Annotated in this window: 52 protein-coding genes, 2 tRNA genes and 1 pseudogene (1 of these 55 only partly in view); 23 read left to right on the top strand and 32 right to left on the bottom strand. The window is 64.2% G+C overall.

The features are described 5' to 3' along the window. Positions 1-79: 79 nt before the first annotated feature. Positions 80-1,648: pseudogene (locus QHC78_RS19130) on the top strand (phosphocholine-specific phospholipase C); the annotation flags it as partial. Positions 1,649-1,720: 72 nt separating this feature from the next. On the opposite strand, the gene QHC78_RS19125 reads toward QHC78_RS19130, so the two are convergent. Then, on the bottom strand, positions 1,721-2,500 hold the full coding sequence (locus QHC78_RS19125) for an IclR family transcriptional regulator (protein WP_319747403.1): 780 nt from the start codon (positions 2,498-2,500) through the stop codon (positions 1,721-1,723). An 80-nt stretch (positions 2,501-2,580) separates the two neighbouring features. On the opposite strand from QHC78_RS19125, the gene QHC78_RS19120 reads away from it, so the two are divergent. The 7 genes from QHC78_RS19120 (at position 2,581) to QHC78_RS19090 (ending at position 9,990) form a co-directional block, all read left to right on the top strand. Next, complete coding sequence (locus tag QHC78_RS19120; RefSeq protein WP_319747402.1) at positions 2,581-3,948, top strand: aromatic ring-hydroxylating oxygenase subunit alpha; 1,368 nt, start codon at positions 2,581-2,583, stop codon at positions 3,946-3,948. Continuing rightward, the gene (locus QHC78_RS19115; RefSeq protein ID WP_319747400.1) at positions 3,945-4,448 is read left to right on the top strand and encodes an aromatic-ring-hydroxylating dioxygenase subunit beta; all 504 of its coding nucleotides are present in this window, start codon (positions 3,945-3,947) and stop codon (positions 4,446-4,448) included. Before QHC78_RS19120 ends, QHC78_RS19115 begins: the two co-directional genes overlap by 4 nt. Before the next feature lie 60 nt (positions 4,449-4,508). Next, a complete protein-coding gene (locus QHC78_RS19110) occupies positions 4,509-6,077 on the top strand; it encodes a UbiD family decarboxylase (protein ID WP_319747398.1) in 1,569 nt (522 codons plus the stop codon). Between the two features lie 66 nt (positions 6,078-6,143). Next, positions 6,144-7,196 carry a Bug family tripartite tricarboxylate transporter substrate binding protein gene (locus tag QHC78_RS19105; protein WP_319747397.1) on the top strand — a complete coding sequence of 351 codons (1,053 nt, stop codon included), beginning with the start codon at positions 6,144-6,146 and terminating at the stop codon, positions 7,194-7,196. Then, complete coding sequence (locus tag QHC78_RS19100; protein WP_319747395.1) at positions 7,193-8,188, top strand: Bug family tripartite tricarboxylate transporter substrate binding protein; 996 nt, start codon at positions 7,193-7,195, stop codon at positions 8,186-8,188. Before QHC78_RS19105 ends, QHC78_RS19100 begins: the two co-directional genes overlap by 4 nt. Then, a complete protein-coding gene (locus tag QHC78_RS19095; protein WP_413816492.1) occupies positions 8,185-9,006 on the top strand; it encodes a class II aldolase/adducin family protein in 822 nt (273 codons plus the stop codon). The genes QHC78_RS19100 and QHC78_RS19095 overlap by 4 nt, the downstream gene beginning before the upstream one ends. 3 nt (positions 9,007-9,009) lie before the next feature. Continuing rightward, complete coding sequence (locus QHC78_RS19090; protein ID WP_319747392.1) at positions 9,010-9,990, top strand: ketopantoate reductase family protein; 981 nt, start codon at positions 9,010-9,012, stop codon at positions 9,988-9,990. Positions 9,991-10,042: 52 nt separating this feature from the next. On the opposite strand, the gene QHC78_RS19085 is transcribed toward QHC78_RS19090, so the two are convergent. The 11 genes from QHC78_RS19085 to QHC78_RS19035 all read right to left on the bottom strand — a co-directional run bounded on the left by QHC78_RS19085 (position 10,043) and on the right by QHC78_RS19035 (position 19,604). Then, complete coding sequence (locus QHC78_RS19085) at positions 10,043-10,390, bottom strand: DUF2200 domain-containing protein (RefSeq protein WP_319747391.1); 348 nt, start codon at positions 10,388-10,390, stop codon at positions 10,043-10,045. 229 nt (positions 10,391-10,619) lie between these two features. Then, positions 10,620-11,555 carry a LysR family transcriptional regulator gene (locus QHC78_RS19080; protein ID WP_319747389.1) on the bottom strand — a complete coding sequence of 312 codons (936 nt, stop codon included), beginning with the start codon at positions 11,553-11,555 and terminating at the stop codon, positions 10,620-10,622. A gap of 50 nt (positions 11,556-11,605) precedes the next feature. Beyond that, on the bottom strand, positions 11,606-12,508 hold the full coding sequence (locus QHC78_RS19075; protein WP_319747388.1) for a polysaccharide deacetylase family protein: 903 nt from the start codon (positions 12,506-12,508) through the stop codon (positions 11,606-11,608). Further along, the gene (locus QHC78_RS19070) at positions 12,505-13,212 is read right to left on the bottom strand and encodes an isochorismatase family protein (RefSeq protein WP_319747386.1); all 708 of its coding nucleotides are present in this window, start codon (positions 13,210-13,212) and stop codon (positions 12,505-12,507) included. The genes QHC78_RS19075 and QHC78_RS19070 overlap by 4 nt, the downstream gene beginning before the upstream one ends. Positions 13,213-13,223: 11 nt before the next feature. After that, complete coding sequence (locus tag QHC78_RS19065; RefSeq protein WP_319747384.1) at positions 13,224-14,846, bottom strand: FAD-dependent monooxygenase; 1,623 nt, start codon at positions 14,844-14,846, stop codon at positions 13,224-13,226. A 107-nt stretch (positions 14,847-14,953) separates the two neighbouring features. After that, positions 14,954-15,946, bottom strand: a complete 993-nt coding sequence (locus QHC78_RS19060) for a Bug family tripartite tricarboxylate transporter substrate binding protein (RefSeq protein WP_319747382.1) — start codon at positions 15,944-15,946, stop codon at positions 14,954-14,956. A gap of 44 nt (positions 15,947-15,990) precedes the next feature. Then, a complete protein-coding gene (locus QHC78_RS19055; RefSeq protein WP_319747380.1) occupies positions 15,991-16,800 on the bottom strand; it encodes a maleate cis-trans isomerase family protein in 810 nt (269 codons plus the stop codon). Between the two features lie 308 nt (positions 16,801-17,108). Then, a tRNA-Leu gene (locus QHC78_RS19050) sits at positions 17,109-17,193 on the bottom strand. Positions 17,194-17,246: 53 nt separating this feature from the next. Next, positions 17,247-17,714, bottom strand: coding sequence for a preprotein translocase subunit SecG (gene secG / locus QHC78_RS19045; RefSeq protein WP_319747377.1), 468 nt, complete (start codon positions 17,712-17,714; stop codon positions 17,247-17,249). Beyond that, positions 17,715-18,494, bottom strand: coding sequence for a triose-phosphate isomerase (gene tpiA, locus QHC78_RS19040; RefSeq protein ID WP_319747375.1), 780 nt, complete (start codon positions 18,492-18,494; stop codon positions 17,715-17,717). A 132-nt stretch (positions 18,495-18,626) separates the two neighbouring features. After that, positions 18,627-19,604, bottom strand: coding sequence for an NAD(P)H-quinone oxidoreductase (locus QHC78_RS19035; protein ID WP_319747373.1), 978 nt, complete (start codon positions 19,602-19,604; stop codon positions 18,627-18,629). A gap of 250 nt (positions 19,605-19,854) precedes the next feature. Between QHC78_RS19035 and QHC78_RS19030 the strand changes: the two genes are divergently transcribed. The 4 genes from QHC78_RS19030 to QHC78_RS19015 all read left to right on the top strand — a co-directional run bounded on the left by QHC78_RS19030 (position 19,855) and on the right by QHC78_RS19015 (position 22,935). Then, positions 19,855-20,271: a RidA family protein gene (locus tag QHC78_RS19030; protein ID WP_319747371.1), complete on the top strand. Its 417-nt coding sequence runs from the start codon at positions 19,855-19,857 to the stop codon at positions 20,269-20,271. Between the two features lie 37 nt (positions 20,272-20,308). After that, positions 20,309-21,316 carry an amidohydrolase family protein gene (locus tag QHC78_RS19025; RefSeq protein WP_319747369.1) on the top strand — a complete coding sequence of 336 codons (1,008 nt, stop codon included), beginning with the start codon at positions 20,309-20,311 and terminating at the stop codon, positions 21,314-21,316. A gap of 30 nt (positions 21,317-21,346) precedes the next feature. After that, positions 21,347-22,336, top strand: coding sequence for a Bug family tripartite tricarboxylate transporter substrate binding protein (locus tag QHC78_RS19020; protein ID WP_319747367.1), 990 nt, complete (start codon positions 21,347-21,349; stop codon positions 22,334-22,336). 131 nt (positions 22,337-22,467) lie between these two features. Then, positions 22,468-22,935, top strand: coding sequence for a GNAT family N-acetyltransferase (locus QHC78_RS19015; RefSeq protein WP_319747365.1), 468 nt, complete (start codon positions 22,468-22,470; stop codon positions 22,933-22,935). 14 nt (positions 22,936-22,949) lie between these two features. Here the strand turns inward: QHC78_RS19015 and QHC78_RS19010 are convergent, their stop codons facing one another. Then, complete coding sequence (locus QHC78_RS19010) at positions 22,950-23,231, bottom strand: hypothetical protein (RefSeq protein WP_319747364.1); 282 nt, start codon at positions 23,229-23,231, stop codon at positions 22,950-22,952. A gap of 166 nt (positions 23,232-23,397) precedes the next feature. Here QHC78_RS19010 and QHC78_RS19005 point away from each other — a divergent pair, with 166 nt between their 5' ends. Beyond that, positions 23,398-24,600 (top strand): MFS transporter, encoded by a 1,203-nt coding sequence (locus tag QHC78_RS19005; RefSeq protein ID WP_319747362.1) that lies wholly within the window; start codon positions 23,398-23,400, stop codon positions 24,598-24,600. Here QHC78_RS19005 and QHC78_RS19000 read toward each other — a convergent pair. Both QHC78_RS19000 and QHC78_RS18995 read right to left on the bottom strand, forming a co-directional pair. Further along, positions 24,597-24,992 carry a response regulator gene (locus tag QHC78_RS19000; protein WP_319747360.1) on the bottom strand — a complete coding sequence of 132 codons (396 nt, stop codon included), beginning with the start codon at positions 24,990-24,992 and terminating at the stop codon, positions 24,597-24,599. The two genes, QHC78_RS19005 and QHC78_RS19000, sit on opposite strands and share 4 nt — an antisense overlap. Before the next feature lie 54 nt (positions 24,993-25,046). After that, positions 25,047-25,406: a hypothetical protein gene (locus QHC78_RS18995; RefSeq protein WP_319747358.1), complete on the bottom strand. Its 360-nt coding sequence runs from the start codon at positions 25,404-25,406 to the stop codon at positions 25,047-25,049. Positions 25,407-25,576: 170 nt separating this feature from the next. On the opposite strand from QHC78_RS18995, the gene QHC78_RS18990 reads away from it, so the two are divergent. From QHC78_RS18990 to QHC78_RS18980, 3 genes are all read left to right on the top strand, one after another. Continuing rightward, positions 25,577-25,789, top strand: a complete 213-nt coding sequence (locus QHC78_RS18990; RefSeq protein WP_319747356.1) for a hypothetical protein — start codon at positions 25,577-25,579, stop codon at positions 25,787-25,789. A 129-nt stretch (positions 25,790-25,918) separates the two neighbouring features. Next, positions 25,919-26,203: a hypothetical protein gene (locus tag QHC78_RS18985; RefSeq protein ID WP_319747354.1), complete on the top strand. Its 285-nt coding sequence runs from the start codon at positions 25,919-25,921 to the stop codon at positions 26,201-26,203. 109 nt (positions 26,204-26,312) lie between these two features. Next, entirely contained in the window at positions 26,313-26,570 is a 258-nt protein-coding gene (locus QHC78_RS18980) for a GlsB/YeaQ/YmgE family stress response membrane protein (protein ID WP_319747352.1), read from the top strand. A 70-nt stretch (positions 26,571-26,640) separates the two neighbouring features. Here QHC78_RS18980 and QHC78_RS18975 read toward each other — a convergent pair whose 3' ends face one another. Next, on the bottom strand, positions 26,641-27,288 hold the full coding sequence (locus tag QHC78_RS18975) for a DUF4142 domain-containing protein (RefSeq protein ID WP_319747350.1): 648 nt from the start codon (positions 27,286-27,288) through the stop codon (positions 26,641-26,643). A 227-nt stretch (positions 27,289-27,515) separates the two neighbouring features. On the opposite strand from QHC78_RS18975, the gene QHC78_RS18970 reads away from it, so the two are divergent. The 3 genes from QHC78_RS18970 to QHC78_RS18960 all read left to right on the top strand — a co-directional run bounded on the left by QHC78_RS18970 (position 27,516) and on the right by QHC78_RS18960 (position 30,790). Continuing rightward, the gene (locus QHC78_RS18970; protein WP_319747348.1) at positions 27,516-28,394 is read left to right on the top strand and encodes an MBL fold metallo-hydrolase; all 879 of its coding nucleotides are present in this window, start codon (positions 27,516-27,518) and stop codon (positions 28,392-28,394) included. 156 nt (positions 28,395-28,550) lie between these two features. Continuing rightward, complete coding sequence (locus QHC78_RS18965; RefSeq protein ID WP_319747347.1) at positions 28,551-29,738, top strand: FAD-dependent monooxygenase; 1,188 nt, start codon at positions 28,551-28,553, stop codon at positions 29,736-29,738. 86 nt (positions 29,739-29,824) lie between these two features. Further along, on the top strand, positions 29,825-30,790 hold the full coding sequence (locus tag QHC78_RS18960) for a Bug family tripartite tricarboxylate transporter substrate binding protein (RefSeq protein ID WP_319747345.1): 966 nt from the start codon (positions 29,825-29,827) through the stop codon (positions 30,788-30,790). Between the two features lie 234 nt (positions 30,791-31,024). Here the strand turns inward: QHC78_RS18960 and QHC78_RS18955 are convergent, their stop codons facing one another. Continuing rightward, complete coding sequence (locus QHC78_RS18955) at positions 31,025-31,477, bottom strand: hypothetical protein (protein WP_319747343.1); 453 nt, start codon at positions 31,475-31,477, stop codon at positions 31,025-31,027. A gap of 181 nt (positions 31,478-31,658) precedes the next feature. Between QHC78_RS18955 and QHC78_RS18950 the strand changes: the two genes are divergently transcribed. Further along, positions 31,659-32,807 carry a helix-turn-helix transcriptional regulator gene (locus QHC78_RS18950; protein ID WP_319747341.1) on the top strand — a complete coding sequence of 383 codons (1,149 nt, stop codon included), beginning with the start codon at positions 31,659-31,661 and terminating at the stop codon, positions 32,805-32,807. Here the strand turns inward: QHC78_RS18950 and QHC78_RS18945 are convergent. Next, positions 32,740-32,973 (bottom strand): hypervirulence associated TUDOR domain-containing protein, encoded by a 234-nt coding sequence (locus QHC78_RS18945; RefSeq protein ID WP_319747414.1) that lies wholly within the window; start codon positions 32,971-32,973, stop codon positions 32,740-32,742. The genes QHC78_RS18950 and QHC78_RS18945 overlap by 68 nt on opposite strands. Before the next feature lie 55 nt (positions 32,974-33,028). On the opposite strand from QHC78_RS18945, the gene QHC78_RS18940 reads away from it, so the two are divergent. Continuing rightward, positions 33,029-33,280 carry a hypothetical protein gene (locus tag QHC78_RS18940; RefSeq protein WP_319747339.1) on the top strand — a complete coding sequence of 84 codons (252 nt, stop codon included), beginning with the start codon at positions 33,029-33,031 and terminating at the stop codon, positions 33,278-33,280. 23 nt (positions 33,281-33,303) lie between these two features. Here the strand turns inward: QHC78_RS18940 and QHC78_RS18935 are convergent. From QHC78_RS18935 to QHC78_RS18905, 7 genes are all read right to left on the bottom strand, one after another. Then, positions 33,304-33,391 (bottom strand) — tRNA-Ser (locus tag QHC78_RS18935). An 81-nt stretch (positions 33,392-33,472) separates the two neighbouring features. Then, positions 33,473-33,823, bottom strand: coding sequence for a GFA family protein (locus tag QHC78_RS18930; RefSeq protein WP_319747338.1), 351 nt, complete (start codon positions 33,821-33,823; stop codon positions 33,473-33,475). A gap of 31 nt (positions 33,824-33,854) precedes the next feature. Beyond that, the gene (locus QHC78_RS18925; protein WP_319747337.1) at positions 33,855-35,789 is read right to left on the bottom strand and encodes an ABC transporter ATP-binding protein; all 1,935 of its coding nucleotides are present in this window, start codon (positions 35,787-35,789) and stop codon (positions 33,855-33,857) included. Continuing rightward, positions 35,789-37,252 carry an ABC transporter permease gene (locus QHC78_RS18920; RefSeq protein WP_319747336.1) on the bottom strand — a complete coding sequence of 488 codons (1,464 nt, stop codon included), beginning with the start codon at positions 37,250-37,252 and terminating at the stop codon, positions 35,789-35,791. The genes QHC78_RS18925 and QHC78_RS18920 overlap by 1 nt, the downstream gene beginning before the upstream one ends. 3 nt (positions 37,253-37,255) lie before the next feature. Further along, on the bottom strand, positions 37,256-38,233 hold the full coding sequence (locus QHC78_RS18915) for an ABC transporter permease (protein WP_319747334.1): 978 nt from the start codon (positions 38,231-38,233) through the stop codon (positions 37,256-37,258). Then, a complete protein-coding gene (locus QHC78_RS18910; RefSeq protein ID WP_413816491.1) occupies positions 38,230-40,527 on the bottom strand; it encodes an ABC transporter substrate-binding protein in 2,298 nt (765 codons plus the stop codon). Before QHC78_RS18910 ends, QHC78_RS18915 begins: the two co-directional genes overlap by 4 nt. Before the next feature lie 93 nt (positions 40,528-40,620). Beyond that, positions 40,621-41,349 carry an OmpW/AlkL family protein gene (locus QHC78_RS18905; protein WP_319747332.1) on the bottom strand — a complete coding sequence of 243 codons (729 nt, stop codon included), beginning with the start codon at positions 41,347-41,349 and terminating at the stop codon, positions 40,621-40,623. 252 nt (positions 41,350-41,601) lie between these two features. On the opposite strand from QHC78_RS18905, the gene QHC78_RS18900 reads away from it, so the two are divergent. Together QHC78_RS18900 and QHC78_RS18895 are read left to right on the top strand one after the other, a co-directional pair. Next, positions 41,602-42,516, top strand: a complete 915-nt coding sequence (locus QHC78_RS18900; protein WP_319747330.1) for a YihY/virulence factor BrkB family protein — start codon at positions 41,602-41,604, stop codon at positions 42,514-42,516. A 45-nt stretch (positions 42,517-42,561) separates the two neighbouring features. Beyond that, a complete protein-coding gene (locus QHC78_RS18895) occupies positions 42,562-42,870 on the top strand; it encodes a hypothetical protein (RefSeq protein ID WP_319747328.1) in 309 nt (102 codons plus the stop codon). 26 nt (positions 42,871-42,896) lie between these two features. Here the strand turns inward: QHC78_RS18895 and QHC78_RS18890 are convergent, their stop codons facing one another. From QHC78_RS18890 to QHC78_RS18860, 7 genes are all read right to left on the bottom strand, one after another. Continuing rightward, entirely contained in the window at positions 42,897-43,913 is a 1,017-nt protein-coding gene (locus QHC78_RS18890) for an aldo/keto reductase (RefSeq protein ID WP_319747326.1), read from the bottom strand. Between the two features lie 11 nt (positions 43,914-43,924). Further along, on the bottom strand, positions 43,925-44,125 hold the full coding sequence (locus tag QHC78_RS18885) for a hypothetical protein (RefSeq protein ID WP_319747324.1): 201 nt from the start codon (positions 44,123-44,125) through the stop codon (positions 43,925-43,927). 81 nt (positions 44,126-44,206) lie between these two features. Next, positions 44,207-44,599, bottom strand: coding sequence for a RidA family protein (locus QHC78_RS18880; protein WP_319747410.1), 393 nt, complete (start codon positions 44,597-44,599; stop codon positions 44,207-44,209). Between the two features lie 24 nt (positions 44,600-44,623). After that, positions 44,624-45,841, bottom strand: coding sequence for an acyl-CoA dehydrogenase family protein (locus QHC78_RS18875; RefSeq protein WP_319747408.1), 1,218 nt, complete (start codon positions 45,839-45,841; stop codon positions 44,624-44,626). Positions 45,842-45,862: 21 nt separating this feature from the next. Then, positions 45,863-46,717, bottom strand: coding sequence for an enoyl-CoA hydratase family protein (locus QHC78_RS18870; protein ID WP_319747322.1), 855 nt, complete (start codon positions 46,715-46,717; stop codon positions 45,863-45,865). Between the two features lie 26 nt (positions 46,718-46,743). Then, complete coding sequence (locus QHC78_RS18865) at positions 46,744-47,286, bottom strand: MarR family winged helix-turn-helix transcriptional regulator (protein ID WP_319747320.1); 543 nt, start codon at positions 47,284-47,286, stop codon at positions 46,744-46,746. A gap of 10 nt (positions 47,287-47,296) precedes the next feature. Next, positions 47,297-47,743, bottom strand: partial view of an SDR family NAD(P)-dependent oxidoreductase gene (locus QHC78_RS18860; protein WP_319747318.1) — the 3' portion only. The gene runs 327 nt beyond the window's last position; the window shows 447 of its 774 coding nt (coding positions 328-774); the start codon falls outside the window, past its right edge — the gene reads right to left on this strand; it ends in the stop codon at positions 47,297-47,299.

Genomic DNA, 47,743 nt, shown 5'->3' with positions numbered 1-47,743 from the left:
GGCGCTTGGCATGAAGACCCCGGCTGAGGCATTTGCATTAGCCGCTTAACCTGAGCAGGTTCTGCTGGGTCAATACACGGCCGGGATCAGCTGGATCTGTTATCAGAACATGCCCGACGAATGGGGCGACAACATGCTGGGCGCTTTCCGGCAGTTCCGCGCCGCCAACCTTGCCTCGGGTTACCCCGTCAGCAGCGGCGGGGCACCCAACTCGCCCTACGCCGACACCGGCCAGCCCCTGCCCTACCATGCCTACGACGCGGCTACCGACAACGCCCGCAACCCTCTGTACAAAGGCGTGGCCAACACCCTGCCCGGCACCCGGCCCGAGAACTACCTGGACGCCTTCCGCCGCGACATCCAGCAAGGCCGTCTGCCGCAGGTATCGTGGATCAGCGCGCCTTCGATCTATTGCGAGCATCCAGGTCCTTCCAGCCCCGTACAAGGCGCGTGGTTCATCCAGGAGGTGCTGGATGCGCTGACAGCCGTACCGGAGGTCTGGAGCAAGACGGTGCTGCTGGTCAACTTCGACGAGAACGACGGCTATTTCGACCATGTCCCGTCGCCATCGCCGCCGTCGCTCAATGCCGATCAGAGCTACGCCGGCAAGTTCACGCTGGCCGAATCGGACATGAAGGCCGAATACTTCACCCAGCCCGCCCCCGACGGCAGCACAACGCAACCGGCTCCCGACCGAGGCGTGTTCGGTCCCGGGCCACGCGTCCCCATGTACGTCATTTCGCCGTGGAGCCGCGGCGGCTGGGTCAACTCGCAAGTCTTCGACCACACTTCGGTGCTGCGCTTTCTGGAAGCACGCTTCGGTGTGCAGGAGCCTCACATCAGTCCGTTCCGCCGTGCCGTTTGCGGCGACCTGACGACCGCCTTCAACTTCGACACCCCGAATACCGAAACCCTGCCTACCCTCAACGGCCGCAGCACACGCACCACCGCCGACCAGCTGCGTGCCGACCAGGAAACCCTGCCGGCCGTCCCGCTGCCGACAGCCATGCAACTGCCGATACAGGCCAGCGGCACAAGGCCGTCGCGCGCCCTGCCCTACGAGCTGCACACCAGTGCCCGCTGCACGACCGACGGCAATGTGGAACTGATCTTCGCCAACACCGGTACGCAGGGGGCCGTGTTCCATGTCTACGACCGCTACAACCTGGGCCGTATTCCCCGGCGCTACGTCGTAGAAGCCGGCAAGACGCTAAGCGACACCTGGAACGCGCGGCAGGACAACCTGGGCCGCTACGACCTCTGGGTACTGGGCCCCAACGGCTACCACCGCCACTTCCAGGGCGATACCGCCCGTATCGGCGATTCCGGTGCCCAGCCGGAAATCCGGGTGTGCTACGACGTTGCCAACGGCAATGTCTACGTCGAGCTCTTGAATGGCGGCACCCAGCCCTGCACGTTCACGGTAAAAGCCCGGGCCTATCGCGCCGACGGCCCGTGGACCGCGACCGTGGCGGCCGGAGCCGCAGAGCACCTGCACTGGGACCTGGCCGATAGCGCCCAGTGGTACGACTTCGCCGTCAGCTGCGACGCCGACGCTTCATTCCTGCGCCGTTTCGCCGGCCGGGTGGAAACGGGTGAGCACCTGGTCAGCGACCCGGCCATGGGCATTGGCAACGAAGCCGGGTAAGCGCTGATCGCGGCGCGGGCCTTTTTGCGGGCGCCGTCCAAGGCCGTGCTCTTCCGAGGAGCACGGCCTTGTTTACGTGGGTCCGGCCCGGTACCCCAGCAAGACTTGCGTATCTTGCACCGCCTTCTTGAGCAGCGTCAGTGTCTTGGCCCGCTGCGCCGGCGCCATGCGCGCCGACAGATCCAGTACCGCCAGGGCGGCACAGATGTGCCCCGTATGGTCGAAGATGGGGGCAGCCAAGGCACAGCAGCCGGCGTAGAACTCGGCTTCGGTCATCGCATAACCGTTCTGGCGCACGGCGGCCAGGCGCTCTGTCAGGCTGCGATCGGGGGCGGATCCGGCACGTTCCTTGGCAGCGATAGGCTCCGTCACGCCGGAAGGCTGGTGAGCAAGAAATACCAGGCCGGTGGCTGACGACCGCAGCGGAACGACAAAACCGACGCGTACCGGCACCGGTACCGCGCACGCCCCCTCGACATTCTTCACGATGGTGGGACCGTAATTGCCCCAAATCGACAAATGCACATGGTGACCGGTAGCCGCCTGCAAGCCCCGCATCGGCCCTTCCGTTACGTCCACCACGTTTGAGTTTTTCAGCGCCGCCAGGCCCAGCTGCAAGGCATAAGGCCCCAGCAGGTAATGGCCGCTGCCATTGCGTGCGAGCACCCCAAGATCGACGAAAGTGGACAGGTACAGATGGGCATTGCTGCGCGCCATGCCTGCCCGTTCGGACACTTCCTTCAGTGACAGAGCGCGGCCGGCTTCTTCGATGGCCCGTACCAGACGAAATCCCACCTCCAGAGACTGGATTTTGCGGGCGCCTGACCTGCGCTCCTCAGGGTTAGTCAGCATATCGGCCCTCAGGCAAGGTGCCTACCATCATTTTTATTAATTAACAAAAGCGATTATACATTATATAACAAGGAGACCCCATGCTCGCCGAAGAGTTGGCTGGCTGTGTCGTCGACGCGGCAGAACAAGGCGTTTTCACCGTGCATCGCGATGTCTATCGGGATCCGGCCATATTCGAGCTGGAGATGCGCTACATCTTCGAACGTTCGTGGGTATTCCTGGGCATCGAAGACCAGATTGCCCAGCCCCACGACTACCTCACAACGTGGATTGGCCGCCAGCCCGTATTGGTGATGCGCGACGGGCAGGGTCGCCTCGGTGCATTCCTGAACACCTGCCGCCACCGGGGCGCGGTGCTGACACAACGGGAGCGCGGCAACGCCCGGGTCCATGTATGCGCGTACCACGCGTGGGCGTTCGACAGCAGCGGGCGGTGCGTCGCCATCAAAGACCACAAGGACGGCTGCTACAGCGACGCGTTCGAACGTGACGGCCACGATCTGGTGCCCGTAGGCCGCATCGCGTCCTATCGCGGCTTGATGTTCGGCAGCCTGAACGCCGACGTGCCCGATCTGGAGGACTATTTGGGAGAAACGCGTTTCTTCCTGGACCTGATCCTGGACCAGAGCCCGGATGGCATCGAGCTGCTGCCGGGTTGCTCGACCTACGTCTACAAGGGCAACTGGAAGCTTCAACTGGACAATGCCCTGGACGGGTATCACCTGACGTCCGTGCACCCCAGCTTCATGAAGATCGTGAAGCAGCGGCAGTCTGGCGAATCCCTCCACAACTTGGCGGCGATCGACTTCGCGGCCTATCGACAGCGCGGAGGCTTCACGTTCGAGTATGGACATGCGGCCGTGTGGACACGCAACCCCCTGCCCCAGATCCGGCCGCTCTATGGCTTGCTGGACGAACTGCGCCAGCGCGTGGGCGAGGCCCGGGCGGACCTGATGCTCGATACGCGCAACCTGGTGCTCTTTCCCAATGTTCAATTTGCGGAAAATGCATCGCTTCAGTTGCGAGTGTTGCGCCCGCTGTCGGTGGATCGCACGGAAATGCGGAGCTACTGCATCGCGCCCAAGGGAGAACCGCCGGCGGCACGCGAACTGCGCCTGAGGCAGTTCGAAGACTTCTTCAACAGCTCGGGGCTCGCCACGCCCGACGACACGACGTGCTACGAAGACTGCCAGACCGGTTACCAAGCTCGCGCGGTGAACTGGACACAAGGCTACGCCCGCGGCATGACCAGCGTGCAAAAAGGTGCCAACGAGCACGCGCAAAAGTTGGCCATACGCCCCGTCACCAGCCAGTATGGCGACGTCTCCATCCAGGACGAGACCGTGTTCCATTCAGCCTACCGGGAATGGCGACGGTTGATGGTCGAAGGAGCGGCAAAAGATCCTCATCCGACACAGGCCATCGCCATGTCCGCGCGAGGTGCATGATGAGTACCGATCACATCTGCGACGCGGCTGCCCTGCTATACCGCGAAGCCGAATTGCTGGACGAGCGCCGCTGGGACGAATGGTTGGCGCTCTTTGCGGTCGACTGCGAGTATTGGGTACCCGCGTGGCGCGACGAGGATGAGCACACGACCAACCCCAAGACAGAGCTGTCGCTGATCTATTACGCAAACCGGGGCGGGCTGGAAGACCGGGTATGGCGCGTTCGGTCCCGGCGCTCGGTCGCCTCGGCGGTACTGCCCCGCACGCAACACGTCATCAGCAATGTGCGCGTGAGCGAGGGCTCTACGCCCGAGCTACTGCACCTGAAATCGAACTGGACCACGCAGCAGTTCCTGCCCAAGGAAAAATTGGTCGAGACCTATTTCGGCCGCTACGAACATGATTGGCGCAAGCAGGACGGCGAATGGCGTATCGCGCGCAAGAAGATTGTGCTGCTGAACGACTATCTGAACGCCAAACTGGATTTCTACAGCCTTTAAGGCACGCGGTTTTCAAGGCTCGCGCAGAAGGGCCACCACAGCACAGTATCGGAGACAACGTTGGCACATATCCCCGACCCCAAGCCGACATCTGGTGCCGGCACCGGATTTCCAGATCTGGAGCGATACAGCCTGGGCAGCTTTCTCCAGTCCCTGCCCGCGGACCAATTGGAAATCCGCGATGGCGCGACAGAACTGACCGAGATCGCCGGCGTGCTGGAGGGCAATCCTCGGGCAGTCCTGTTTCAACGGCCAGCGCGCGAAAGCTTGCCGTTATGCGGCAACGTCTCGGCAAGCCGCTGGCGGCTTGCCCATGCCTTCGGCGCTCGGCCCCAGACCGTTGCCGAGACGATCCTGGAACGTATGCGCCGCCCCGGGGTGGTGGTAGAGGTCGGGAGCGACATTGCCCCCGTCCAGCAGGTCGTTCAGACCGGCGACCAGTGCGACCTGACTACCCTGCCCGTACATCTGCAGCACGGACTGGACGGGGCGCCCTACATTTCGGCGTCCTTGGATTTCAGCCGCGACCCCGCCACAGGCTGGACCAACGTCGGCATGCGCCGCCTCATGTTGCGCGGCCGGCGCACCGCCGGCATAGACTTGGTCGCCCCATCGGACTTGCGGGCCATCTACCTGAGCCATGTAGCCAAAGGCGAGCGCCTGCCGATCGCCTTTGCGATCGGGTCCCATCCCATCGACCACCTGGCCGGCACGCTACGCCTCCCCATGGACGAACTCCAGCTGATGGCGGCCTTGCGCGGCGCTCCCATGGGCGTAGTCAAGTGTGTCACCAATGACTTGCGCGTACCGGCCGACGCCCAATTCGTGATCGAGGGATATCTCGACGAACGGGGTCACGCCGAGCCGGAGGGGCCGTATGGAGAATTCCTGGGCTACTACGGCGTGCTCAAACGCAATCCGGTATTCCACGTGACCGCCATTACACGTCGCCGCAACGCCGTCTTCCAGACCGCCACCATAGGCGGACACGCCATGGCCATGACCGACACGGCCCAGCTGTGTTCGCTGCGTACCGAGCTCATGGTGTGGCGTGGCCTCGAAACGGCGGTCAGGGAGGTAACAGCGGTCTATGTGCCGCCGGCAACAGGCGGTGCTTTCAACGCGCGCGTGGCGATTCGCCAACGCGTAGCCGGCGAGGCGCGCAATGCCATTGCGGCGGTCTTCGCCTCGGCCGCCAATATCAAGCATGTCTTCGTCGTCGACCCTGACATCGACATTTTCAACGACGAACAAATGGACTGGGCCTTGGCGACCCGATTCCAGGCGGATCGCGACCTGGTCGTGCAGTCGGGCCTGCGCGCCATGCCGCTCGACCCCTCCCTGGCCGGCGCGCCGGTCACTGCCAAGGCAGGTTTCGACTTGACCCTGCCCTTGCTGGAGCCAGGCCGTAACCGACCGCTGGAATATCGCGTACCTTCGCCGCCGGTGTTCGACGCCCCGCGCTGCGCGTCGCTGGACGAGGCACTGGCCGGAGGGCCCAAGTACTTCGCGGAACTGATGGCGTCCGCGGGCAGCAAAGACGGCCGCGAGATCGTTCGCTGGCTGGAAGACACAGCCGCCAAGCGCCCCCTTGTCCGCGATGAGGAGGGACGCTACCGATTCGAATAACACCTGCGACAGCGCATCGACCAAAAAATGCGACGACATACCGGGCCCCGCCCCAGGAGGAGACAAATGAGACCTGTGATACCCCGCGCCGCACCGCTGGACGGCGGCGCCCAGCCTTCATCCTTCATGCCCAGTCTTGCCCGCAGTTGCGCCCTGGCCGTGGCCTGCCTTGTGCCGTGGTCCTCCCATGCAGCGCCTGCGGCCACAGAGAGCTTCCCTGAGCGCCCGGTGCGAGTAATCGTGCCCCATACTCCCGGCGGGCTGGTGGATACCTTTACCCGCTACCTGGCTCAAAACCTGGCGACCAAGTGGGGCCGGGCGGTAGTCGTGGAAAACCGGCCTGGCGCGAACCAGGCCATTGCCGCGGAGCTGGTGTCCAAGGCATCGCCCGATGGCTATACGCTGCTGGTCGGCACCCAAACCGGCCTGGTCCTGAATGCGATCGTCCGCGACGATTTGCCATTCGACCCGGTGCGGGACTTCGCTCCGATCACGGGCCTGTTCACCACGCCGTTCTACCTGGTGGTGCATCCCAAAGTACAGGCTCACAGCGTCGAGGAATTGATCGCACTGGCCAAGTCCCGGCCGGGCAAGCTGACCTACGCCTCCATCGGCGTCGGCAGCGCACACCAATTGGCGGGAGAGACGTTCAAAACCCTCACCGGCACGGACATTCTGCACGTGGCCTACAAGGGCAGCGCGCCCGCCATAACGGACTTGCTCGGCGGCCAAGTAGACATGATGTTCGAAGGCGGAGCGTCGTCGCTGCCGAACGTACGCAGCGGCAAACTGCGGGCCCTCGCCTCCACCGGCCCGCACCGCACGGCCGACATGCCGGACTTGCCCACCATCAGCGAAACCGTACCGGGCTTCGACCTGACGGTTTGGATCGGCCTGGTCGCACCGGCCGGCACGCCGCAGGCGGTGGTCGACAAGATCAACCGCGATGCCACCGAGATCCTCAAGCGGCCCGAAACGACCCGGCAGTTCTCCGCCGTCGGCATCGAGGTCATGCCTACCACTCCCACCGAACTCGCCCAGCGCATCCACTCTGAAATCCCACAGTGGACACAGGTCATGCGGGCTGCCGGCATCCGGCCGCAAGGGGGAGACAAATGAGAACCCGGAGGCACATCGCGGGCCTGGCGCTGGCCTGCCTGGCACTCCCTGCTCATGCAGCGACTGCCGACAGCTATCCCTCGAAGCCCATCCAGATCGTCCTGGGCTTTCCACCCGGCGGCAGCACCGACATCCTGGCGCGTCTGGTGGCGCAGCACTTGCAGCAGGCCTGGGACCGTCCAGTCATTGTGGTCAACAAGCCGGGAGCCAGCACCATCATCGCCACCGAATCGGTCGCCAAGGCGCCGCCGGACGGCTATACCCTGCTGGTAGGCGCCAGTAGCGCCATGACGATCAACCCCGTGCTCTACCGCAGTCTTCCCTACGATCCCAAACGGGATTTGTCCCCGGTAGCCATCATGGGAAGCTTCCCGCTGGTCCTGGCGGTGCAGCCCTCGATGAGCGTCAAGACCGTCTCCGAACTGATTACCGCGGCAAAAGCCGCCTCGCCGCCGTTGAACTACAGCTCGGCGTCGACCCTGTTTCAGCTGGCCGGGGAAATGTTCAAACAGATGTCGGGCACCGAGATCACGCATATTCCCTACAAAGGAAGCGTCCAGGCGCTGACGGCGTTGACAACCGGCGATGTCCACATGCTGTTCCTGGACCCCGCGCCGGTCATTACCCAGATGAAGGCCGGCAAGGCCCGTGCCCTGGCGGTTACGTCGGCACGCCGCTGGCCGTTGATGGCCGAAGTGCCCACCATGACGGAATCCGGCGTACCTGGCTATGACTTCGCCAGTTGGATTGCCCTGTTCACCCCCGCCGGCACACCGCCCGATATCGTCACCAAGATCCAGCGCGAGGTATCCCGCATCGTGGAGCTTCCGGAGGTCCGGCAGAGACTGGAGACACTCGGCATCGATGCAGGCGGCCGCGCGTTGGGCATCGAGCCGGCGGACAACACCCCGGCGTCGCTGGCCCGCGTCATCGACGACGAAGCCAAGCGCTTCGCCCAGGTCATCCGCACCGCCAACATCAAGGCTGAATGAGGATCCCCATGAGCGCCACTCCCCACCGACAATCCGGCATGCTGCTGGAAGTCCGGCCCGAAGGGCTGACCATACCCGAACCGCCCCGCTTCCACGACCTGGAGGCCGAACGCTTGCACCGTAAGCAGCGGCTGGCAGCATGCTTGCGCATTTTCTCGCTGCATGGCTTTGATGCCGGGATAGCGGGCCACATCAGCTGTCGCGACCCGATTCTGACCGACCACTTCTGGGTCAACCCCCTGGCCGTCCACTTCAGCCGCGTCAAGGTGTCCGACCTGGTATTGGTGGACCATGACGGCCGTATCGCCGAAGGCCGTCATCCGGTCAACGCGGCGGCGTTCTCCATACACTCGCGCATCCACCGAGCCCGGCCTGACGTCATGGCCGCGGCACATTCGCATTCGCTGTACGGCACTACCTATGCGTCGCTGGGGCAGTTGATTCCGCCCATTACCCAGGAAGCCTGCGTGTTCTACCAAGACCACACCGTCATGCAGGCCTACAACGGCATCGCGTCCGAGCTGTCCGAGGGCGAACTGATCGCGCAAACCCTCGGTGGTACCAAGGCAGTGATCTGCCGCAATCACGGTCTTTTCACCGTGGGTCATACGGTGGAGGAAGCCGTGTTTTGGTTCCTGCGCATGGAGCGCGCGTGCGAACAAACCTTGCTCGCGCTTGCCGCGGGTCGGCCTATCGAGGTGGACGATGCCACGGCCAAGCTCACTGCCAAGCAGATCGGCACGCCCAAGGCCGGCTGGTTCGGCCTGCAACCCCTGGTCGACAAGGTTCTGGCCGAGCAACCCGACCTGCTGGAGTGACCCATGAAGCTGTGTGTATTCGGCGCGGGCGCGATCGGTGGTTTGATCGCCGGTCGTCTCGCGCAGGCCGGCCAGCCGGTATCCGTCGTCGCACGGGGTCCCCATCTGGCTGCCATTCAGCGCGACGGCTTGACCGTACGCTGGGCCGGGGGCGCCTGGAATGGCCGTATCACGGCAACTGCACGGGCAGAAGAACTCGGTGTTCAGGATATCGTCGTCATTGCAGTCAAGACCTGCAGCCTTGCCGCCGCCCTACCCGGCATTGCGCCCCTCGTCGGCCCCGACACGGCGATCGTCCCCGCCATGAACGGTGTCCCGTGGTGGTTCTTTTCCGGCTCGGGCGCCGGACGTTCCCAAACAAGGCTCGACAACCTGGATCCCGACGGCCGTATCGCGGCCGCTCTGCCGGCGCACCAGGTCGTCGGTTGCGTCGTCTATCCGACTGCTCATTTGGCTGCGCCCGGGATCGTTCAGCACACCGGCCGATGGGAAGTCTACCTGGGAGACCCCGACCGAGCCGACTCAAGCCGCTCGCGCGATCTGCATGCGAGGCTGTGCCAGGCCGGCTTCCTAAGCAATCTGACGGACAATATCCGCCTGGAGATCTGGCGCAAGCTGATCGGCAACGCCGCCTTCAATCCGATCAGCGCGCTGACACGCGCCACGCTGGACAAAATGCTGGCCGATGCGGAGGTTTATACGCTGCTAAAAACGCTGATGGGCGAGACGATTGCGGTAGGAAGAGCCCTGGGCTTGGATACCGGCGAAACGCCGGACGCCAGGCTGGAACGCGGGCGCCCGATGGGCAACATCAAGTTCTCGATGCTGCAAGACCTCGAACAGGGGCGGCCCATGGAGCACGAGGCGCTCAGTGGCGCGGTAGCGGCCATTGGCGACCAGGTAGGCGTTCCTACACTCACCATGCATAGCGTCCATGGGCTGATTCGCACATTGGCGGTAAGCTTACAAACCCCGGGGATATGAATCGCGCCGGCTCTTCACGTCCAGCGATGGCCGCCGGCTATTGGCGCGTTCATCACCGCAGAATCTTGTCCAGGGCCTTGCCTTTGGCAAGCTCGTCGATCAGCTTGTCCAGGTAGCGGATCTTCTGCATCAACGGATCTTGCACTTCCTCCACGCGCACCCCGCACACCACGCCCTTGATGAGCGATGCATGGGGATGGATGGCAGGCGCTTGGGCAAAGAAGGTTGCAAAGTCGCTGTGCTGGCGGATCTGCTTGTCCAGCCCCGCCTGGTCGTAGCCGGTGAGCCAGCGGATGACCTGGTCTACTTCATCCTTGGTGCGGCCCTTCCGCTCCGCCTTCTGGACGTACAGCGGATACACCGACGAAAACGGTGTGGTGAAAATTCGATGCTCGGCCATCTTCAGTACTCCCGCAGACGGAGACATGCAGCAGATTTCGGTCGAAGGCACGACAGCCACCATCCTGGCTCCGTGCCGCTCTTGACTATACCTGTGCAGGGATGGCCGGTGATCGGCGGTTGCACGGTGGCGGGCGGCCTTGCGCCGCCGAGGCCGCGCAACGATGTCCGGCAAAGAAGCGCAGACGCCTCCATGCGGCTATCCCCTCCGCCGGCCCAAATCCCACAGTTCAACTCTCTACGCCCGACGCAGGACCCGGCTCATGAATCTCGACTCCCGGGATATCCGCCAGTATTTCGGATAGCGTACATACGAATCTATCCACCGGGGTAGGCAACGATTTATGCCGAGGCCATGCAACGACGACCTTCCGGCGAATAATGGGATCCACTAGCGCCACGCTCCGCAAGATGCCCCCGAACAGCTCCGAGGACAGTGCCATGGGAGGAATGATCGAGAGCCAACCGGGTCGTAGCGTAATGTGCAAAAGACTTTGCAGCGAATCAACCTCTAATTCCGGTCTTAGCGTAATCCCTTGTAATCCGAAATGGGCGTCAATCAGGTTACGCATCGATTTATAGCGCGATGGTAAGACTAACTGCCATTCAGCCAACTCTCGGCCCCCAATGGCTTCCCGTCCCGCCAGCGTATCGCGGTGTCCGACGACTACCAGTGCCTCCGTCGAGACATCGCGAGTCTGCATATTGAGGAGATCCTGGGTCGTACTCAGCAATGCGCAATCGAGGTCTCCTGCGATCAGCCAACTGATCAAATCGCTGCGATAGCCGTCGCGGGACAATACCTCTACTTCCGGATACAGATCGCGGAATCGCTCCAAAGCTCTCGGCATCACGTACTGATGGAACGACGCTTGGGCGCCCACGCATATCTTCCCGCTGAATCGATCCGATCCGCGCGACAATACTGCACTGGCCCGCTCGAGTTCCGTTAATACACGAATGCAATGCCGGTAGAACTCATGGGCCAGGGCGTTCGGCCTTACACCATGGGCATCGCGTGCGAATAGCTGGACGTCGTGGTAAGCCTCGAGCCGCTTAATCTGTTGACTGATGGCCGGCTGAACCACATGCATTCGGCGCGCAGCGCGCGTGATGCTCCCTTCTTCGTAAAGCGCTACAAAGCAGCGTATTTGGCGGATATCCATGCCCGGCACCTAACACAGGAGTAGGGACGCTCCGGCGCAGCGTCCTTGGCTTACCGCATTGGGACAATGCCGGGCTCCAAACTTTCGACATGACTGGCAATCGCCCCCGGCGTCGTAAGCCAAACCCGGTGGCGCTGCGAGGCGATATGCGTCAGGATCCGCCGCAATTGCCTGATTCGATGCGGCTGACCGGTCAAGAACGTGTGCAAGGACAGGCAATATACCATCGGGTACAGTTCCGACTCTTGAAGCTGTTCATCGAATGCATCGATCGCCATCTTGGTGAACTCTTCGTCACTTGCACCCCGATTTACGTAAGCGGGCAGGTCATTGAGCTCCATTGATGGATAGGGAACGGCCAAGATCGGCCCCTGCTCGGTACGAAACCACATGGGCTGATCGTCGAACCACCAGTCCAGCATGTATTTCCACCCCAACTCCTTGAGCAACTCTGGAGTATTCGGGCTCTGTGAAATGAACGGTCCGAGCCAGCCCGCTGGCGGCCTACCTTCATGCCGCTCGAACAATTCCTTCACATCCCTCAACATAGCTCGCTCCGCCTCAGCGGACATGTCCGCCTGGCGCTCGGAGTTGGTTCGCCCATGCCCTACCATTTCATCCCCGCGCTTCCGGCAGGCGTCAAGGACCTCAGGGCACACATCGTAAACCGACCCGTTCGCGAGTACTGCCAACGGAAATTCGAATGCGTCGAACTCCCGGAGTATCCGCCATACTCCTACCCGGTTACCATAGTCGCGATAGGCATATCCCCGGTGATAGGGCGCGGCCGGCATCGACGTAAAGTCGTTGCCAGGGTTCCGCCCGAATTCGAAACCCTCCACGTTAAGCGCAAAGTAGACAGCCAAGCGTTTGCCACCAGGCCACTCATAAACGGGGCGCGAAACGATCGGGCTGTAATCGTACCGGTGGTTGCCGTGCTCGAACTTAATCACTTCGATATCTCCTGGGCGTTTGCATGGCCGAGCTCAGAAAGTGCTTTTAGTAAAGCCTTCGTATCCATGACGTCTGCATACTTTTCGGCCATGTCGTAAAGGTTGACGGCATGCGAAGTCTGATTCCGGTCATAGACAGCGTCTTCGGGAACCGCGACGCGGTAGTTATAGGAAAACGCATCGACGACGCTGCTACGAATGCATCCCGACGTCGCACATCCGGTCACGACCAGCGTATCCGCGCCCGTATTGACTAAGTAGCTGGCCAGCGGGGTGCCGAAGAATGCGCTGGGATGCTTCTTTGGCAAAAGGACATCACCGGCACGCGGAGCGATCGCCTCGACAAACTCGTAGCCCTTGGCGGGAATCTCCATCATGGTCGGGACCTTCTCCGTCAGGCGCCCCTGATCGAAGCCGAATTTGGGCGCCACGTATGGATAGAGGACAGGCCAATTTCTTTCCCGGAACAAAGCCAGCAATTCGGCGATATGACCGATCGCCTGCCATGCGATCTCGCCGCAAGACGTCGCGAACTCCTTGATGGCCAAGTCGAACGGCATGGGACGTGTACCTGCAGTACGGTACTGTACGTCGATGATCAGTAGCGCCGGCCGGTGCCCGAGTCCAGAGGGACGACCAAAACCCGCCGCGCGGGATGCAGCGCGATCCTCCTCCGGGATGATGTGATGCCATATTGTGGACATTCCAGCTCTCCTCAATGTGCCCCGCGAACGGTGTCAATGACGTCGCCAGCCGATTCGGCATCTGCACCTCGCCAAGCGACGTGTCCGTCAGGTCGTACCAATACCAGCGGAGTCTCATACAACTCCGCCGCTCCTGGTTCACCGATTTGTCTAACGATCAGCGGCACACCACGCTGTGCGGCTGCGCGCGTGAACGACTGGGCCTGTTCTATAGCTGCCTGATCGAAAACCAATAGCGTGAAGCCCTTTCCGAAGAGATCGATAATCGAGTGGCCTGGAGCAAGCCAAATGTGAGGAGCCCGTGAACCAGGTCGCGCGGTGGGTACATATGCGGAATAGTCATCGGGGGTCGGGGGCGTGCCATCCGGCTCGCAGATAGGAGAACCTTCGTAGCGATATCCCATCTGCAACCCCCACGATTGCCACTCATATTGAGTAGCGCGCTTCATGTTTTCGCCGATCTCTCTTCGCGCCGCCTCTGCTCGCTTGCTGTCTTCCAGCAAATATTCGCAGCGCCTAGGCGACACCCAGGTCTTGTAGTTGTGCGTTGAATATGCAGCGTTGCGAATCGCCACCGGCTTGCGCTCCTCGGTATAGGAAGCAAGCAACTTCGGACCTCCCCACCCTTCAAGCGTCGCCTGGAGCTTCCAGCCCAGGTCGAATACATCTCCCAATCCGGTATTCATGCCCATGCCACCGGTCGGAGACATGGTATGAACCGAATCTCCTGCAAGGAGTACCCTATCGATTCCATAGCACTCGGCTATCAGCTCTGCGCGTTTCCAGGGCAAGATTGAAATGATCTCGAAGTCGATCTGATCCGTCCCGAGTGCCCGCAGCACCCATGCGCGAGCATCAAAGGAATCCAGATCGAACTTCGAAGCTGATCCGTATACCGTCAGACGCCAAACCTCTCTGCCATCAATTACCGTCACGTTGCCCCACGTTCCCTCCGGGCCAATAAGCAAAAATCGCTCTGCCGCTTCCTTCCCGCATTGCCGAAGCAAGTCCGGGCAGGAGAACAGCACACTCATGGAGTAGTTCAGATGACCTTTGCCCTCCATGCTTATGCCTAACCCAGAACGTATCGTGCTGTTCGCTCCATCACATCCGACCAAGTAATCGGCGTGAATTGTCAAGGAATGCCCCAGCCGGGTATTTTTCGCCCGCAGGCGAACCCCGCTTCCGTCTTGTTCAAAACTCTCGACAGCAGTGTCGACCAGCAATTTGCCATGCCGGCTGTCCCGCAAAGCCATCTTCAGTACGGGGTCAAGCCAATGCTGGGGGCAACGTTGCTTCTTCTCCGGAGACCAATGCGGTAGAGGCATCGCGCCGATGCTCGGATACTCGTCCCGTGCGAGGGTGTGCCCGGAAAGGCTTGTGCAGAACTCGATAGAAAGCGCGAAATCATCGGGGAACCCGCTCTCTCGCACGGCGCGCGCTATTCCCCAGCGGCGGAAAAACTCCATAGTCCGTACAGAAATGAAGCCGGCACGCGGATGGGTAACGTGACCGCTTTCTTTCTCGATTACCAAGCTATCAATCCCACGCCAGGCCAGATCAATTGCCAGGGACAAGCCCACTGGACCAGCACCCACGATGGCCACCGAGGTAGCCAACTCTCTTTCTTTCATAGATTTAGGATTTCAATCAAAACAGCACTACATCGGAGAATGACAAGACTCGAAAAGCCTTCCGGAATTTCGATGGCACGGCTGGCGGCCAGCATATCTTTGTGCAACTACTCCACCGAAACATTGGCTTCCTTTACGACCTGCCGCCACTTCGCGCTCTCTGCAGCGATCGCCTCTGAAAATTGCTGTGGCGTCTCTTCCACCGGCGAGAAGCCCAAGCGAGCAACGTCAGCCCTGACTGCCTGTTGTGTGCTGGCATGGCGGAACGCAGTGTTCAGCTTTTCAAGCACGTCGGCAGGGATTTCCTTAGGCGCCACCAGCCCGAACCATTCCAGCGACTCGAAGCCTGGATAACCGCTTTCTGCCATGGTCGGAAGATCCGGTACCAGCGAGTTGCGCGCCGAGCTTGTGATGGCGATAGGTCGCAAGCCTCCATCGTTCAAATGGGTCAACATGTGGCCAAGAGCCACGAAGGCCATGTCGAGATGATCGCCGGCGAGATCCGTCAGCACCTGCGCATTGCCTTTGTAAGGAACGTGGACCATGTCGATACCGGCCCGCGACTTGAACAGCTCACCAGTCAGGTGAATGATCGACCCAACCCCCGCCGAACCGAAATTCAGACTCCCCGGCTTGGACTTTGCCAGCGCTACGACATCGGCCACCGTATGAACGGGAAGCTTGCTGCTGACCACGAGAACCAATGGTCCTCGCACCGCACGGCTAACCGGTTGGAATGACTTGAGCGGCTCATATGGCAAAGATGAATACAGAGATGGCGCGACAGCCAGCGTGCTTGTCCCTCCCCAGAGCAACGTATAACCGTCGGCCGCGGCGCGCGCCGCGATTCCGCCGCCAAGCGTTCCTCCAGCGCCGGGCCTGTTGTCCACCACTACGCTCTGTCCAAGTTCCGACGTGATAGCGCGAGCGAAAATCCGCGCCGTAACGTCCGTAGGCCCCCCGGGCGCGAACGGCACGATCAAGGTAATTGGACGTTTTGGGTAATCCGTTGCCCAGACTGGGACGCAGACCACCATCGATAAAGCAGCCATCAAAGGAATACGGACGCGGCTACGCCACGCCTGCTTGAAGGCGTTCATGCGACTCTCCTTGTGTTTTCGGTCTGGATGACCGAGTAGATGAACTAGACAGGAATGCGGTTGGCCCACCCGCCGAACAAAGGTTCGTTCGGACGCGGCACCCCCAGGTACTCTTCCCCGCCTGCTGCCCGTACCATTGCCCATGCCAGGCAAAGATTCGACGACAACGTTGGCTTGCCCGTGATGGCAGAAACCTCTATCAGGGCGCGTAATGTAGGCATCCCCGTGCCCGTGAACATAATGGCATCGGCGTCCTGCCACTTCAGCTTACCGAAGGACGACATCACTAGCGGCGTTGTTATGTTGTAGATATCCCGCGTATCGCCGGTGTCCAGATCGACCGAAACGCAATCGACCACGGTCAACCCCATGCCCGTCCAATAGTGCTTGCTCGCCTCGACAAGAAAGGGCGGATACGGAGCAAAAATCGCCACGCGCCGGGCACCAAAGTCTTTCAAGGCTAGCCGCAGTGCCTGTGCGGCGGAAATAATGGGATAGCCGAACCGGTCCGAAGCAGCATCCAGCGCCCGCCGCTCTTGTTCTTCCCCTACAAGATAAGAACTGCCTGTGCAGGCGTAACCGAGAACGTCCAGCTTGGCAGTATCGTAGGCTTCAAGGCTCGCCGGAAGGTTCGTCAGGTAATCCACCAGGCGCCTCCCGGACTCGCTGCGGCTCCCCTGCAGCCGCGTGACTAGCATGGAGAACCCGGGTGGCAGCAGGGCCGAAAGTTCCGGCTCCACGACCGGATTCGCCTGCGGGACGGCAACACCAAGTACAGCGCCACTGCCATACTCGCGCGTGGCCACAACGCTGGTGGAATCGACAAGAGAGGTCGGGGCGGCCGTATTGTTCATGACATTCCTTCGTTCGAAAGCTCGAAGAAATTATCCGCACGACGCTATACCGCAACAATTAACTTCGGTTGATGGCGGGTATCACATGGAAGTCATGGCGTTGCACCATATAGCACACATAGCGGTATATGTGGAACCGCACCCTGTGGCCGCGCATCGCAGGCGCAATACGGGATATATCCGTACTTAGACTCTTGCTTGGGAGGTCGATCGGAGGTGGAACTTCCCTTCCAGAAACGAAAAACCCGCGATCTCCTAGTAGAATCGCGGGTTTCGTAGACTTCTTGGTACTGCTCGATACTGTATCCTGGTGCCGTCGGCGAGACTCGAACTCGCACAGCTTTCGCCACTACCCCCTCAAGATAGCGTGTCTACCAATTCCACCACGACGGCTTGCGTGAGCCCGCTAGTATATAACATTTTGCGGGCCCGATAACGGCATCGTTTTAGTTTTTGGGCGCTTCCGGCGTAGCAGGCGCGGTAGGCGCAGCCGGGGCATTCTGGGGCGCCGGCGTGCTTTCAGGAGCGGGGGCCGGCGTCTCGGCCGCAGGGGGCGCGGAGGGAACGGTGGGCACCGAAGCGTCCGGCGCCGCCGGGGCAGGCGCCGTGCCGGGCACGGCGGGCACCGACAGGTCGGGCTGGTTTTCCATCACGCCGCCCTCGGGCACGGACGATGCCGGGCGGCCCAGGTAGGCCAGCGCGGCCGTGGTAATGAAAAAGACCACCGCCGCCCACTTGGTGGTGCGCGACAGGAAGTTGGCTGCGCCGGCGGCGCCGAACAGGCTGCCGGCCGACCCGCCGCCGAAGGCTGAGCCCATGTCGGCCCCCTTGCCCTGCTGCAGCAGTACCAGGACGATGATCGTCAATGCGGAAACGACCTGCACGATGAGCAGGACAGTCAGTAGTACGGACATTCAAGCACTCCGGGTTGTCGCGCCCGCCTCGGCGATGCGCAGGAATTCTTCGGCCACGAGCGAGGCGCCCCCGATCAGGCCGCCGTCGATATCGGGCATGGCGAACAACGAAGCGGCATTGGCCGCCTTGACGCTGCCGCCGTAAAGCAGCCGCACGCCCGGGCATCCGGCCTGGGCGACCGCGGCGCGCATCGCGGCATGCACTTCCTGAGCCTGTTCAGGGCTGGCCGTCTTGCCGGTGCCGATGGCCCAGACCGGTTCGTAGGCCAGGACCAGGGCAGCCACTGCTTCCTTGCCCAGGGCCAATACCGGCGCAAGTTGCTCGCCGATGACGGCCAGCGTACGGCCCGCTTCCCGTTCGGCCAGGGTTTCGCCCACGCAGACGACGGGCGTCAGGCCGGCGCCCAGCGCGGCCTTGGCTTTTTCCGCGACCAGCTGGCTGGTCTCGCCATGCATGGCGCGGCGCTCGGAATGCCCCACCAGCACGTAGCGGCAGCCGAATTCGGCCAGCATCGCGCCCGAGACCTCGCCGGTATAGGCGCCCTGATCGTGGACGCTGAGATCTTGCGCACCCCAGGCGATGTCGGAGTCGGTCAGTGCCGATTCGGCCTGGGCCAGATAGGGAAACGGCACGCAGACGCCCACGTCGCATGCCGCGGCATGGGACGACTGGTTCCAGCCGCTGCGAATGGCCGCGAGCAGTTGCCCATTGGCAGCCAAGCTGCCGTGCATCTTCCAATTGCCGAGCACCAGGCGGCGGATTTTCTGTGTTGTGGTCATCGACAGGAATCGAAAAACGCCCGCGCAGCCAACATATAGGCTCGGGCAAAATATCGATTGTATCGGCTTCTGGCCCGACTCTGCACCGGTCCGGGCAAACCCCTGCGTTTTGCCGGGTGTGCCCGACGGATTTCAGACGGTGAGCACGATCTTGCCCACGTGCTGGCCCGACTCCATCAGGGCGTGCGCCCGGGCTGCCTCGCGCAGCGGGAAGGTCGCGTAGACGACAGGCTTGAGCCGCCCCGACTCGAACAGCGGCCACACGTTCTGGCGCAACGCGGCCGCCACCTCGCCCTTGAACTGGGCGGACCGGGGCCGGAGCGTCGAACCGGTGATCGTCAGGCGCCGGCTCAGTACCTTGCCAAAATCGATTTCCCCGCGCACGCCGCCCAGCAACGCGATCAGTACGATACGGCCGTCATCGGCCAGACACTGGATGTCGCGCGCCACGTAGTCGCCGGCGACCATGTCCAGGATCACATCCACCCCGCGTCCGTCGGTCAGCCGCTTGATTTCCTGTACGAAATCCTTGGTGCGGTAATTGATGCCGGCGGTCGCGCCCAGCTTTTCCACGGCGGTGACCCGCTCGTCGCTGCCCACGGTGGCGTATACCGGGTGGCCCAGCGCCCTGGCCAGTTGCACGGCGGTGGTGCCGATGCCACTGGCCCCGCCATGCACCAGCAGCGACTCGCTGCCGGACAGCCGGCCCCGCATGAAGACGTTGCTCCACACCGTGAAGTAGGTTTCCGGCAGACCGGCAGCTTCCACCGGGCCCAGCCCCGCGGGCACGGGCAGGCACTGGGTGGCCGGCACGGTGCAGTATTCGGCATAGCCGCCGCCGTTGACCAAGGCGCAGACCGGGTCGCCCACGGCAAAGCCGGCGGCGCCGTCGCCCAGCGCCGCGACCGTCCCGGCCACTTCCAGCCCGGGCAGATCGGAGGCCCCGGGCGGCGGAGGATAAGTGCCGCGGCGCTGCGCGACATCCGGCCGATTGACGCCCGCCGCCGCAATCTTGATGAGGATTTCGCCGGGACCCGGCTGGGGAATCGGGCGTTCGGCAGGCTGCAGCACTTCAGGCTCGCCTGGGCGAGTGATTTCTATGACGATCATGGACGGGTTCCCCATAGGAAGCAGATAGGCATAAAACGGGATCATGATATACGGCTATCCCCTGGGCGCGCCCACGGGCGGCGGCGGGCCGGTGCCCAGCTACGCCGGTGATGTACCACCCCATAGCCAAATTGAATACCAGTTCCCCAGAAATTCATTCTTCTTTCATAGAAGTATTCCCTAGACTCTACGCGTTCCCCTAGCCACCGTCCCGTACCCCGGGACGCCGTACCAGGAAAAGAGAGAAACCATGACGACCCAAGCCAATGTCGTGGCCGGCAAGGCCACCCCGCGGGGCAAATATCCCCATATCAAGCGCGCAGGCGACTTCCTGTTCGTTTCCGGCACCAGCTCGCGCCGGCCCGACAACTCTTTCGCCGGCGTGGAGGTCGATGCGCTGGGCACGACCAAGTTCGATATCGGGGCCCAGACGCGCGCCGTCCTGGAAAACATCTGCGACATCCTCGCCACTGCCGGCGCCTCGCTGTCGGATGTAGTCGAAATTACGACCTTCCTCGTCGACATGGCGGACTTCGGCGGCTACAACCAGGTCTACGGCGAGTTCTTCGACTACGACGGCCCCGCCCGCACCACGGTGGCCGTCCACCAGCTTCCGCACCCTCACTTGCGCATCGAGATCAAGGCCGTGGCCTACAAGCCCCTCTGAGCCGCCGCCATACAACGAGACTTCATCAGGTTCCATCATGAAAATCGATATGCACGCACACCACTTCCCGCGCATCTCGCAGGAAGAAGCAGCCGCCTTGAGCGTCGAGCGCGCTCCCTGGCTGCGCGTGGACGAAGGCGGCAAGACCGGCCAGATCATGCGCGCCGACAAGCCGTTCCGCCCGGTCTACGACGCCCTGTGGGACCCGCAGGCACGGCTGGCCGAAATGGACGCGCAGGGAGTGGACATCCAGATCACCTGTGCCACGCCCATCATGTTCGGCTATGAATTCGCCACCGACAAAGTCATGCCCTGGGCCCAGCGCATGAACGATCTCGCCCTGGAGTTCTGCGCGGCCGCGCCCAAGCGGCTGGTGCCGCTGGCACAGGTGCCGCTGCAGGACGTCGACGCTGCGTGCCGGGAAGCCTCCCGCGCCAAGGCCAGCGGCCACCATGGAGTGCAGATCGGTAACCACCTGGGCGACCGCGACCTGGACGACGAAGGCCTCGTGACCTTCCTGCAGCACTGCGCGAACGAGGGCATCCCGCTGCTGGTCCACCCCTGGGACATGATGGGCGGCAACCGCATGAAAAAGTGGATGTTGCCGTGGCTGGTCGCGATGCCGGCGGAAACGCAGCTCGGCATCCTGTCGCTGATCCTATCGGGTGCCTTCGAACGTATTCCCGAATCGCTGAGGATCTGTTTCGCGCACGGCGGCGGCTCGTTCGCCTTCATGCTTGGCCGCGTGGACAACGCGTGGAAGCATCGCGACATCGTGCGGCAGGACTGCCCGCGCCCGCCCTCGGAATACGTCAAGCGATTCTACGTAGACTCGGCCGTGTTCGATCCGGGCGCGCTGCGGCTGCTGGTTGACGTGATGGGCACCGACCGCATCATGTTGGGTTCGGACTATCCGTTCCCGCTCGGCGAACAGTCCATCGGCAAGCTGGTAGCGGAGCAGCCGGGGCTGAGCGACGCCGACCGGCGCGCCATATGCGCCGGCAACGCCGTCGAGTTCTTCGGCCTGCAGGCTTTGGTCGGCTGACCGCCGTTTTCCCACCCAGAAGGAACTGCCATGACACTCGTGACCAGACTGTGGCGCGCATCGGCCGCCTTGACCGTCGGCCTGTCCCTCGCGGGACTCGCCGCTCCCGGCGTGCGGGCGCAATACCCCGACCGGCCGATCCGGCTGGTCGTGCCGGCTCCGCCGGGCGACGGTTCGGACCAGTTGGCGCGCAGTGTCGGCAAGGCCATGGGCGATGCCCTGGGGCAGAGCCTGGTGGTGGAAAACAAACCCGGCGCCGGCGGCAGCATCGCCTCGGACATCGTCGCCAAGGCGCCGCCCGACGGCTACACCGTGCTGCTGGGCAACGCCAGCTCGCACGCCGTCACGCCCGGCCTGTACAGCAGGCTGCCCTATGACGCGGCCAAGGATTTCACGGCGGTGACGCTGCTGGCCAGCGCGCCCAACGTACTGGTCATCAATCCCTCGCTGCCGGCGAAGAACATCGGCGAGTTCATCGCCTACGCGCGCGCCCATCCCGGCAAGCTCAACGTCGGCTCCGGCGGCAACGGCAGCCTGTCGCACCTGTCGGCCATCCTGTTCAACTCGATGGCGGGCGCCGATATCCCCCACGTGCCCTACAAGGGCGCCGCGCCTGCGGTCACGGCTGTCATGGCGGGCGAGATCTCGGCATTGCTGATCAATATCCCGACCGTCTCGCAGCAGATCCAGGCGGGCAAGCTTCGCGCGCTGGCGGTCAGCAGCCTCGCCCGTTCGCCGCAATTGCCCGATGTTCCCACCCTGGACGAAGCAGGACTCAAGGGCTACAACACGGAAGCCTGGTTCGGGCTGTTCGTGCCGGCGCAGACGCCGGCGCCGGTGATCGCCAGGCTGCAGGCCGCCGCCGCGGACGCCCTCAAGAGCGAAGCTGTACTGAACCATATCAAGACCATGGGCGCGGTGCCCAAGGCGCTGGCCGGCCCGGCGTTCGCGGAGTTCGTTCGCACCGAAGCGGCGAAATACCGGGCCATCATCAAGCAAGCCGACGTGCGGATCGACTAAGCTAGAGCCTTTGCCAACCGAACCCGCCGCGGCCGTCCGTTCCGCGGCCGTATCGCCAGCATGAACCGACCCGTCACACCCGACTCCTCCCGCCCCGCCCCCACCCGCGCCGCATCTGGGCGGGTGTCCGCATGACGCGGCCTGCCATTCGCTTGGTGATCGGGACGTGGAGCGAGTTGCAACACGATGCCGCGCCGATCCGCCAAGCCGTCTTCATCGATGAACAAGCCGTTCCGCGCGAACTGGAATACGACGCGGCGGATGCCGTCTCGCTGCATGCCGTCGCCTATGATGCCTCTGGCACACCAGTGGGAACCGGGCGGCTGCTGCCCGATGGCCACATCGGCCGCATGGCGGTACATCGCCGGGCGCGCGGGCTGGGCGTGGGCGGCGCGATACTCGACGCGTTGATCGAAGAGGCCCGCCGGCGAGGACACGTGCGCTTGCTGCTGCATGCGCAGACCCGCGCCCAGCCGTTCTACGAAACTCGCGGATTCCGGGCCGAAGGTGATGAATTCCTAGAGGCAGGCATCGTCCACGTCCTCATGGCCCTCCACCTGCCGGCCGGGCCGCAGGCTACGTCGACGGACCAGGCTTGAACACCCCTCCCCCGTTACGACTTGCCCCGACAGACGAAATCCTCGGGCCCAAGGCGCGTTACCGGCCCCTGGCGGCCCGCCGCCACCGTCGTAGCCACATCGTGGATTTCCGCCTGTCCTGCCAGATAGGCCGTCAGGAGATGATCGACGCGATCGTCTGGCGCGCCGAAGCGGGTGCGCAGCACCTGCGCGTCGACTTCGAAGACTTGCGGACCGCGCGTCTCGTGGAAAAGGGTGAAGCGCACGCCGCTCTTGGTGGCCAGCGGCGTCGCTCCGGCAGCAAGTCGATGCGGCATGGCGTGCCTCCGATATTCTGCTGTTCGCGTTGTCGTTCTTCTTTCGAGCTTTCCTTATACGCCAGCACGTCGCCGAACACCATCGGCTGCCGCCCTGGCGCCGTGCCCTGCTGCAAGCCGCATTCCCGGACGGGACCTGCCCTGTCAGGCGCCTAGCCACAAAAACATGAAAACCGAGACTTCCTCCGCCCTCTCCCCCGCCGTGTCGCCAGCGATAGCGCTGCTCGGCATCTTGCTCGTGGCCGCCACGTTGCGCGCCCCGCTGACCGGTATCGGACCGCTGCTGGGGCACATCCGCGCCTCGACCGGCCTGGATGCCGGCAGTGCCGGCCTGCTCAACACCTTGCCGCTGCTGGCCTTCGGCGTGTTTTCGATACTGGCGCCCGTGGCAGGGCGCCGCCTTGGCCTCGAGCGCACGCTGTTCCTCGCCATGGCCGGCCTGTCCGCCGGCATCCTCATGCGCTCGATGCCCGGCATCGCACCGCTGTTCCTCGGCACACTGATAGGCGGCATCGCCATCGCCGTCGGCAACGTCATGGTGCCGGCCCTGGTCAAGCGCGAGTTTCCCCAGCGCATCGCCCCGCTCACCGGCCTCTATTCCGTCGTCATGACCCTGGCCTCCGGCACCGCCGCGGGCATCGCCGTACCGCTGGCCGACGCCCTGCCCGGCGGCTGGCGCAGTTCGCTGGCCTGCGTGCTGATCCTAACCGTCCCGGCGGCCGTGGTGTGGCTGGCTCGCGCGCGCCATGCCGCCGCCAGCCCCATCGCCGAACCGGGAAGCCCGGGCGCTCCCGTCAACGTCTGGCGGTCGTGGCTGGCCTGGCAAGTAACGCTCTTCACCGGCATCCAGGCTTTCAATTTCTACATCCTGGTGGCCTGGCTGCCCTCCATGCTGCACGAAACCGGCATGAGTCCAACACAGGCGGGATGGATGGTGTCGCTGCTGCAATTGGCCGCGCTGCTCGGCAACATCGCTACCTCGACCTTCTCGGGCCGCCTGCGCGACCAGAAAGGCCTCGGGCTGACCATATCGCTGCTATGCCTGATCGGCTTTGCCGGCATGGCGCTCTATCCGGCCTGGACCGTCGTCTGGATATGCATAGGCGGGGCGGGACTGGGCGGCAGCCTGGTATTGTCGCTGGCCTACATCAGCTTGCGCGCCGCCTCCACGCACCAGGCCGCATCCTTGTCCGGAATGGCGCAAAGCCTCGGCTACCTGATCGGGGCCGCCGGCCCGGTCGTATGCGGCGTCCTGCGCGACGCCACGGGCAGCTGGCTGCCGGCCTTGTGGCTCATGGTGACCATGGCGGGCATACAGGCCTGGGTAGCGTACGGCGCCGGGCGGTCCCGGACGGTCAGCGACGCCTAGCGGCCGCTGGTCGAGGGCGCCGGCTGGTGCTCGGCAATCAGCGCCAACAATTTTTCCACGTCCACCGGCTTGGTCAGATAGTCGTCGAAACCGTGGGCCAGGGCTTCTTCCTGCCCGAAAGCCGCACTGCGGCCGGTCACCGCGATGAGCGTCACGGGCTGCAGGTGGGACATATCCCGGATCATGGTCGCGACTTCCAGCCCGTTGGGCGACGGCATGTCGATGTCGAGAATCACCACGTGGGGCCGCCACGCCAGCGCCACTTCCATCGCGGCCGATCCGCCGCCGACAAATTTGACATCATGAAACCGACCGCATGCTTCGGCCAGCGCTTCAGCGGCACTGACGTAGTTGTCCACCACCAGCACCCGGCAAGACCTGTTCTGTCCCACTCCGTCCTCCTGTCGTTCCCGCCAGGGAAGCGTGGCGCCCATGCGGCGGCGACCTCACTCGGCGGCACTACCCGCGGGGGGATGCTCGCCGGGCTCCTCGTTGTCCAGCAGCAGACACAGGGCCGTCGGCTCCTGAGCCAGCGGCGGCAAGGCGGAAGCCGCCGTGAAAAAGCGGTGCAACGACGCGTAAGCCAGTTTTGCCGCCACGTCTTGCAGCAGTTTTTCCGTCGTCAGGAAGCCTGCGGCGCGCAGCCCATCCACGTCCAGATGGTAGGCCAGTTCGCCGTCGTCCGACGCAATGCTACCGATTCTTACCACCTTGCCGGCCGGGTCCCGCGCGTATACCCCGTATCCCGACACACAAAGCTGGTATTGGCAATGCGGGGCGGTCCCATCCTCGGCGTAGTAAGGCATGCCGCTTCTCCAATCGGGAATTCGCCGAGGGGGACAGCAAATCGCGTACCCGCAGAAGCCGCCGCCGCTCCCGTCCTAGCCAGGCTCACGGAAACGGTCTATAACGAAGGAAGTATCGAGTACTCGTGGTGCCCGGCGCCCTTCGGCCCGCCGGACCGCAAAGCTTCCCTATGAAAAACATACTCCAGTACATGCGCCAGCTCAGGCAGCGCCGGCTCGCGGCCTTCGAGCTATCCCTACCCAACCGCACGAGCGACGACCCCTACGACGGCGATCTTCGCCAGCTGTCGTTGAACTACGCGCCCAACGGTGAGATCGATGCGCGCGCGCTGCGGCGAAGGCTCGCCGAACTGGAATATCTGGAATACGACGACGAGCTGTGATGGCGGCGGTACCGGGGCAAGACGCCGGCGTGCTGCGTACGAAACACCCGCGGGAGCGGCGCCTTTGAATACAATGGACGTATCTTCCCGCAACACCACAGAGCGGGCCCCTTTCGGACGGACTCCCACATGAACAAGAATCTCGCCGCCCTCATCTCCGTGCTGGCGCTGGCCAGTTGCGCCTCTGACCCGACCTCCTGGTACAAGGCGACCGCATCGTCCGACCAGGCCGAACGGGACCGCATCCAGTGCGAACGGCAAGCACGCATCACCGCGCCGGGCACCGGCGCCCCGTCCTATCGCGGCATCAACGCCGGCGTGGGCTCGGGTGTCAACGACGGCCTGACCAATGCCGAACGACAATCGGGCCTGGCCAACGACTGCATGTATGGCCGGGGCTACACCATCCGCTGAGCGCTTCGTCGCCTGCCTGCCACTGGCCCCCGCCTGCCGGGCTCGAAATGTGGCATGATGGCGCGCACAACCCGCGGGGCCAGCCCCGACTCACCCCTAGGAGGTAAGCATGTTGTCTTTTCTCGGAACACTGCTGGTCGGCTTGGTAGTTGGTCTGATTGCACGGGCGATCAAGCCTGGCAACGACAGCATGGGATGGATCATGACCATCGTGCTGGGTGTCGCAGGCTCCCTGATCGCCGGGTATGCCGGACGGGCCATGGGCTGGTACGAGCCCGGCGAGGCGGCGGGATGGATCGCCTCGGTCATCGGCGCGATCGTACTGCTGATCATCTACGGCCTGATCACGAAGAACAAATCTGCCTGACGCGCTTGTGCAGGCCGATATGTCCGGCAAGTACACATTGGCCGGATAGGTCGAGCCTTACGCGGCCGGCTTAGCGCGACGGGACCGGAGTTCCCCGATCCGGCTCTCCGGAAGGCGCCGTGACCGGCGGAGAAGCCCGGTCCGGCGGAATGGGATGCGGGATGCCGGGGCCGGGGTTGCCTCCCTCCTGCCTGGGACGCTGCGCCTCGCCGCTTTCCACCTTGGCAAGCAGCTCCTTGGCATGCCGCTCGTGCTCTCTGAGCGTCGGCAAATGCGTCTTGGCAAGCGCTTGCAGCTGACCGTCGGTCGCGTGCACGGCCATCTCCTCGAACAACCGGATGGCGCGCTGATGCGCATCCACGCCCACCTCCTGGGCGAACTCCCGGTCGTAGGACGGCCCGGTCTTGCCTCCCAGCGAGGCCAGCACCGCCTTCTGTCCAACGTCCGGATCCGTGGGCAGCGACATGTTCCGGCTCGATGCATAGGCCTTGAACTCGGCTTCGATACGGGTGTGGTCCGAAACCATCCGTTTGGCGAAGTCCCGGATGTAATCGTTCGACCCTCTTTGCACCGCCATTTGGCTGGCCTCGATCTCGAAACGGCTGCTATGGCCGACCTGCGTGACATACTGGATATCAGTGCCCGAGGGGTCCTTGGCCCAGGCCTGGGCGGCCGCGGCCAAGACCACGCACATCGCCTTCCCGATAAGTTTGCGCACCACGACTCTCCCGACACGGACCACGACGGGCTTTCCCGTTGGCAAAGCCGTGCCGTGCCCGCCAATGAACGTTGATCCCATACAGGGGCGAGATTCTGGTAGCAAGCGACATGCCTCGCCAGGCGCACGCCGCCAGGCATCACTCACAGGAGCAAGCGTTTGCCTGGAACACAGCAGCCAAACCACGGACGGCCAGGCACCCGGCTCGTCACCACCGAGAGGCCACAATGCGGCTACATCACCTGAACTGCATTTCAACCTGCCCGGCCGGCGGCCGCCTGATGGACGGCCGATCGCCCCTGACAGCCTGGCGGGGACGCCTATGCTGCCATTGCATCCTGGCCGAGCTTCCATCGGGAGGCCTGGCATTGATCGACACCGGTCTCGGGCTGCGCGACGTCGAAGCGCCGCGTGAACGCTTGAGCGGCTTCTTCCTGGCGCTGGTCAAGCCGGAATGGCGCAGGTCCATGACCGCGATACGGCAAATCGAAGCCATCGGCTACACCGCCAAGGACGTGCGGCATATCGTGCTGACGCATCTGGATTTCGACCACGCCGGGGGACTGGATGACTTCCCCTACGCCACGGTGCATCTCCTGGCCGCGGAACGCGAGGTCGCATTCGCGCGCAAGACTTGGATGGACAGGCAGCGCTTCCGTCCGCAGCAATGGGGATCGCGGGAACGATGGAAGGTCTATCGCAGCGACGAGGGCGATACCTGGTTCGGCTTTCGCCGCGCCCGGCCTTTGGACGGGTTGCCGCCGGAGCTGGCCCTGGTCCCGTTGCCCGGGCACACGCTGGGCCATGCCGGCGTCGCGGTCGCGGGGGCCGAGGGGTGGCTGCTGCAGGCCGGCGACGCCTATTTCCACGAGCGGGAAATGGACGCCGTAGCGCCAGGCTGCCCGCTCGGCCTGAGGTTCTATCAATGGATGCTCGAACATGACCGCCGGGCGCGGCTGGACAACCAGGCGCGGTTACGTGAACTGGTACGCAGCCACGGATCGGAGGTCACCGTGTGCTGCGGCCACGATGTGGCCGAGTTCGAACTACTGGCGAACCGGCCGCATTCCGAACCGCTGTCGCCGCTTTCCATCGCGGCGCCGTAGACCGCAGGGCCGGCCGCGCACCTATAAATTTCCGTTCTCGCCTAATCGAAATATGTTGTTTCTCCACGCGGGCGCCGCTCGCTACATTACGGAGGCAGAAACCATCATATAGACAGAAATAAAACGAACAGTCGAGCCGGCTGTACTGGAGGAGACATGGGTGGAACGGCGGGCAGCCGCAGGCTGAAGGTCATCGTGGTCGGGGCCGGTATCGGCGGATTGACGGCGGCCGCGGCGCTGTACCAGAAGGGATTCGAAGTCGAGGTGTACGAACGGGCTCGCCAGCTCGGCGAAGTGGGCGCCGGACTGCAGATCGCCCCCAATGCCGTCAAGGTATTGCGCGCTCTCGGCCTGGAAGACGAATTCATGGGCATCGCGGCAGAACCCACCGAGCGCCTGTCCATCAAGTGGGACACCGGCGAGGTCGTGGTCCGCGAGCGCTTCAAGGGAAGAATGCGCGAGGTGTTCGGCGCCAACTATCATACGGCGCACCGGGCCGACCTCCATCGCCTCCTGCTTTCGCGCGTACCCGAATCGTCCATCCATACGGGCGTGGCCTGCGCCGGCGTGGCCAATGCCGAGGGCGGCGCCATCATGCGCACCGAGGACGGCCGGGAGATCGAGGGCGATATCGTCCTGGGCGCCGACGGCATCAAGTCCGCCGTACGCGCCCAGCTCTTCGGCTCGCGCGCGCCACGCTTCACCAACCAGATCTGCTGGCGCATCATCCTTCCCATGGAAGAACTCCACCGCGCCGCCGACAAGCTGCCCACGCGGCTGAACGGTTCGGAATACATAGGCTGGCTGGGCCCCACGGGTCATGTGCTGTTTTATCCGCTGCGCCGCGGCGAGCTTTTGAACATCTTCGCCGGACGCGTCTCGACCGAGTGGGCGTCCGACGACTGGACCGTGCCGAGCTCCAAGGACGAGATGCTGCAGGCCTATGCCGGCTGGCACCCCGGCATGCTGCATCTGCTGTCGCAGGCCAAGGAGGCCTTCAAATGGGGCATCTACGACCACGATCCGCTGGAGCATTGGGTGCAAGGCCGCATTGCACTGCTCGGAGATGCCGCTCATCCCATGATGCCCACCCTGGCACAGGGCGCGGCCATTTCGCTGGAGGATGGCTACGCCGTAGCGCGGCATCTGGAGCAAGGCAGCGCTGATCCGGCGGCGGCCCTGGCCGCCTACGAACGAGAAAGACAGCCCCGGGGCAGCCGCGTGCAATTGCAGGCGCGCCAGCAATTCCTCAACAACCAGCGGGTTCCGCCGCCACCGCCGCTCCCCGTCGATTGGATCTACGGCTACGACGCCGCAAGCGGGACCACCCACCGGGCGGCCTAGCGCCGCCCGCGCCCGGATCCGCCCCTGCCGGATCCCGCGCAAGGCCGTGGCCGCGACCACATTCCCAGACATCAAGGAGACAAGATATGTTCCGATCCGCCCTGGCCATGGGGGCACTGGCCCTTGCCGCGCTATCGGCCGCGCATGCACAGAACTTTCCGAACCGGCCGATCCGCCTGGTCGTGCCCTACCCGGCGGGCGGCGCCATGGACGTTTCGGCGCGCATCGTCGCGCAGGAACTCAATAACGTGCTGAAGCAGGCCGTAATCGTCGAAAACCGCGCCGGAGGAGCCGGCACGCTCGCGGCCGATTACGTTTCCAAGGCCCAGGCGGACGGCTACACGCTGTGCTGGTGCCCGACCGGTCCACTGGTCATCACGCCGCTGTCGGACTCCACCGTCCCCTACGACCCGCTGAAGGACCTCGCGCCGGTCAACCATACGCTGAACTTCGAGAACGTCCTGATGGCGCGCAAGGACCTTCCGGCCAACAACATCAAGGAACTGGTGGCGCTGGGCCGCAGCGCCCGCGAAGCCTTGACCTACAGCACGCCAGGCGCGGGCGGCACGCACCACTTGGGCGGCGAATGGCTCAAGCGTGAAACCGGCATCAACCTGCTGCACGTGCCCTACAAGGGCGAAAACCCGGCCGTCACGGCGGTCATGGCGGGCCAGATCGACATGGCTTTTGCCTCCGCGTTGATCGCTGCCCCCGCGGTCAAAGATGGACGTGCGAAGTTGATCGCCAACGTCGGACCCACCCGTTCCAAGCTGCTGCCCGACGTCCCGACGATTGCAGAATCGGGCTTTCCTCAGTACGCCTGGGTCAATTTCGTCGGCGTGAACGCCCCCGCGGGTACGCCGCCAGCCATCATCGAGCAACTTTCCAAGGCAGTCACGCAGGCCGCGCGCACCACGGCGGTAGAGAACAGGCTCGCCGAGATGGGCATCACGGTGGTCGCCGGCGGCCCTAAGGAATACGAGGCCTTTCTTCGCAATGAGATGAAAACCTGGGGGGATTTGCTGAAGACGACCAACGTGACGCGCGAATAGCGGCGGCACGCCGCTGATCGCCACTACGACTAGGCGTCTATACCGAGGTCAGGCCGCGGGCCTTGAGCCGAGAAATAACGGCAGCCGGGTCCATTGGGCCAGGCGATCCATTCCGCCGCGACACGAGTCCAGTGGTCGATGTCCCTGCTGCCTTCCATCAAACGGCCTTCCCTTGCTGAAATGCGATTCCGGCAGGTCCACGAAGATACCGCTTCAGCCAGGCCTCTGCCATGGTTACTTCTTTCTGCGCGCCAGCATCGTCTTGACATTTGCCCGCTGCTCAGGCGTAAAAGACGCCAGCGCCTTGGTATCGGCGCCCGGCCCCATGGCCAGGTACATGCCGGCGTGCAGGGCGGCCAGCGTAGCGGTGGCGTACTCGAGGCTGGTAAGCCCGTGGCGTGCCAGGGCCGCGCGCACGTGCGGCTGGGCATCGAGCTTGCGCGCAATGTCCTCTACCGATTCGGCGTCAGCCTCGTCGTCATCGTCGTCGACATCCGCCGTCTTTACGTTCTTCAGCTCGGCGGCCACGGCTTCCATGCGATCGAGCAGTGCGGGGGTAAGGCGAAAGTGCGCCGGATCTGCACCGCTCGCGGCCGAAGCGCCGCCCGTGGACAAGGCCGTCCCCGCGACGGCCAGCAAAAGGGCCGAGGTGGCGGCCAGGGAACGAATGCTGGGACAAAGAGACATGGCGATAACCTTCAGAAAAACGAGGATAGGCGGCTAGGCAACCGATTAAACGCGGCACGCAGCTTACTGAAACGCGGCCCGCCCCGCCCCACCCCGCGGGGGTAGGCTGCCGCGTCGAGACGCAACGGCGACCGCCCGTGGCTCGGTTACGATAAGGAACCTCTACGGACGCCGCCTCCCCATGCCCCCGCACCGCCCCAACAGCCAAGCCCTCATGCGCCTGCAACTGATGGCGGGCCTGGACGTAGGCGGCCCGCAGCTGATCCAGCCATTGCTGCAAACACTGCACCGGGTAATCGGCTTTGACTCGGGCGGCTACTTCTACGTCGGGGACGACGGCGGGCTGGAAGCCCATATGGAAGACCCCGGCGTCGGGGCCGCCGTGCCGGAGCACTTCGACCCCCGTATCCTGCGCAGTGAAAGCGAGGTGTTCCATAACACGTTGCGCCAGCCCAGCGACATCTCCCGTCACGGACAGGGCGCGCGCACCTTGGGCCAAATGCTCAAGACCCGGCACGCCGAACTGCTACGCAGCGACTACTACAACGTCGTGATGCGCCCGGCAAGGGTAGCCGACTGGCTGTGCCTGCCCCTGAGCACGCCGCGGCACCCGGGGATCGGCATCCTTTTCCTCTTTCGCCCTCCTGGCGCGCGTCCGTTCGGGCCTGAAGAGGTTGCGACGCTTACGCGGCTCGAAGCGCATCTGGCTTGCGCATTGCAACCCGGCGACCGCTATGCGGACGATGGCGAGGTGCACAGCCAGGGACTGCTCGTCGCCACGCCGCAGGGGCGGCCGCTATGGATTTCTCCCGAGGCCGAAGCACTCATGCCCCAGGCCTTCGGCTGGCGCTGGCGGCGCAGCGCGGACTTGCCCCCGGTCCTGCAATCGCTGCTGCAACGGCTGGCACCGAAGAAAGAAACCCCATTGGCGCCGCCACAACTGGAGCTGCGCAATGCCCAGGGGTGGTTTTCTCTGCGCGCCATGCGCCTGGCCGCAGCCGCCGGCCAGGACAATGCTGTGGGCATCACCATCACCCGGCGTATGGCCCGCGGGATCCGACTATTGTCGACGCTGCACGAGCTCGATCTCCCAAGGCGCCAGTACGAACTGGCCTATTGGCTGGCACGCGGATTATCCGAGTCGCAGATCGCCCAGCGCATGGGCATCAGTTCGAATACGGTGGTCTACCACCGCCGCCAACTCTACAACCGCCTGGGGGCAGGCAACAGGACCGACCTGCTCGCGCAGCTTGGGGCCCGCTTCAGCGACGCGCTTTCCTCAAGGCCGCGCCCTTATGGGCCGCGACATGGTCGGTCTTGTCGCTCTTGATCTCGTATTGCGGGTCCTCTTCGCTGGCGCGGCGCCTGTGCCCCTTGTAGTAGAAATCCTTCGTATGCACCCGGATGATCGAGCCGCTGACGAAGCCCGCCTCCGAATTCCAGCATGGCAAGAAACTGATCCAGTCTGCTGCTTCAGGCGCGGCCACCCGGCCCATCGAGGAATCGCAGGGCCGTTGACGTAAACGGAACGAGCGGATCATAAATAGGAGCGTGCTCGCCGCCTGGGATGACCCACAACTCGGCATCTGGAATGGAACGGTAGATGCTCACGGCGATTTCAACGGGAAAAAAACGGTCCCGATCACCGTGCACGACGAGAGTACGCGCCGTGATCACAGACAGATCTCGCGCGGTGAAATTCATATCGTCCTGATTGTCACCCAGCGCATTGAACTGCGCGATGAGCTGATGCCCATGGCCGAGAAGCGCTCGATCCCCAACGCTTCAACATGGCGGTTCTGAACGACTGCTGGAGGTATTGGCACTGGCGGAAGGGGTGGGATTCGAACCCACGGATGGTCGCCCATCGCTGGTTTTCAAGACCAGTGCATTAAACCGCTCTGCCACCCTTCCTGATGGAGGCGCCGTGCTGGCGCCGCCCTTGCTACAGGAGCCGAATGATAATGCATTTTCGCCCCTGCTTCCGGCTGCGCCTCAGTAGCTGGCGCCGTCCACACGCCGGATCTGCAAACCGTCCAGGTCGATGGACGGCACGCATCTGAGGTTGATCGCGCGCGTGGGCGTGCCGTCCGGCAGGGCGCCCCGGGCAAAGGGCTGCGTGCCGCAGGCCGTGCAGAACATGTGCTCGATCCTGTTGGAGTGAAATCGATAGGATTGCAAATTGTCGCCGCCTTGGGTCAGCCGGAACGCGTCTTCGGGCACGAAGGACAGCAGGAATCCCTTGCGCCGGCAATGGGAGCAATTGCAGCTGTTGGCCTCGGTGGGAACAGGCGCGTCGACCGTGAACGCCACGGCGCCGCAATGGCAACTTCCTTCATACGGCATCTCAGCTCTCCTTGTCAGTCGGCACTGGCAGCTAGGCTGCTTCCGCCTCGACACGCGGAACGGCACCCAGCAGCTGTCGTGTATAGGCATGGTCAGGCCGTGTCAGCACGCGTTCGGCAGGCCCGGCCTCGAGGATCCGCCCCGCCTGCATGACCGCGACGTCGTCCGCCAGGTACTCCACCACGCCGAAGTTATGGGTGATGAACAAATACGCAATGCCCAGGTCCCGCTGCAGGGCATGCAACAGATTGAGGATTTGGGCCTGCACGGAAACATCCAGGGCCGACGTGGGCTCGTCGCACACCAAAAGCTTGGGCTCCACCGCCAGCGCCCGGGCAATCGCGATGCGCTGGCGTTGCCCGCCGGAGAATTCGTGCGGATAGCGGTCGCGCGAGTCGGGCCGCAGGCCGACCTGGTCCAGGAGCCGCAAGAGGGCTGCCTCCCGGCTCGCCGCTTCCATGTCGGGCCGCAAGGACGACAAGCCTTCGTCGAGGATTTCGCCTACGCGCATGCGCGGGTTCAACGAGGCATAAGGGTCCTGGAAGATGATCTGGATGTCGCGGCGCAAACGCTTGAGTTGCCGCCTGCCGGCATGCAGCAGGTCCTGCCCGCGCAGGCTGGCCTGTCCCGAGATGGATGCGGTGCCATCGAGCAGGCGCAGCAGCGCCTTGCCGGTCGTGGTCTTGCCGCAGCCGGACTCTCCCACCAAGGCCAGCGTCTTGCCTGCCTCGAGCGACAGGCTCACGCCGTCGACCGCCTTGACCCAGCCCACCGTGCGCCGCAACAGGCCCTTGCGTATCGGGAAATGGACCTTCAGATCCGACACCTCGAGCAGCCGCGAGCCGCCGGGCGCCGCACGCGACGATAGCGCGGGCGCGTGTTCCCGCGGCAGCGACACCACTGGTGCCGCCGGCCCGCTGTGGGCGTCCCGGGCATGCGCGTCCGGCAACTCGAGGTGCGCGCCCGCGCGCTTGGCCGCATCGATCTGCGCCAGCCTGATGCAGCGCACCCGGTGTCCCGGCGTTTCCTCGACCAACGGTGGCGGCGCGGCATCGCACTCGGGGGCATGGGCGGGGCAGCGTTGGGCAAAGCGGCAACCGCCGAATTCCTGGTCCAGCGCCGGTACCGTGCCGGGAATGGCCGCCAGGTCGCTGCCCCGGCGCGCCATGCTGGGCAACGCGCTGAACAGCAGCCGCGCATACGGATGGCGGGGATGGCGGAAGAACGTCTCGGCAGGCGCGGATTCAACGATCTGCCCGGCATACATCAGGGCTACGTGATGCGCCATGCTGCGCACGATGCCCAGGTCGTGCGTGATGAGCATCATCGCCATGCCGAGCTGGGCCTGCAGCGTGCGCAGCAATTCCAGTATTTGCGCCTGGATCGTGACATCCAGCGCCGTAGTCGGCTCGTCGGCAATGAGCAGCTCGGGTTCGGCCGCCAGCGCGATGGCGATCATCACGCGCTGCTTCTGGCCCCCGGAGAGCTGGAAAGGGTAGTCGTCGACGCGTCGTTCCGGCTCCGGTATGCCCACCCGCCGCAACCAGTCGATCGCCTTGGCCCGGGCCGCCGCCCCGCGCAGCCGGGTATGGGTGACGATGGTCTCGACAATCTGGTCGCCCACCCGCATGACCGGGTTCAGGCTGGTCGAGGGTTCTTGGAAGATGATGCTGATCCTGCGGCCGCGCACCCGGCGCATGTCGCGCTCGGGCAGCCGGTTCAGATCCACGCCGTCAAGCAGCGTCGCGCCGTGTTCGATACGGCCGGCATCGGGCAGGAGCCGCAACAGCGCGAGCGCCGTCATGCTCTTGCCGCAACCCGATTCGCCCACCAGCGCAAAGGTGTTCCCCCGGGCGATGGCCATGTCCAGGGCATGGACGGCGTGCACCAGACCTTGGTCGCTATCGAGCACGACATCGAGGTGGCGTACGTCCAGCAGCACGGCGTCGCGAGCATGGGCACTCATCAGCGGTCCTCCAGCATCTTGGCCGGACGCCCGCGCGCCCAGGCTGGCCGGTAGGCGCGGGCCCGCGGATCGAAGGCCTCGCGCACGGCATCGGCGAACAGGTTGGCGGACAACACCAGGGCCAGCATGAATACGAAGGCCGACAGCAGGCTCCACCAGATCATGGGATCGCGCGACATCTCGAGCCGCGCCAGGTTGATCATGGAGCCGAACGAGTTCATGGACGGATCGACGCCCACGCCGAGATAGGAGAGCACGGCCTCATAGAGCACCAGCGTGGAAAACTCCAGTACGACCGTGATCAGGACGATATGCATGACGTTGGGCAGCAGGTGCCGCGCCATGATGCGCATGGGCGACGCGCCGAAAGCCCGCGCCGCCAGGACATAGTCCAGTTCGCGCAGCTTCAGCGTTTCGGCCCGGAGCAGCCGGCACAAGCCAGCCCAGCCCGTCACGCCGAGAATGATGCAAAGCAGGAACAATCGCAGGTCGGCCCGCTCGGCGCCGGTTTCGAACAGCTCGGGATTGTTGTCGATGAAGACTTGCACCATCAGCACGCAGGCAGCGATCAGCAGCACGCCGGGGATCGACGTGAGCGTGGTGTAGACGTACTGGATAATGTCGTCGACCCAGCCCTTGAAGTAGCCCGCCATGATGCCCAGCGACAGCGCCAAAGGCAGGGTCGCCAGCGTGGTCAGGCTGCCGATGACCAGGGCGGTGCGGAAGCTCTTGATGGTCTGCACCAGCACGTCGTTGCCCGTGCTGTCGGTACCCATCACGTGATAGCCGGTAGAGAGCGCGGCCGCAGCGCCCCCCAGGATCGCGATGACGCCGAAGGTCAGCAGCATGGCCCCGAGGGGCATCTTGGTACGCCGCCGGACGATGTCGTGCCAGGCCGCGGCGAACGCCAGGCGGCGCCGGCGTGCCAGCCCTGCCGCCACCGCCAAGGCGACCGCGCCGGCCAGCAACGCGCCCCCCGCCACGCCCGCGCCCGCGCGCAGCAGCACATCGCCCAGCCACTCCTTGTCGGGATCCGCCAGGTGCGCGCCGCCATGGCGCAATCGCGGAAAGTCGCGTAGCGGCTTGCCGTCCACCAGCATGGTTTCCTTGGTGAACTGCCGTACCGCGAGCGGGGCCGAATAGGTTTTTTCCCGTCCGGCCATGGGCCTGGCCAGCAGCGCGTCCAGCACCGACCGGGTCACCGGCGAATAGGCGCGCGCGCCCTGCCCGCCCTCGACCTCCACCGATTGGAGCAAGGGCCGGTAATGCATGGAATCGAGCAGGCCTATTACCACGAACACGCCCAGCACCACGGCCGCGCACATGGCGGGGGTGTCCTGCGCCACACGCGCCCAGGTTGCCCGCAGGTTGGGAGTGCGGCTGGCATGCCAGACATAGCCGGCCACCCCCAGCAGCAGGATGAACAGCGCGACATCGGTCCAGAGAAAGACGATCTTGGGCATGTTCTACTCGAAGCGCACGCGCGGATCCGCGATCGTGTAGGAAATGTCGGCCAGGATCAGGCCGATGATATAGAGCACCGACCCGATGAACACCATGGAGCGGACGATGGCGAAATCCTGGGCGTTGATGGCGTCCATGGTATAGCTGCCCAGCCCCGGTATGCCGAAGAAGGACTCAGCGATCAGGCTCCCCATGAACAGCAGCGGAATGGCGGAAATGGTGCTGGTCAGGATGGGCAGCATGGCATTGCGCAAGACGTGGCGGAACAGCACCAGGCGTTCGGCCAGCCCCTTGGACCGCGCGGTGCGAACGTAGTCCTTGCCGATTTCCTCGAGGAACAGGGCGCGATAGAACCGGGCCTCGGGACCGAGCTTGGCGATGATGGCCACCACGACCGGCAGCATCAGGAAGCGGGTCGCGTCCAGCCCGCCCGCGAAGCCTGAGAGCGGCACCAGCCTGAGCGTCTTGGAAAAGAGATACTGCCCGGCAATGATGTAGAAGAGCGCCGATATGGAGAGCATGGCCACGCATAGCACCACTCCCCAGAAGTCGAGATAAGTGCCGCGGAAGAACACCAGCAATAACGAGAATGCCACGCTTGCGAACAGGCCCAGCAGGAAGGTCGGCACCGCCAGTGCCAGGCTGGGCCCGACCCGCTGCCGGATCTCGTAGCCGATATCGCGGCCCGCGTCCGAAGCACCGAAATCGAACACGAACAGCCGCGCCGAGCGCTCGAAGAAAATGGTGTCGGTAAAGCGCTGCACGCCTTGCTGCTGCGTGTTGACCAGCAGCGGCTTGTCGTAGCCGCGCTCCACCTTCCATTTCTCGATGGCATCGGCGCTGACCCGGCGTCCGCCGATGGCGAGGCGCGCCATGTCGTCCGGCGTATTGACCGCGAAGAACAACATGAAGGTAAACAGGTTGACGCCGATGAGGATCAGGACCCCGTAGAAAATCCGGCGCACGATATAGGCGGTCATGCGGCGTCCCCCGATGGATGGGCGCGGTGGACCGCCACCGCGCGATCGCGGCGCCGCACCATGCGCCACGCCGGCACCGTAAGCAAGACAAGCAGCAGCACCACCAGCGCTATCGGCCACCACACCGGCTGATTCCATTCGGCGATCTTGCGTGCGCGCAACTCGGGATCGATCTTCATGTACTGGAGGTTGTTGCGTATCATCTGGGTCGGTTTGCCGTTGCCCACCCACTGGTGATAGGCGCCGCCGGACTTGGGGAAATAGCCGAACATCCAGGCCGCGTCCTGCTGCACGATGGCCACCATGCGGGCGATCAAGGCCTCCTTCTCGGGGCCGTCATCGAGGTACTTCATCCGCTCGAACAACTTGTCGAACTCGGGATTCGCATAGTTCGACGCGTTCTCGCCGCCTGCCTTGGCCTTGCCGTTGGGCCCGTACAGCAGGAACAGGAAGTTCTCCGCATCGGGGTAGTCGGCGTTCCAGCCCCACATGAATATCTGCGCCACGCCGCGGCGCATCTTGTCCTGGAACCGGTTGTAGTCGGTGGAACGGACCTCGAGCTGTATGCCCAGCTTGCCGAATTGCCGCTGCATCCAGTCGAACTGCGAGCGGGCGCTGGGCGAGACGCCTCCCATGGCATCGTAGTTCAGCACCAGCGGTTGGCCGGTGCGGGCATTGCGCCCCTCGGGATAGCCGGCCTCGGCCAGCAGGCGCTTGGCGACGTCCAGCGGCTTGCGCGTGACCTTGTCGCCCTGGATGTCATAGACAACAGGATTGGCGCCCTCCGGGGGATCCCGGTAGCCTAGCAGGCCAGGAGGCAAGGGGCCGTAGGCCACCTGCGCCTGGCTATTCTCGAAGATGGCGACGTACTCTTCCCAGTCCACCGCGATGCTAATGGCCTGGCGCAGCTTGCGATTGCGCTCCTGCTGCTCGGCGGTATCGCCCTTGCCCACTACCGGGTCCAGCCAGTTGAAACCCATGTACCAGTTCTGGGTCTCCACCGTGGTCGGCAGCTTCAGGCCGCGCTCGGCGAACAAGGCGGCCTTCTCCTGCGAGTCGCCCGCCGCCACCAGGTAGGCCACGCCATACTCTCCGCGCTCGGCCTGCGGGACGTCGTAATAGCCTTGCAGGAACTTGCCCTGCAACGGCACGCTTTCCTTTTCGATGCTGAAAACGATACGGTCGATGAAGGGCGTGAGCTTGCCGCAATCCTGGAGCAGGCCGGCGGCACGGTCCTCTTCCGTTCCCTCGCAGGGATACGGTTCGCCGCGGAAATTCGGATTGCGCGTCAAGACGTGCCGGCGATTCTCCCTGTATTCCGTCAGCATGTAGGGGCCGGTACCGACCGGCCAGTAATTCAGGGTGAGATTGCGCGCCGCCATGCCCGGCTGGTTGTAGAACTGGTCGGCTTCCCATGGAATGGGCGCGAAGAAGGTCATCGCCAGCCAGTACTTGAACTGCGGGTATTTTCCCTTGACCCGGATGCGCAAGGTATGGCGGTCCAGCGCCTCGACGCCCTCGAAGGCATATTTGCGGAAATCCAGCCATGGCAAGTCGCGGGCGGTCGGGTCCAGGCCCTTGCGCAACTCGGTGTCGACAGCCCGTATGCGCTCGCCGTACTCCTTGAAGCCGACGATGTAGTCAGTCATGTGCGCAAAGATGGGGGACACCACCCGCGTGGTGGCCAGCCGGCGGATGCCATAGACGTAGTCGTCCGCGGTGAGCTCGCGGGTGCCCGTGCGCGGGAAGTCCGTGATCGCGTACTTGCCCTCGAGATCTTCCTGCGCAAGGTGCCGGTACAAGTCCCGTCCGGCGTCGTCCACCGCGAAGGCGGGATGGGGCTGGTACTTGATACCCGGTTTGATGGGAATGTCGTAGATACTCTGCGCCACACGCTCTCCGGGAACGTCCGGGGGCAATACGTTGCCCTGGGCGTCGAGGTAGACGGGCTCTACGATCCGTGCGGCGGCCCGCGGCACGAGCTGGTAGGGGCGCTTCAGATAGTGATAGCCGTACAGGGGTTCGTAGATCTGGTAGGTGTACGGCGTTTCGTCGACCGAATAAGAGCTGGCCGGGTCCAGGTACTTGGGAGAACGCTGCGTAAATGCGGTGTACATCACGTTCTGGCGTTCCGCACGCTCCGCATAGGGACTGTTGAGCGGCGTTCCCCCGTCGCCTCCCCCGGACGAACAGCCGGCCAGGATAGCCGCGCCGATCCCCCAAAGCAGGCGTCTTGCCCAATCGCGTGCGCCGTACGCGCCCTGTCTGGAACCGTCAGTGCGCGCCAGGCGCATCGACCACCTCCCAAGAGTATTGTCCCGGTGAGCATAGCAAAAACCGTACCGTTGCTGCACCGGTTACGCTAAGGAATACCCTCAGCGCCGCTCTCAGAAACGGTAGGTGAGCGCCAGCAGCCCCACGATGGGATTGATCTTGAACTGGGACTGGCTCTCGACCGTGCCCAGCGGCGTACCGTAGGTCTTCAGGTGGGCCGTGGTCTTGAGCGGCAGATAGGACACCGACAGCAGCGCCCCCCAGTTCTTGTTGATCTGGTAGCTGGCCCCCACGTTCAGGATCGGCACCCACTTGCTGTCTACGTCGGCTTCGGTCCGCAAACCGGGGTTGGCCCCGCCGGTGAACCGTGTCGATAAGGCGCGCTGGAAATTCCCGCTCAGCTCGACGTCCGAATACCAGACGTAGCTGAGCCCGGCCCCGACGTAGGGGCGGAACGCCCGGTCCGGCGGGCCGAAAAAGTACTTCACCACGACCGCCGGACTCCATTGCCGGGCCGACCCCAGCTGGCCTACGGGGCCGAGCGCCTGTTCGCCATCCAGCTTGAACCGCGGCGGGACGCCCATGACCAGCTCGGCGGCGACGTGATCGGTAAAAAAACGCGTATAGGTCAAGGCCACCGTATCGGCGTTGCTGATCGATGCGCCGGTATTGGGCACCTGCCCCGCAACTGCGGCAGGCCCGACGATGGTCAGAGGCTTGCTGGAGTCCTGGGGCTCCAGATGGAACCATCCCGCGCCAATGACGTTGGAGCCGGCGCTTTGCGCCTGGGCCACCGCCGCCCAGGCGGCGCCCAGCACGGCGAGCGTGATCCGATGTTTCATGGCTGTCTCCTTCGATGTAGACACGCCGGTCGCATGCCCGCCCGGGCCAGCCGGCTTATCGCCAAAGATCGCGCGAAAGCGCCCGACAGACAAGGGATCGCGCCCAAGGATGCAGTATTGACCTGCCTGGGGTGGCGAATCGGCAACGCGTTAGAAAAATCTACAGTTGCGTCGGAATGTTTTAAGTACTGACGCTGCGCGGCCGTGCGCACAGAATGGAATCTGGCCTGCCGCAATGAGGTGCCGCAGTTCATGTCCCGGGGTTTCAGTCTCGACCGCCTGCGCCGCGTAGTCATCGTCTCCCTGCTGTGGGACACGGCCCGGCGCTGGTCCGAGCACCGCGCCGCCAGCAAGGGCGCAGCCCTGGCGCTGTACATGGTGTTCTCGCTCGCCCCCATGCTGCTGCTGGTCATTGCCATCGCCGGCGCCTTCTTCGGAGAAGAGGCGGTCCGCAACCAGCTGGTCTCGCAGCTAGGCTCGCTCACCGGAAAACAAGGCGCCGAGGCCATCCAGACCGTACTGGCGAGCGCCGAGCAATCGGACAAAGGCTGGGCTGCCGCCATCATCTCCACCGTCCTGTTGATCTTCAGCGCAACGACCGCCTTCGCCGAGCTCAAGGAGAGCCTGGACGAACTATGGGACGTGCCCGCGGCCAAGACCTCCGGAATCTGGGCCTTGCTGCGCAGCCGCTTACTGTCCTTCGGGCTGGTACTGGTGCTGGCGCTGTTTCTGCTGATCTCGCTGGCGGTCAATGCCGCGCTCTCGGTACTGCAGGACTACTGGCATGCCTTCTGGGTGGAATCGGTCTTTGCCACCGCGGCGCTGCTGTTTTCCAACGCTTTCTCGTTCGCCGTCGTCACGGCCTTGTTCGCGGTGGTTTTCAAGCTGCTGCCCAGCGCGCATATTTCCTGGCGCGCCGTCATTCCGGGCGCATTGATGACGGCCGTGCTGTTCCTGGCCGGCAAGAGCCTCATCGGGCTATACCTGGGCAGCGGCAGCGTCGCTTCATCCTATGGCGTGGCCGGCTCGGTCATCGCGCTGCTCCTGTGGATTTACTACTCGGCCCAGATATTCTTCTTCGGTGCCGCCTTTACGCGGCAATACGCGGATACGTTCGGCCAAGGCAAGCTCAGGCCCAGCCAGGCGCTCGAAGAAGTCCCCCGTTGATCGAGACGGGCCGTGCCGGCGCCGGGCCTTCATCCGGAGACGACGATGAGCGCGCTGCATCCCTACATCAGGTTTCTCGGCACCCTGCCGCAATTCGAAGTGGACCACCATCGCGGCACGGCGGTAGAGCTGCGCAGCGGCGTGGTCGTCGCCAAATACGAAGGGGAAAAGCCGCACCACGCGCACTGCCTGGGACTGGTGTGGCCGGGCCAGCCGACGGACCAGCCCGTCCTGGTTTCCGCGACCAAATACGTGCCGCTGCAAGTGGCCGAGGCCATCAAGCTCGGCGCCCCCCGGGCCGAATTGCTGGAAGCCAGCCGGCACATCTTCGTGGAGGCCGGCGAGCGGCATTGACACCGGCCGGCCCTGCAAGGCTGCGGTCAGCGGCGCGGCCGTGCGACCGGACGGCCCCGGAACGGATGAGCCGGGTCGTTGTAGCCGGGCGTGGAGGCGTGGCCCGGCACGACCAATCCATCGACCAGGGCTTCCTCGTCAGCATCGAGCGTGATGTCCAGCGCGGGGTAGTAGTCTTCCATCTGGGCCAGCGTGCGAGGCCCCGCAATGACCGAAGTGACGATGGGGTTGGCCAGCACCCACGCCACGGCGAAGTGGGCCAGCGCGATGCCGCGGGCATCGGCGTGTTCCTTGAGGCGCTGCGCCACGTCCAGAGACTCCGGCCGGAACTCGGTTTCGAGGAAACGCTTGTCGTGGCGGCCTCCGCGCGAGTCCTGGGGAGGCGCCGCGCCCGGCTGATACTTGCCCGTCAGCACGCCCCGGGCGAGCGGGCTGTATGGCACCACGCCCAGTCCGTAGTACTCGCAAGCAGGCAGGATCTCGACTTCGGGACCGCGATTGAGCAGGTTGTAATACGGTTGGCAGACCACCGGCCGCGGCACGCCGGCCTGGCCGCACAGCCGCACGATTTCGGCAATACGCCAGCCGCGGAAATTCGACAGACCGAAATAGCGCGCCTTGCCCTGGCGGATCAGGTCGCCCATGGCAAGCACCGCCTCTTCGAGGTTCTCGCCGATGAAGTCCTTGTGCAGATAAAGGATATCGACGTGGTCGGTGGCCAGGCGCGCCAGGCTGTATTCGGCGGCCCGCATGATCCAGCTGCGCGAATAATGGGACTGGTTGGGGCCCTTCCCCATGGGATTGCCGAGCTTGGTCGCGAGCACCCAATCGTAGCGCTGGCCTTGCAGCAGCTTGCCCAGCATGGCTTCGGAGGCGCCATCGGCATAGACGTCCGCGGTATCGATGAAATTGACGCCGTGGTCATGGGCCGACGCGAGGATCTGCGCGGCCTCGGCCTCCCCGGTCTGGTCGGCGAACATCATGGTACCGAGGCACAAGGCCGATACTCGCAGGTTGGAAGAGCCCAATCGACGATAGTTCATGGTTCCCCCTGTCAAGGCACTTGCGGCGGGTCGATCCAGACGAAGGTTTCGCCGCGCTCGAGCATTTCGGCGACGTCTTCGGCCGGCACTTCATAGTCGGTGCCCATGAGGCTGGCGTCGCCCGACTCGTGGATATGAATGACCGAAGGCGGGTCGGTGTCGATGAAATACCAGTAGTACCCGGGCTTGAGATCGTGCAGGCGGTCTTTCACGGCGACTCTCCATAGCGTTGGAACAGGTCCACCCGTGAAATCATACCCATACCGCCGGCACAGCGCGAACGCACCGCGCCGTCAGTCGGGAACCACGGCCGTCACTTCGATCTCGACCTGCGCCTGGTCCTCGATCAGCGCGGCGACCTGGACCGCCGTCATCGCCGGGAAATGCCGGCCCATGACCTCGCGGTACGCCTTGCCGATTTCCTCGTAGGACGCCATGTAGACGCGCTTGTCCACGACGTACCAGGTCATGCGCACGATGTGTTCCGGGCGGGCGCCTGCTTCGGCCAGCACGGCCACGATGTTGGCCAGCGCCTGCCGGACCTGCCCGGCAAAATCCGTGGCCCGGAAGACGCAATCCGGGTCCCAGCCTATCATCCCGCTGATGAATACCTGCTTGCCGCGCGCAGCCACGCCGTTGCTATAGCCGCGCGGCCGGGGCCATCCGGCCGGCTGCAGTATCTCGATGTGCGAAGTCATTCAATCTCCTTTCTAAACGGCGCCGTCGCCGGCTTCCCGCAGCAGTTCGCGCGCGATGATCAACTGCTGTACCTCGGTGGCGCCCTCGTAGATGCGCAGCGCCCTGATCTCGCGGTAGAGCCGCTCGACAACCTCGCCGCTGACCACGCCCTGCCCGCCGAACATCTGCACCGCCGCGTCGATGACCCGCTGCGCGGTTTCGGTGGCGGTCATCTTGGCCATCGCCGCTTCTTTCGTGATACGGGCGCCGCCGTCGCGCATCCATGCCGCACGGTAGGTCAACAGCGCGGCGGCATCGACGCCGGTGGCCATATCGGCCAGCTTGCCCTGGGTCAGCTGGAAATCGGCAAGAGTCTGGCCGAACATGCGCCGCGACATGGCGCGGGCCAGCGCCTCGTCCAACGCCCTGCGCGCGAATCCCAGCGCGGCCGCGGCCACCGAGGTGCGGAACACGTCCAGTGTCGCCATCGCGACCTTGAACCCCTGCCCCGCTTCGCCCACGCGTTGCCCGACCGGTACGCGGCAGCCGTCGAACTCCAGGCGCGCCAGCGGGTGGGGCGCAATGACCTCGATGCGCTCGGCAATCCTCAACCCCGGGTTGTCGGCGTCCACGATCAGCGCGGTGATGCCCCGTGCCCCGGGGGCCTCGCCGGTACGGACGAAGACCACATAAAAATCCGCCATGCCGCCATTGGAGATCCAGGTCTTGCTGCCGTCCAGGACGTAGTCGGCCCCATCCAGGCGGGCCGAGCAAGCCATGGCGGCAACATCCGAGCCCGCCTGGGGTTCGGATAGCGCAAACGCGGCGATGGCTTCGCCCGAGGCAACGCGCGGCAGGTAACGTTCGCGTTGTTCGTGGGTGCCGAAGAGGCTGATTGCGCCAGACCCCAGGCCCTGCATCGCAAAGGCGAAATCGGCCAAGCCGTTGTGATAGGCAAGCGTCTGGCGGATCAGGCAGACCGCCCGTGTGTCGATGGCATCGGTCAAGCCGCCATAAGGGAGGCCGGCCACGGCATAGCGCAGCCAGCCGTCCTCCCCCAGCGCGCCGACCAGCGCGCGGCAATCGGCGTCGACGTCGCCGCCGTGCACATGGGCCGTCTTGCGTGCCGCCCACGGGTCCAGCTCGGCCACCAGTTCCTGGTGACGCAGATCGAAGAACGGCCAGGCCAGATGCTGGGCACGCGCAGCCGGTCCACCGGGCTGCCCCAGCGGATGCGCCTGGGCCGGCATGGGTTCGGTGGGGCGGCTCATTCAATCCCCCTCGAACACGGGCTTCTGCTTGGCTACGAAAGCATGATAGGCCCGGTGGAAGTCATTGGTGGCCATGCAGATCGCCTGCGCCTGCGCCTCCGACTCGATGGCCTGTTCGATACTCATGTTCCACTCCTGATGCAGCATCCGCTTGGTCATGGCATGGGCGAACATCGGCCCCTGAGCCAATCCCGCAGCCAGCTCGCAGGCCTGGTCCAGCAGCGTCTCGGGCTCGCACAGGCGGTTGAAGAATCCCCAGCGCTCTCCCTCGTCGCCGCTCATGGAACGCCCGGTATAAAGCAGCTCCGAGGCCCTGCCCTGCCCGATCAGCCGCGGCAGCAGCGCGCATGCACCCATGTCGCAACCGGCCAGGCCGACGCGGGTGAACAGGAATGCGGTCTTGCTGCGCGCGGTGCCCCACCGCATGTCGGCCGCCATCGCAAGAATGGCCCCCGCTCCCGCGCAGACCCCGTCCACCGCGGCAATGATGGGTTGCGGACAAGCCCGCATGGCCTTGACCAGGTCGCCCGTCATCCGCGTGAAGGCGAGCAGCGAAGGCATATCGAGCCGGGTGAGCGGGCCGATGATCTCGTGGACATCGCCGCCCGAACAGAAATTGCCGCCGGCACCCTGCACCACGACGGTACGGATATCGTCGGCGTACGCCAGCGCGCGGAAGAAATCGCGCAGCTCGGCGTACGAATCGAAAGTAAGCGGATTCTTGCGTTCGGGCCGATCCAGCGTCACCACCGCCACCGCGCCGCGGATCTCGAGCGCGAAATGTTGGGGCCGGTAATCGGCCATCGTGGTACGGCCGCCGTGCAACATCTGCCTTTCGCCGTGGACATAGCGCATCGTATTCTCCTGCCGTTTCGCGGGTGTCATTTGCGTTCGCCGAGCCGTTTTTCGTTCAGGCCCTGCTTCAACTGGGACAGCAATTCGATCAGCGTGTCCTTGGATGCCGCCGGCAAGGACGAGAACAGCTCGATGATCCATTGTTCGTGCACTGCGGCCATCTTGGCGAACGCGCGGCGGCCCGAGGGGGTGAGCTTGACGACGAACGCCCGCCTGTCTTCGGGTGCCGGTTCGCGCACCACGAGCTTTTCTTCCTCGAGCTGATCGGTAATCCCGGTCACATTGCCGCCGGTCACCATCATGCGCTGCGAGAGCTCGCCCATGCGCAGCCCCTCGGGATGCCGCTCGAGCTGAGCCATGAGGTCGAAGCGCGGCAGCGTAATGCCGAAATGGGACCGCAGGCGGGAACGGATCTCGTTCTCGATGCGTACGGTGCACGACAACATGCGCAGCCATAGCAGCAGCGATTGATGATGGTCTTCCGTCAGCCTGGCTTCCAGGTCGAGCACCGGCCAAGGCTCGCGTCCCGTGCCGGCAACGTCTGATTCATCGATGGGCTTGCGAGCCATCGTTACTCCTTCAAGTGACTTCGCCGCCGGCCACGGCAATGGCCTGCCCGTTCATGGCCCCGGAGGCCGGCAGACACAGCCAGACCGCGGCGTTGGCCACTTCCTCGGGCTGTACCAGGCGCCTCTGGGGATTGAACGCCGCGAGCGCGGCCTTGGCCTCGGGTTCGCTGCGGCCGGTGCGGGCCGATATGTTGGCAATGGCCTCGCGGCCGAGGTCGGTTTCCGTAAAACCTGGGCACACGGCATTGACGGTCACGCCCTTGGTGGCCACTTCGAGCGCCATGGCGCGCGTCAGGCCGATGACCCCGTGCTTGGAGGCGCAATAAGCGGCGGTGTAAGCGTAGCCGATCAGCCCGGCGGTGCTGGCCACGTTGACGATGCGTCCCCAACCGGCTTGCAGCATGGCGGGCAGGACCGCGCGCGAACAATAGAACGTACCGCTCAGGTTGACCGCCAG

Source organism: Pigmentiphaga sp. (assembly GCF_033795525.1).
Lineage (GTDB): Bacteria > Pseudomonadota > Gammaproteobacteria > Burkholderiales > Burkholderiaceae_B > Pigmentiphaga.
Note: the sequence above shows the minus strand (reverse complement) of the source record. Positions and strands in the feature narration are given on the sequence as shown.

Coding starts and splice junctions, on each gene's coding strand:
- QHC78_RS19125 (WP_319747403.1), bottom strand. CDS start 2,500: ATGCTGACTAACCCTGAGGAGCGCAGGTCAGGCGCCCGCAAAATCCAG.
- QHC78_RS19120 (WP_319747402.1), top strand. CDS start 2,581: ATGCTCGCCGAAGAGTTGGCTGGCTGTGTCGTCGACGCGGCAGAACAA.
- QHC78_RS19115 (WP_319747400.1), top strand. CDS start 3,945: ATGATGAGTACCGATCACATCTGCGACGCGGCTGCCCTGCTATACCGC.
- QHC78_RS19105 (WP_319747397.1), top strand. CDS start 6,144: ATGAGACCTGTGATACCCCGCGCCGCACCGCTGGACGGCGGCGCCCAG.
- QHC78_RS19100 (WP_319747395.1), top strand. CDS start 7,193: ATGAGAACCCGGAGGCACATCGCGGGCCTGGCGCTGGCCTGCCTGGCA.
- QHC78_RS19095 (WP_413816492.1), top strand. CDS start 8,185: ATGAGGATCCCCATGAGCGCCACTCCCCACCGACAATCCGGCATGCTG.
- QHC78_RS19090 (WP_319747392.1), top strand. CDS start 9,010: ATGAAGCTGTGTGTATTCGGCGCGGGCGCGATCGGTGGTTTGATCGCC.
- QHC78_RS19085 (WP_319747391.1), bottom strand. CDS start 10,390: ATGGCCGAGCATCGAATTTTCACCACACCGTTTTCGTCGGTGTATCCG.
- QHC78_RS19080 (WP_319747389.1), bottom strand. CDS start 11,555: ATGGATATCCGCCAAATACGCTGCTTTGTAGCGCTTTACGAAGAAGGG.
- QHC78_RS19070 (WP_319747386.1), bottom strand. CDS start 13,212: ATGTCCACAATATGGCATCACATCATCCCGGAGGAGGATCGCGCTGCA.
- QHC78_RS19065 (WP_319747384.1), bottom strand. CDS start 14,846: ATGAAAGAAAGAGAGTTGGCTACCTCGGTGGCCATCGTGGGTGCTGGT.
- QHC78_RS19060 (WP_319747382.1), bottom strand. CDS start 15,946: ATGAACGCCTTCAAGCAGGCGTGGCGTAGCCGCGTCCGTATTCCTTTG.
- QHC78_RS19055 (WP_319747380.1), bottom strand. CDS start 16,800: ATGAACAATACGGCCGCCCCGACCTCTCTTGTCGATTCCACCAGCGTT.
- secG (WP_319747377.1), bottom strand. CDS start 17,714: ATGTCCGTACTACTGACTGTCCTGCTCATCGTGCAGGTCGTTTCCGCA.
- tpiA (WP_319747375.1), bottom strand. CDS start 18,494: ATGACCACAACACAGAAAATCCGCCGCCTGGTGCTCGGCAATTGGAAG.
- QHC78_RS19035 (WP_319747373.1), bottom strand. CDS start 19,604: ATGATCGTCATAGAAATCACTCGCCCAGGCGAGCCTGAAGTGCTGCAG.
- QHC78_RS19030 (WP_319747371.1), top strand. CDS start 19,855: ATGACGACCCAAGCCAATGTCGTGGCCGGCAAGGCCACCCCGCGGGGC.
- QHC78_RS19025 (WP_319747369.1), top strand. CDS start 20,309: ATGAAAATCGATATGCACGCACACCACTTCCCGCGCATCTCGCAGGAA.
- QHC78_RS19020 (WP_319747367.1), top strand. CDS start 21,347: ATGACACTCGTGACCAGACTGTGGCGCGCATCGGCCGCCTTGACCGTC.
- QHC78_RS19015 (WP_319747365.1), top strand. CDS start 22,468: ATGACGCGGCCTGCCATTCGCTTGGTGATCGGGACGTGGAGCGAGTTG.
- QHC78_RS19010 (WP_319747364.1), bottom strand. CDS start 23,231: ATGCCGCATCGACTTGCTGCCGGAGCGACGCCGCTGGCCACCAAGAGC.
- QHC78_RS19005 (WP_319747362.1), top strand. CDS start 23,398: ATGAAAACCGAGACTTCCTCCGCCCTCTCCCCCGCCGTGTCGCCAGCG.
- QHC78_RS18995 (WP_319747358.1), bottom strand. CDS start 25,406: ATGCCTTACTACGCCGAGGATGGGACCGCCCCGCATTGCCAATACCAG.
- QHC78_RS18990 (WP_319747356.1), top strand. CDS start 25,577: ATGAAAAACATACTCCAGTACATGCGCCAGCTCAGGCAGCGCCGGCTC.
- QHC78_RS18985 (WP_319747354.1), top strand. CDS start 25,919: ATGAACAAGAATCTCGCCGCCCTCATCTCCGTGCTGGCGCTGGCCAGT.
- QHC78_RS18980 (WP_319747352.1), top strand. CDS start 26,313: ATGTTGTCTTTTCTCGGAACACTGCTGGTCGGCTTGGTAGTTGGTCTG.
- QHC78_RS18970 (WP_319747348.1), top strand. CDS start 27,516: ATGCGGCTACATCACCTGAACTGCATTTCAACCTGCCCGGCCGGCGGC.
- QHC78_RS18965 (WP_319747347.1), top strand. CDS start 28,551: ATGGGTGGAACGGCGGGCAGCCGCAGGCTGAAGGTCATCGTGGTCGGG.
- QHC78_RS18960 (WP_319747345.1), top strand. CDS start 29,825: ATGTTCCGATCCGCCCTGGCCATGGGGGCACTGGCCCTTGCCGCGCTA.
- QHC78_RS18955 (WP_319747343.1), bottom strand. CDS start 31,477: ATGTCTCTTTGTCCCAGCATTCGTTCCCTGGCCGCCACCTCGGCCCTT.
- QHC78_RS18950 (WP_319747341.1), top strand. CDS start 31,659: ATGCCCCCGCACCGCCCCAACAGCCAAGCCCTCATGCGCCTGCAACTG.
- QHC78_RS18945 (WP_319747414.1), bottom strand. CDS start 32,973: ATGGGCCGGGTGGCCGCGCCTGAAGCAGCAGACTGGATCAGTTTCTTG.
- QHC78_RS18930 (WP_319747338.1), bottom strand. CDS start 33,823: ATGCCGTATGAAGGAAGTTGCCATTGCGGCGCCGTGGCGTTCACGGTC.
- QHC78_RS18925 (WP_319747337.1), bottom strand. CDS start 35,789: ATGAGTGCCCATGCTCGCGACGCCGTGCTGCTGGACGTACGCCACCTC.
- QHC78_RS18920 (WP_319747336.1), bottom strand. CDS start 37,252: ATGCCCAAGATCGTCTTTCTCTGGACCGATGTCGCGCTGTTCATCCTG.
- QHC78_RS18915 (WP_319747334.1), bottom strand. CDS start 38,233: ATGACCGCCTATATCGTGCGCCGGATTTTCTACGGGGTCCTGATCCTC.
- QHC78_RS18910 (WP_413816491.1), bottom strand. CDS start 40,527: ATGCGCCTGGCGCGCACTGACGGTTCCAGACAGGGCGCGTACGGCGCA.
- QHC78_RS18905 (WP_319747332.1), bottom strand. CDS start 41,349: ATGAAACATCGGATCACGCTCGCCGTGCTGGGCGCCGCCTGGGCGGCG.
- QHC78_RS18900 (WP_319747330.1), top strand. CDS start 41,602: ATGTCCCGGGGTTTCAGTCTCGACCGCCTGCGCCGCGTAGTCATCGTC.
- QHC78_RS18895 (WP_319747328.1), top strand. CDS start 42,562: ATGAGCGCGCTGCATCCCTACATCAGGTTTCTCGGCACCCTGCCGCAA.
- QHC78_RS18890 (WP_319747326.1), bottom strand. CDS start 43,913: ATGAACTATCGTCGATTGGGCTCTTCCAACCTGCGAGTATCGGCCTTG.
- QHC78_RS18875 (WP_319747408.1), bottom strand. CDS start 45,841: ATGCCGGCCCAGGCGCATCCGCTGGGGCAGCCCGGTGGACCGGCTGCG.
- QHC78_RS18870 (WP_319747322.1), bottom strand. CDS start 46,717: ATGCGCTATGTCCACGGCGAAAGGCAGATGTTGCACGGCGGCCGTACC.
- QHC78_RS18865 (WP_319747320.1), bottom strand. CDS start 47,286: ATGGCTCGCAAGCCCATCGATGAATCAGACGTTGCCGGCACGGGACGC.